This window comes from Edaphosphingomonas laterariae, assembly GCF_900188165.1.
GTDB classification, from domain to species: Bacteria; Pseudomonadota; Alphaproteobacteria; order Sphingomonadales; family Sphingomonadaceae; genus Sphingomonas_E; species Sphingomonas_E laterariae.
Map to the genome: position 1 here is coordinate 1 of NZ_FZOS01000020.1, position 57,671 is coordinate 57,671.

Below are 57,671 nucleotides of genomic sequence, written 5' to 3' on the forward strand. Positions count from 1 at the left end.
TTCGGGCTACGCCCTCACGCCACTCCCCCCGGCATGTAACACCGTGGCCTGGTTTTACGCCGCCGAATGGCCGACTTTTGCTCCGCCGTTGACAGGCGTTGATGATGTTGGTGGTGATCAAGGTCGGCACGAACACGCCGGCCTGAAAATCCTTGTAGATGCTGTGATAGACCGCAAGGTTCAGGCTGAGCCGGCCGTCGGCGAAGATGCCCTTGGTGCCGAGTTCGAACGAGGTGAGCTTTTCGGGATCGAACGCCGTGTCGAACGCGTCGTTGGTGGCGGCCGTGTCGTTGAAGCCGCCGCTCTTGAAGCCCGTCGCGAACCGGCCATAGACATTAAAATCCGGCTGGATCTGGAACGAGATGCTGGCTTCGGGCGTCAGCCGCGACCAGGATTTCTTGTTTTCCAGCGGCATCAGATCGTAGGGCCCCGGCCCGTTGCCGCTGGGCAGGGCGCCGCTGGCCGGTCCACCGCTGATCGTGATCGGATTGCCATTGGCGTCGCGCACGAACACGCCGGACAGCGGATCCGCCGGATTGACCGCGTAAGCGTTGTACGAAAAGAACAGGTTGCGGACGCGCTTCGTTTCCTTGGTCCAGCGCAGGCCGCCGGTCAGGCTCAGCCGGTTGTCCAGCGACGACGGGCTCCAGGTGAACTGGCCATAGCCGGCGATCGACTTGTTGTGTGCGCCACGGTCGCTCAGATCATAGCGGTTGTCGGCGCCGAAACGCAGCGACCAGCGTGGATTATACACGCTGTAATTATCACGCATGTAGAAGGCGCCGATCGTGTAGCGAAAATCCTCGCTGGTGCCGATGACCTGCAATTCCTGCGTGAACTGATCATAATCATTGTTCAGCGTGAAGCGCAGCAAATCATAGACGGTGCCGTCGAAATCGCTGTTGCTGCGCGTCTTCAGGTCGCGCCACGCGGTGATCGATTTCAGCGTGATATCGCCGATCCCGGTGGTTCCCGCATCATATTCGGCGGTGATCGCATGGCCGCTGACGCTGAAATCGCTGCGCCCGGTGGCGTCGGTGCCGATCTCGTCAGGCCGGTCGGTATGGATCGAATTGGCGATCAGCGGATAGAGCGCACGCAGCGCCGGCACCGGCGACGTCGGCGAGATCAGGCCCGGCGCGCTCAGCGCCAGCATCACGCCCGTGCCGTCATTGTCGGTGATGTCATAGGCGTAGGCGATCGACAGATTGTCGGTCGGTTCCCACACGATATCCGCGCGCGCGGCGAACTGATCCTGCTCGCCGAAATGCTTGCGCGACGGACCGGTATTATCGAAGAAACCCTCGGTCTGCCGCCCGGACACGCCGAACTTCATCTTGATCGCGCCGAAGCCACCCTCGATCGCCGGCAGATCGACCGACAATTTCTGCGTGTAGGAATTGTAATTGCCGACGCCGGCAGAGGCCTGCCCGCCAAATTCGCCGCTGGGCTTGCGGGTGACGAGGTTGACCGCGCCGCCGATGGTGTTCTTGCCATAGAGCGTGCCCTGCGGCCCGCGCAGCACCTCGACGCGCTGCAGATCGACCGTATCGAACGCGGCGCCGGTAGATTTCGACACCGGCACGCCATCGATATAGATGCCGACCGGCTGGTCGCGGCCAAGGCTGGTATCGCCCGCCGGCGAAAGGCCGCGGATCGAGATCAGCGGGCTCCAGCTGTTGCCCACGGTTTCGTTGATCTGAATATTCGGCACCACCGTGCCGATATTGGTGACGGTGGTGACACCGGCATTTTCAAGCCGTTGTTCGCCGATGGCGGATACCGAGATCGGCACGTCGACCAACCGCTCCTCGCGCCGCTGCGCGGTGACGACGATATCGTCGAACATGCCGTCGCTGCTGGCGCCGGCCGCGGCGCCCTGAGCAAAAGCCGGCGCGACCCCCACGGTCAGCGCCACACTGTTCATCAGCGTGATCAGTAAAGCAGAACGCTTCATCATCCCCTCCTGTGCCGGCAGATAGGGATCAAGCGTCCATCGGCGCGCTGCCGATATTCATCTCCCCTGCCCTGCTGCGGTTTTCGCAGTCATTCTCACGCGCTTCTCACAAGCCGGAATAGCCGGAAGCGGGCGCGCGGCGGCATCCTTGCGGACGAAGCGTGGCGCAACAAGATCGCAGATGCGATCAGACTGTTTCCGTGGGCAGACAATGGAGGCGATGACGGGCCGGCGGGCGTTTCCGCCGGCCCTGCCGTCAGCGGATGCGCAACATGATCTCCGACTGGCAGATGAAGGCGACGCAGCCCTTCACCTCCAGCGTGTTCGCATCCTTCAGCGTCAGCGAGCCGCTTTTGGTGCCCCAGCCGCTTTCCGGATCGTAGAGCGATCCCCCCTTCCACTGGCGCGGCCCGCCGGTGAAGCCGTCGAACACGCGCAGCCCCTTCACCGCGCGCGCGCGCAGGCTCCTGTTGCCATTGTGGACATCGCGCAGATCGGGGTTCGCGCGCAGGCTCGCGCCATCCAGAATACGGCCGCAGATCGCGCCGCCGCAGCGATGCAGCTCGATCGTGCCGCCACGATCCTTGGATCGCCACAGGCCGAGAACCGGGTCGGCCGCCGTTGCCCCCGCGCCCGCCGAAGCAACGAAGGTGGCAACGCCCGCCATCGCCACAAACAAGGAACGCGGCGAACGAACGAAAGCAGAGGCGCGCGACAGCACATGCACAGGAAAAGCGAACTTCATGGGCATTCTCTCTTTATCTCTCGGGGCGCCAGACGCCGTGCCCCGCCAAGGGCACGGATCGTCGCGATTGTTCTCGACAACGACCGGCGGATTCCCTAATACAATTTTCGAAATACATTCGTAAATAGGGATTTATGACCGAGGGTTTGAACGCGAAGTGGCTGGCCAAGTCACAGGGCAGCGTCGGCCGCCCGCGCAGCCTGACGCGCGATATGGTGATAGACGCGGCCGTGGAACTCGGGCTCGACAGGTTCAGCATGACGCGCGTCGCCGAACGCCTCGGTGTCGGCATCTCGACGCTCTATCAATATGTCGCCAATCGCGATGAATTGCTGCGGCTGGCGATCGACCGCCAGCTCTCCGCCGTCGCCCTGCCCCGCGATCAGGAACAGAGCTGGTCGGACTATATCATCGAATATGCCACCAGCCTGCGCGACGCGCTGGCCGGCGAACCCCATCTCATCCTTCAGGTGATGGATGGCGGCGGCGGCATCGAACGCGAACTGGCGGTAACGGAACGCTTCGTCGAAGTGCTGGTGGCGCGCGGCTTCAGCGTAGAGGAGGCAGTTTCAGCCTGGCGCTGCATCGGCGCAGCAACCCTGGGCGCCGCGATCACGGTGTGCCGCGACCGCGCGGCCGTGGCCCGCAACGGATCCAGCGATCGCATGCTGCGGCAGGCCTTTGCCCATTTCGAACCCGGCCAGCTGCCTTTGATGCGCCAGGGCGTGGACGCTTATGCGCGACAGATGGATCTCGTCGAAGAACTCCTCCGTCCGTTCATCGAAAGCATTGCGAGGCGGCGCGGCGAACCCTCCCCCTGGGAAGTCAAGCAGTCAGCGAAACGCCATAATCGGACCGGGGGCAAGAAATCGCGCACTCACTCCTGACGGCCAGCAATCGGAAGGTTCTCCGAAAGGTACGCGCAATTGCCGGCGGCGCGTTGCATCCAATATCGATCGAAAATCGAAAACGCCGTCCAAGCCGGCCCAAATATGAACTGGCAAATGATGTGATTAAGGTACATCCTACTGAAAAATGAGCTTTCCTCCCTTCATATTACAGAAAGAGGGAAGTTCAGCCGAGCATGAGCCCAGAGCCTAATATGCCGGATGAGAGGGGGAGGAACCGTGCTGCGGTTGAACCATGTTCAAAAGGCGTATGGCACGCCTGAACAACCGATCCCCGTATTGCACGATATTTCGATCGACGTGGCCGATGGCGAGTTCTGCGCCATTCTCGGCCCCTCCGGCTCCGGCAAAAGCACGCTCCTCAACATCATCGGGGTGCTCGATCATCCCGATGCGGGCGAGATCGAACTGGGCGGCGTTCCCATCGACTTTGGATCAGCCACCGAAGCGGCGCGGTTGCGCAACCAACTGCTCGGTTTCGTCTTTCAATCCTTCCAGTTGCTCCCACGATTAACCGCATGGGAAAATGTGGCGCTGCCGCTGCTCTATCGCGGCACGCCACGCCCCGAACGCAAGCCGCGGGCACTTGCCATGCTGGACCGGCTGGGGCTTGGCGAAAGGGTCCATCACCTCCCCGCCGAACTGTCCGGCGGCCAGCGGCAGAGGGTGGCGCTGGCCCGCGCGCTTATCGGAGACCCCAAGCTGGTTCTTGCCGATGAACCGACAGGCAGCCTCGACAGCGTGACGGCCGCCGAAGTGCTGCAACTGCTACGCCAGCTCAACCGCGATTTCGGCGTGACCCTGCTGATGGTGACGCACGACCGCGGCCTCGCCGAAGCCTGCGATCGCAGCATCGAGATACTCGACGGGCGCGTGGTTTCGGACGTGCGGCGCGACGGATGATGCCACGCAGGCCCGCCCACAACCTTGAGGTCGCAGAAACGCTACGGGAGGCGCTCGCCAATCTGCGCGCGCAAGGCCGACGGTCGGCGCTTGCGCTGCTCGGCATCCTGATCGGCACCGCATCGATCGTCGCGATGCTCAATATCGGCCATATCGCGCAGCTCGAAACCTCGAAACTGTTCAGCCATCTCGGCGCCGACATGGTGCAATTGCGGGCGATGCCCACCGGCGCAGCGCCCGCCGCGCTCGACCGCGAACTGATCGAACAATTGCCCGCGCGCGATCCCGATGTCGCATGGTCCCTGCCATTGGCAACGGGCCGGGCGCAGGTGGCGTTCGGATCGCAACGCCATGACATGCTGATCGTGGCGATAACGCCGGCACTCCCGCGGCTGGCGGGCCTACACCTCGAACGGGGCCGAAGCATTGCCGCGATTGACCAATGCGCGATGGTGGCGGTGGCGGGTGCCGAAGCAGCGACGCAATTGTCTTCGCCTGGAAACCAGCTGATGCCGACCGGCAAGGTCGCGATCGGCGACTATGTCTATAGCGTCATCGGCACCTTGCGGCCCTCCTTTGCCGAGGCACTGAGCCCCGGCGACTATAACAAGGCTCTCCTCATTCCGCTCGATTGCGCGCGTCGCGTGTTGGGCAGCTCAGCCCCGACCACGGCGATGGTGCGCCTGCGGCCCGGCGCGGACGCCGAAAAAGCGGGCGCGCGACTGAGCGGAATGCTGGCCAATGCGTCATCCTCCATAGAGGTCATCAGCGCACGGCAACTGATAAAGACAATGAACGAACAGAAAGCCGTTCACACCAGCATGCTCGCCGCGATCGGCGGCATTTCGCTGCTCGTCGGTGGCATTGGCGTGATGAACGTCATGCTGATGAGCGTGATGGAACGCCGCAGCGAAATCGGCTTGCGCGCCGCCATCGGCGCCACACCGCGCGACCTGCAATTGATGTTCACGGTCGAAGCCGGGGTGCTGGCATTGGCCGGCGGCGTGGCGGGAACCCTGATCGGCGTCCTCATCGCCTGGATCATGGCGCAATATTCCGGCTGGACCTTCGATCTCGCTTTCTATGTGCTGCCACTGGGTTCGGGCATGGCCGCGATCGTCGGGCTGGTGTTCGGCCTCTATCCCGCGATCACTGCGGCGCGCCTTCATCCGATCGAGGCGCTTCGTGCGGATTAGGCATTTGATAGCGCGGCACCTCGGGCACCGGCGTCGGATCGATGAAACTCGGCTCGTGCGGCGGCGCACGCAACTCGCCGGGCGTCGCGCATCCCGCCAGTATCAGCATCGCCGGAACGGCGCCGTGCCCGATCCTTTTCATGTCCTGACTGCCCTGTTCGTCCTGTTCTCGTCGGCGACGATACCAGCCACGTCGCATGCGAAGGCGCAAGATGCATATCCGCCAATCGTTCCCATCGCGACGGAACGATCGACCAGCCAACCGGCCGGAGCGCCGGTCCCGCTCAGCCTCACCGATGCCGTCGCCCTCGCACTTCGCGAAAATCGTGACATTCGGTCGGCCTATCTCTCCAGAATCGTCCAGAAGTTCGATCTTGTCGTCGCCCGCAGCGACTTTTGGCCCAAGGTCGGGATCAGCGCGAACGTCTCGGCGCGGCGCGCCGATGGAACAACCTATGCCGACAGCAGCGTGACGCCGCGCGTGGCGCTCAGGACCACCACGGGCGCAACCGTCGATTTCACCTGGCAACGGCGCGACCGCCTTGAGCCCGGCCCTCATCTGGCCGATGAAACCGCCACTTTCCTGATCAGCCAGCCGCTGCTTCGCGGCGCCGGATTCGATGTCAACCTGGCCCCACTGCGGATCGCGCGGCTGCAGGAACAGATCAACCAGCTCAACCTCAAGACCACTGTTTCCAACATCGTCTCGGCGATCATCGTCGCCTATCGCACGCTGGTTCAGTCGCAGGAACAGGTAAGGCTGGCGGAATTGTCGCTCGAACGGGCGCGCGATCTGCTGACCACGAACCGCGCGCTGATTGCCGCCGGCCGCATGCCCGCGGCCGATATCGTCCAGACGGAATCGCAAGTCGCCAACCAGGAAGTCGCGATGCTGCAGGCGCGGCAGCAGAAGATCTCCGCGCAACTCGCGCTGATCCAGCTGCTCGCGCTCGATTCACGCACCAATATCCTCGCCGCCGACGCAATCCAGGCGAGCCATGTCGACATCGACATGGACAGGCTGATCCAGCTCGGTCTTTCATCCCGCATGGACGTTCTGGCCCAGAGCAAGGCGCTGGAAATCAGCCGTCAGGCCGTCTCCCTCGCCCGCAACAACCGCCTGTGGGATCTGCGCGTCACGGGAAGCATCACGCAGGAGCGCGGGCTCGACACGCCTGCCGGCGCGATCGATTCACGGACCGACAAGGCCATCGGCATCCAACTCGGCATTCCAATCAGCGGCGATTTGTCAGGCCGGCAGGGGGAAATTCAGGCCACCATCGGCCTGCGCAACGCCGAGATCGCTTATGAAGGCCTCGTCCAATCGGCCGAACTGCAAATCCGCGATGGCGTGCAATCGGTGGAAGCGAGCTGGCTGCAACTCGAAGCCGCGCGCCGGGCACGCGCGCTGGCGGCTCGCGCGCTCGAACTGCAGCAGGAAAAATTGAAAGTGGGTCGCGCCTCGAACTTCGAGGTGCTGTCCTTCCAGGCCGATCTGCGCGCCGCCGATACCCAGGAGCTCGCGGCATCGATCGCCTATCTCAACGCGCTCACTGCCTTGGATCAACAGGTCGGGAACACGCTGAAAACATGGCGCATCTCCTTGAACGATTGAAGCGATCGCCGCGACATGCGGCGGCCGGCGTCTTTCTGGTCGCCGCCGTTGCGCTATGGCTGGCGGTTCCACGCAGCGAGGCATCGTTGCCGGACGCCGGGTTCGAGGAGCAAAGCCTTGTCCTGGCAAAGCGGCCTTTCAGTTCGTCCATCACCTTTGCTGGCGCGATTGTCGCGGGCGATGCGGTCGCCGTCTTTGCGCCCTTCGATGGCAAGGTGAAGACTATCGGCTTCACCTATGGCGACCGGGTTGTCCCCGGCCAGATGCTGGTCGAGCTCGACCTTTCCGACCTACAGAAAAGCCGCAACGAGGCGGAAGGCACCTTGCTCAAGGCGGCCGAAGCCGCATCGCAAGTGGAAAATTGGAACAGCGGCCCCGAAGTCGCCCGCGCGCGACGTTCCGCCGCATCGGCCGCTTACGACCTGAACGATACGGAGCGGAAGATTCAGGAAACCAAGGCCCTGCTCGACAAGGGGCTGGTATCGCGTAGCGAGTATGACGGATTGCTGCAGCAGCGACGATCGCAGCAAATGGCAGCCCAGTCGGCGCAGGACGATCTGAAATCGACGCTGGCGCGCGGCCAGGGATCCAATTTGCGCGTCGCACGGCTGGAACTGATCAACGCGCGGGCACGCTACGCGGAACTCCATGCGCAATGGGCCGGCGCCGTCGTCCGTGCCACCGCAGCGGGGATCATTGTCCGTCCACCGTCCGGCCCAAGCCAAACGGCCACCGATATTCGCGTCGGCTCATCGCTGAACCGAGGCGCGTTGATCGGATCGATCGCGCGCGCCGGCGGACTGGCGGCATCATTCCGCATCGATGAGGGCGATGTGAACCAGTTGAAGCCCGGAATGCCGGTTACCGTTACGGGGGCGGGCTTTGGCGGCGCGGCACTGACCGGCAGCATTTTCAGCGTCGCGGGCGAAGCGGATTCGAATGCCGCGGCAACTGGCGGCAAAGCCGGCTTCACCGCGATCGCGCGGCTGGATCCGCTGCCGGCCGAACAAGCCCAGCAGGTCCGCATCGGCATGAGCGCCAATATTGCGATCACGGTATACACGACGCCGTCTGCGCTGGTGGTGCCCGCTCAGGCCATTTCCGGCGTCGCGCCGGAGAGCAAGGTTGCGGTCCGCAACAAGGACGGAACAACAAGCCAGGTAATCGTGCAGATCGGTCGCGTTTCACCCGAAGGCGTCGAAGTGCTTTCCGGCGTGAAAGCAGGTGACACGGTGATCTGGAAGTCCGTCGCAGTTCCTGTCGCCGCGCCATGACTCGGCGGGCAAGCTTGTCTCGATTCGCTTGCCTGAGGTTCGAAATCCATCGCCGCATTGGCCGAATTACGCGATTTCCGAAACTCTATCGGAAATTACCTTGCTAAATAAATGCTATTGAGGAATGATCGACTTAAGCTCCAGCGCAATAGGAGCGGACAATGCCTTTCGGAGGAGCCGAAGACCCGCCCGCCCGCGACAGCCAATATGCAGGCTCAAGGCCGGTCCGTTACTGCCGTTCCGCAAATGCAGGGGCATTTGCCAGGCGCTCCACCGAATGTTGTGATGTGGAGGTGCGTACCTGATTGGTAAGCTGCAGCCTTCGCCGTAGGCGGGGAACGAGAAGGACGCGGCGCATCCGGTTTCGACAAAATCATAATAACCGGATGATGAGCCGGAGGAGAGGGAGGCGATGGCAGCGCTGGGCGACAGCCGGGCAGATGTGTCCGCCGTTCGTGAGGCATTGGCATCTCGATATCGCAAGCCGCTGATCCAGTGGTTTCGGAATCGAGGGCTAGACCCCGAAGCATCGGAAGATTGCGCGCATGAAAGCTTTGTCAGGCTGTGCGGATGCGAGACGGCCGTCTTGCACAATCCCGACGCTTATCTGTTCAGGGTTGCAAGTTCCGTCCTCGCCGATCGCAGGCGACGGGCCCGCGTCCGTTATGAGGATCACCATCTCCCGCTCGAGGATTTTGACGCGCCAAGTGAGGAACCGACGCCGGCGCGCGTCTTTGAAGATAGGGAAGCATTGGTTCAACTGGCAACGGCGCTGAATGAACTGCCCGAAAGGACGCGGGAGATATTTTTGCTGAATCGCCTCGACAAGGTGAGTTATGGTGAAATCGCGGTCCGGTTCGGCATATCGGCCAGCGCCGTCGAGAAGCATATGATGAAGGCTATCGCCCACCTGCACGCAAGGATTGCGCGGAATGGCTGAGATGCCGCCCCCCGGGCGCAACGCCACCACCAGCGCCCGCGCAGCGCATTGGGTAGCGCGCATGGGTTCCGAGCAAACAACCGATGCGGATCATTCCGCCCTGGCCAGCTGGCTGCTGCGCGATCAGACGCACAACCAGGCCTATTCCGAACAGACCGCCTTATGGAATGCGGTCGGCGCCCTTGCCGACGATCCTGTCGCGCGGGCCTTGTTGCAGCGTAGCGAGCCGGAGCATGCGCCAGCCCCCCGTTTCGCCCGCCGGTCCTGGCTTTATGGCCTGGCGGGTGCGGCCGCCGCAGCACTGGTCGCGGTCACCGCCGTGCCGCTGATGACATCCGATGGCGAACAATATGCCACCGCCATGGGCGAACAGCGCAGTATCACCCTGTCCGACGGCTCGGTCATCACGCTGGACACCGACAGCGCGATCGACGTTGAATTAAGCCGCAACGAACGCCGGCTCACCCTCCGTTCCGGCCAGGCATTTTTCGACGTCGCCAGGGATGCCAAGCGCCCGTTCCGCGTGTTCGCGGGCGACAGCGAAGTTCGCGCGCTCGGCACATCCTTCAGCGTCCGCCGGGACGGCGCGCGCACGCAGGTGTTTCTGGCCCGCGGCAGCGTGGCGGTTCGGGACGCGGGGCATGCCGCGGTAAAACTGGAAGCCGGCGAACAGGCTGAATTGGCCCCGGCCACCACGGCGAAAATCGGCAAGGTCGATCCCGAACGGGCGCAGGCCTGGCGCTTCGGACGATTGATGTTCGATGCGACACCGCTGGCCACCGCGGTGGCCGAAATCAACCGATATGGCGGCCGCCAGATCGTCCTGTCGGATCCGGCGCTCGCCCAGGTCAGAATCTCCGGCGTGTTCCATACACGTCAACCGGAAGCCTTTGCAGAAACGGTTGCAGCCGTATTCCCGGTGCGCCGCGCGCCGTCCAGTACCGACGTGATCGTGCTCGCCCCGACCTCCTGACGGGCATCAACGCAAACCCTTTCGCACAATATCGGATCACATTGCACCCAAATTAAAGTTCACAGCAACAAACATTGGCACGAATAATTTCCAATATTTGTGATGAGGAACTTTGAGCACCGTGCGTCTATAATTGTGTCGCAACGGGCACTCCCGCTGTCGGCACCTCCCGACTGCCCAGAACTCTTCACCTTGCTGAAGAGTTCTGGGCCTTTGGCGCATCCGTCGCCACGGCCACGCACCCGCAACGGCGCCTTCCCGCAGCGGTTCCGACGCCCCGCCTACGGGCCATCGGCACATTATCGAAAATATTTCGGAAAATTTTTAGTGAACCACTGAGGACTCCTCGCGGGGCTGCGTCCCTGTGATTGGCGGATCGCTTAAAGAATTGCGAACGCGCTTGGCGGGGGATGCGCCAGGGACAGACAAAAGAACAGAAGGTTCGAGGGGATGTTGATGTTTCAAAAACATAAAATAGCGATCCGCACGATTTTGCTGACCGGCGCCGCTCTCGCCGTCGCCAGCCCGCTGCAAGGTGCCATGGCGGCCGAAACGCGCGCTTATGCGATCGCGGCGCAGGATCTTGGGCCGGCGATCAGGAAGTTCGCGATCGAAACCGGCCGCGATGTCGCTTTCGATCCTGCGGTGGTCGCAGGCAAGAAGACGCGCGGCGTTCGTGGCGAGCGATCGGATGAGGAGGCCCTGCGCGCGCTGCTGGAAGGAACCGGCCTGCGCTACACGCGCACCGCGACCGGCTTTGCCATCGTGGCGGGCTCCGGCGAAACGACGTCCGCCGATCCCACGGCCGAAACCCAGGCCGACATCATCGTCACGGCGCAGAAGAAGGAAGAGTCGATCCAGGCTGTTCCGATCGCGATCACGGCGATGACCGAGCAGGTGCTGGATGAACGGAAGATCGAGAGCGGCCAGGATCTTGTCCGTGGCGTTCCCAATCTGAATTTCACCAAGACCTTTTCGAGCATGTACAACATCACGATCCGCGGGATCGGGACGAAGGCGTTGAATTCGTCGAGCGACCCCGGCGTCGCGATCGCCTATAACAACACGCCCCTTATCCGCAACCGACTGTTCGAACAGGAATTTTTCGACATGTCGCGGATCGAGGTGCTGCGCGGGCCGCAAGGCACCCTCTATGGCCGCAACGCCACCGCCGGCGTGATCAACGTCATCCCCGCGATGCCGAGCGACCGGTTCGAAGGCGAACTGAAAGGCGAAACCGGCAATTATTCGAGCCGTCGGCTATCGGGCATGATCAACGTGCCGCTGGCGGACAACTTCGCGATCCGCGCGGCCGGCGCCTTCACCGATCGCGATGGTTATGACTATAACACGTTCACCAACCAGCGGGTGAACGGCCGCCATCTCTGGTCGACCCGGCTGTCCGCCAAGTGGGAGCCGAGCGACGGCATCAACATCAGCGGCTTCTGGGAACATTTCGACGAAGACGATAATCGTGCGCGTTCGGGCAAGGCGCTGTGCACCACGGATCCGGGCCCGGAAATGGTGGGCGATACCGAAGTTCCCGATTTCGTTCGCGGCAGCCTGAGCCAGGGCTGCAAGAACGCGACGCTTTACGACGATGCGGCCTTCGGCGTGCCGAATGCGAGCAGCTTGCCGTTCGTCATCGTCGGGCAGGTTTTGGGCAACGCCACCGTGCCGGACCCGACAAGCATCTTCGGGGTCAGAATTCTCGGCCTGCTCAAAGCTGGCGATCCCTATGCCGGCATCGTCCAGTCGCGCAACGTGCGTGAGATCGCCACCGGCTTCGATCCGATCTTTCGCGCCAAGAACGACATCGCGCAGTTCAATTTCGATGTCGACCTGGGTGGCGGCCTGACATTTTATTCGCAGTCCGCCTATAGCCGCGACAAATGGTATTCGTCGCAGGATTATAACCGCTTCATATCCAATCCTGCCTTCACCGATCCAGTTGGGGAAGGCGGCCTCAATGCCTTTCTACAACCATTCACCGGCCTTGGCCCCGCGCCCGGTGGCGTGTTCACTGATCCGCAACTCGGCGCGTCCGATCGGATATTGGGGGTGGATCTCAATCAGACCGACACGCGGCAATGGACGCAGGAATTTCGGCTTCAGTCGGATTGGGATGGCCCGGTTAACTTCACGGCTGGCGTCAACTATATCGACTTCAAAACGGAAGACGATTATTACGCATTCAACAATGTCTTCAACCTGATAGCTCAGTACGCTTATAATATAGATGCAAGCAAACTAAACTCATTCACATCACCAACAATTGAGACAGTAAATTGCCCCAGAATTCCCGATAATGACCCATCCACAGCGTGCATGTATGTCGACACCAACCCTATCGGACAGCTCGACAATCAGGGCCACAATTATTTCCTGAGCAAGAACAAGGTCAGGACAAAATCCACCGGCATATTCGGAGAGCTTTACGTCACTCCGACGGACGATACCAAACTGACTTTCGGTCTGCGTTACACTGATGACAGAAAATATCAGTCCCAAATTCCCAGTCAGCTTCTCCTGAACTCAGCAATTTTGACCGGCGGCCTGGTCGATAGCGGATATCCGCCGGCTGCGGATATCAATCAAAAATGGGGCAAGTTCACCGGGCGTGTCGTCTTCGACTGGAAGCCGAACCTGTCCTTTACCGATGATACGCTGATCTATGCATCGGCGTCGCGCGGGTATAAGGCTGGCGGCGCTAACCCGCCCCGCGTCGATTTCAATCCCGTCGTCGTGCAATATCAGCCGCTCCCGGCCACCTATAAGCCGGAATATGTCAACGCGTTCGAAATCGGCGCCAAGAACACGCTGATGAACGGCAAGCTGACACTGAACGCCAGCGCCTTTTATTATGACTATAAGGATTATCAGACCTCGGCCGTCACCGATCGCATCACCGCCACCGAAAATGTTCCGGCGACGGTGTGGGGCGCCGAATTGGAAGCCGCCTGGCGCCCATCGCGGTCATTCCGGGTGGATGGCAGCCTCGGCTATTTGCGGACGCGGATCAAGAATGGCGCCCAGGCGATCGACGTGATGGATCGCACCCAGGGCAATCCCGATTGGGTAACGTTGCGCCCGTGGCTCCAGGTGCCATCGAACTGCATCGCGCCAAAGGCGCTCGTCGAAAAGACGCTGCAGACGATCAAGAATTTCGGTCTAAAGGAACAGCCCTTCCTTGCCACCACCATGCTGGCGTCGATGTGCCCGGGCGCCACCGGAATCGGCACCTATAATCCGAATGTTCCGATGAATATCGGCACACCTTATTACTTCTTCACTGGCTTCACCTACGATCCGTTCGCCCCTTACAATCCGGCAACAGTGGGCCTCAATATCGCCGATGGCGGCAGCGGCGCCCCCAATGGCGGCCGCGGCTTCTATGCCGATCTCGGCGGCAACGAGTTGCCGAATGCGCCGCGCATCACCTTCAATATCGGCGCCCAATATACGCTGTTCTTTGACAATGATGATTGGGAACTCACCCTTCGCGGCGACTATTACCGCCAGTCATCCAGCTATGCGCGTATATTCAACGGCCCTATCGACAAGTTGAAAAGCTGGGACAATGTGAATATCTCGCTCACGCTGGCGCGACCCGACGATAATCTGGCCTTCCAGCTTTACGTCAAGAACGTCTTCGACAACCAACCCATCACAGACACCTTCATCAGCGCCGACGATATCGGCCTTCCAGCTAACACATTCTATCTTGACCCAAGAATCATCGGGTTTAGCGCGTCATTCAAATTTTAACTAAAATAAAATAAGAATAATCTCCAAATTGAACTAGAATCACGTTGCGAATCACTTCAAAATAGCAAACAATATAATCGCCCTCCATATTATAACAACAGGGCAAATTCGAAACTTATATAGGAAGGATGCTTTTATGAAGAAGTTTATCTTTTCCGCGATGAGCGCCATTGCCCTGATGGGCGTCAGCGCAAACGCAAACGCGGCGACCTATTCGCCGACGGGCACCTGGACCATTTCGGGCAGTGTCACCGCCTCGCTCGGTTCGCTCGGAACCTACCCCTGCCCTATCAGCATCAACGCTACGACCACGTCGAGCTCGATGAAGATCAATTCGATCACGATGGGCGGCTTCTGCTCGGTCGCGACGCTGCACAACGCCCCTTATACCGCCAGCTATAGCGGCACCGCCACCTCTGGCACGCTGAACATCCCCAACGTCCGGGCCACCGGCCCCCTCGGCATTGATTGCTCGGGCCCGCTGAACGGGGCTTGGTTGGAAACCGGGACGACTTCGACGGTGACATTCACCGGCGCTACGCTTACCGGCGCAGCCGGCAGCCCCGGCAATTGCACCTTCTCCGGTACGCTGACCGCAACCGCGACCGGCGGGACGCCGAACATCAATCCGTAACACCCACTATCGCACTATCTGGCTGCCCGGATATTCTGCATCCGGGCAGCTTTTTGCGTTCAGGGTACAGCCCATGCGGATCGCATTGTCCGCATCTATCGCAGAACAGCCATGAAAATCGGTGTGGCCGCAAAGGGTGGATGACAGCCGCTTCGCGCCATGCCCCCATGCCGCAACGAACATGGCATGGAGAGGCAGATGCGGTTTCAGGACAAGGTGGTGATCGTCACGGGGGCCGCGGCCGGCATCGGCGCCGGCATCGCCCGGCGTTTCTTCGATGAAGGCGCGCGCGTGGTGCTGGCCGGGCGCACGCTATCGACGCTGGAGGAACGCGCCGCCGCGCTGGGCGATTCCGCCCGCACCCGCACCTGCGTTGCCGATGTGAGCCGTCCCGCCGATATCGAGGCGCTGATCGCTTATACGGTCGAACAATTTGGTCGCATCGACGTGCTGGTCAACAATGCCGGATCGGGCATGCTGGGCCGCGTCACCACCGTCGATCCCGCCATCTGGCATCAGGTGATCGCCACCGATCTCGATTCCATCTTCTACGGCTGCCGCTTCGCCATTCCCCACCTGGTCAGGACCGGCGGTTCGATCGTCAACATCTCGTCCATCTGCGGCGTCGGCGGCGATTATGGCTTCCACGCCTATAATGCGGCGAAGGCGGGCGTGATCAACCTCTCCCGTTCGATCGCGCTCGACCATGCGAAGGATGGCATTCGCGTCAATTGCGTCAGCCCCGGCCTGATCGTGACGCCGGCCACCAGCCAAAGCTCACCCGAAGCGCTGGCGAAATGGCATCAGGCGATCCCGATGCGCCGCCCCGGCCAGGTGGAGGAAGTAAGCGGCCTTGTCGCCTTCCTCGCCTCGCCCGATGCGTCCTACATCACCGGCCAGAACTTCATCGTCGATGGCGGCATGACCGCGCATACCGGGCAGGCCAATTTGCTGGAAATCTACGGAATCTGATGCGCCTTGCGTTCGCGTGGCCGCGCCCGCTTCAGGCCGCGACCACGCGAACCGGGATGGATTTGGCCGCCGGCGTGCCGCTGATCCGGTCATGATGGGCGAGCGGCAATAGCGGGTTGAGTTCAGGATAATAGCCCGCCACCGCGCCCTGCGGCATCGGATAATCGAGCACGGTCAGCCCGTCGACGCGGCGGACCACGCCATCGCCGCTGATCGTTTCCAGCGCCACCCGCGCGCGCGGCTCCAGCCCCCGCGCGGCCCGATCATCCGCATTCATGAAGACCACCATGCGATCGTTCTGCACGCCGCGATAGCGGTCGTTATAGCTGTAGATGGTGGTGTTGAACTGGTCGTGCGAACGCACCGTCGCCAACCGCAGCATCGCGCCATCGGCCACCGGATCGTTCACCTCCAGCCCCGGCAGCGGCAGGAAGTTCGCCTTGCCGCTGGCGGTAAGCCACACCCGGCGGCGCGGCGCGACATCGAGATGAAAGCCGTCGGGCGCCTGAATGCGCGTCGAAAAATCGGCATAAATCTGCGGATAAACGTCGGCGATGCGATCGCGAATGGCATCATAATCGTCGATATAATCGCGCCACGGCACGCGGCTTTCGGGCAGCGCGGCGATCGCCATCCGGCAGACGATCTCCACCTCGGGCAGCAGATCCGGCGCCGCCGGATCGAGCACGCCGCGCGATGCGGTGACGTTCGACATCGCATCCTCGATCGTGACGAACTGTTCGCCCCGCGCCGTCTCGATCCGTTCCGAACGCGCGACGACGGGCAGGATCAGCGCGTCGCGGCCATGGACGAGGTGCCCGCGATTGAGCTTGGTCGCGATCCCCACCGTCAGCGCCAGCTTGCGCATCGCGGCATAGGCCCGATCGGTATCCGGCACCGCGCGGACGAAATTGCCGCCCAGCCCGATGAAGACCTTGGCTGCGCCGCTTTCCATCGCCTCCATCGCGGCGACGGTGTGATGGCCGTGTTCGCGCGGCGGATCAAAGCCGAAAACTTCGCGCACGCGATCGAGATAGGCTTCACTCGGCCGCTCGTCGATGCCCACGGTGCGATCGCCCTGCACGTTGGAATGGCCGCGAATGGGGGCGATGCCCGCGCCGGGCTTGCCGAAATTGCCGCGCAGCAAAAGCAGGTGCGCCACCTGCTGCACCAGCCGCGATCCCTGCTGATGCTGGGTCAGCCCCATGCCGTAGCAGATGATCGTCGCGCGCGACCGGATATAGATTTCGGCGCAGCGGCGGATCTGCGCTTCGGCCAGCCCGGACACGCGAACGATATCCGCCCAGTCCTGCGCCATCACATCGTCGCGCAGCGCATCGAGGCCGAGCGTGTGGGTATCGAGGAAATCCCGATCGAGCACCGCTTCGCCCCGTGCCTCGCGCTCGAACATCACCTTCATGATGCCCTTCAGGAACGCCAGATCGCCACCGATGCGGATATGGACGAACTCGCTCGCGATCGGTGTCGACCCCAGGGTCGCCATCTGAACGGCATCCTGCGGCTCGGTGAAGCGGATCAGCGCGCGTTCGGGCATGGGGTTGACCGCGACAATCGGCACGCCCCTTTTGCGCGCCTCGACCAGATTGGTCATCATCCGGGGCGAATTGGTGCCGGGATTCTGGCCGATGATGAAGATCGCCTCGGCATGTTCGAAATCGTCGAGCACCACCGTGCCCTTGCCGGCGCCGATCACCGGCGGCAGGCCCCGGCTGGTCGGTTCGTGGCACATGTTCGAACAATCGGGGAAATTGTTGGTGCCGAACTCGCGGACGAAGATCGCGTAGAGGAACGCCGCCTCGTTGGGCGTTCGGCCGGATGTGTAGAATTCGGCCTCATGCGGGCTATCCAGCGCGCGCAGATGATCGCCGATCATCGCAAAGGCCGTGTCCCAGTCGCACGGCACATAATGGTCGGTCGCCGCGTCATAGCGCATCGGCTCGGTCAGCCGGCCCTGCATCTCCAGCCAATAGTCCGACTGCGCCATCAGGTCGGTCACGCTGTGCTGCGCAAAAAACTCCCGCGTGACGCGGAACTTGGTCGCCTCGTGCGCCAGCGCCTTGGCGCCATTCTCGCAAAATTCCAGCCGCTTCTTGCAGGTCGCGTCGGGAAAGGCGCAGCTCGGACATTTGAAACCGCCGGGCTGGTTCATCGCCAGCAGCGCGCGCGATCCCTTCGATACGACGCTCTGTTCCATCAACACCCGCGCGGTCGCCGCCGCCGCGCCCCAGCCGCCGGCGGGGCGTTCATAGGTGGTATAGCGTGGTTGCCTGTCGGTCATCGTCGCTGCGGCCCGCATGGATCTTGTCGGCCGCAGTTAAGCACGTCGCGGCGCCGGGCGCCACGATTACCCCCTCCGGCCGATCACCCCGGACAGCGGCCAAAGCCCGGCCCGCGGACGAAGCGGCCCGGCATCGCCCCGGTATGTTCGCCATCCTTCAGCACCTGCACGCCGTTGACGAACACATCGCGCATGCCGGTCGCATAGACCTGCGGCTTGGCGAAACTCGCCTTGTCCGCGATCGTCGCGGGATCGAAGATGACGACATCGGCGAAATTGCCGGCCTTGAGCATCCCGCGATCGGCGATCTTCAGATTGGCGGCGGGCAGCGAAGTCAGGCGGCGGACCGCCTCGGCCAGATCGAGCCGCTTTTCGTCGCGCACATATTTGCCGAGCAGCCGGGCGAAATTGCCATAAGTGCGCGGATGCGTGCTCGATTGCAGGAACACGCCCTCCGGCGCCTGCGACGAACCATCCGAACCAAAGCTCATCCACGGCAACGCGGTCGCCTTGACGACATTGGCCTCATCCATCAGGAAATAGACGGTGCCGACGCGGCTGCCATCCTCCACCACAAGGTCCATCGCGGTTTCTTCCGGGCTCTTGCCACGCATCGCCGCCACTTCGGCCAGCGTCTTGCCGGTCAGCGGCTTGAGCGCGGGATTCTTGAAGCCGACGAGCAGCATCCCCTTCGCCCCGGCACCGAGGTAGAAATTCTCCCACCCGTCGCCCGGCGCCGCCATTTCGGCCGCCACCTTGGCGCGCGCGGCGGGATCCTTCAGCCGGCCGATCCATTGTTCCAGCCCGCCGGCCTGCACCCAGGTCGGCATGGCGGCATCAAGCCCGGTCGCCCCCGCCGGATAGGTGTACATGTCGGCGGTGATGCGCAGCCCTTCGGCCCGCGCCGCCTCGATCCGCGCGATCGCCGCGTCATATTTCCCCCAATTGGCGCGGCCCGCCATCTTGAGGTGGTAGATTTCGGCCGGCGCGCCTGACTGGCGGGCAATCTCGATCAGTTCGTCGATCGCCTCGATCAGCCGATCACCCTCGGACCGCATGTGCGAGATATACATGCCGCCGCATTGCGCCGCCGCGCGGGTGATCGCGATCAACTCGGGCGTTTCGGCATAGGTGCCGGGCGCATAGATCAGCGAACTGCCGACCCCCATCGCCCCCTCGTTCATCGCGCGCGAGACGAGCGCCTTCATCCGATCGAGCTGCGCGGGCGTGGGATCGACATCGCCTTCGCCCAGTTCGTGCACGCGGACGGTTTCGGCGCCGACGAAGCTCGCCACGTTGGTCGAAACACCCTTCGTCTCCAGCATCTGGAGATATTCGCCAAGCGTCGTCCAGCTGATCGGATAGCGGATATCGCCCTGCCGCTGGAGCGCATCAGCCTTCATCGCGGGATTGAGCGGGCCCATCGAACTGCCCTCGCCCATCACCTCCAGCGTCACGCCCTGGCGGATGTCGCTCTGGCTGCGGCCATCGGCGATCAGAGATTCCGTGGCCCAGCTCAGCATGTTGATGAAGCCGGGTGCCACCGCCAGCCCGCGCGCGTCCAGCTCCGTCCAGCCCTTGCCGTCCACCTTGCCGACGGCGACCAGCCGATCGCCCTTGATCGCGAGATCGCCCACCCGGCCCGGCGCGCCGCTGCCGTCGTAAAGCGTGCCGTTGCGGATGACGACGTCATAGGCCTGCGCGTGCGCGGCGGCAGACCAGCCCGCCGTCGCCAGCGAGGCCGCGATGAACGCCGCAACATATCTGGTTCCGCCCATCGCCCTGCCCGCCTTTTGCCCTGCGCCTTCGATCAGGACGGAAGCATGGCAGCTAAACGCGCTGTCGCCAAGGCGATGGACCTGCTGGACTTTTCAGGCGTCGCACGGCGCCACGGATCGAACATCGACCGCCCGGACCGCCAGCAGATTGCCGATCCTGGCCGCGATGATCCGGGCGCGATCGGGGTCCAGCCACGCCGTTTCCAGCGTCACCCGCAAGCCATCCCCCACCATCCGCTGATGCAGCATGGAAATCAGCTGGTCCTGCTGCGCGAAATAGCCGAGCAGGCGGGCCAGCACCTGCGGGCAGGCATCGGTCGCGATCTCGAACCGGCAGATATTGGCTGCGTCCACGATGCTGCGATCCCCGGACATGCCGACCGTTCAGGCGGCGAGCGCGTCGGCGCGATCGCCCCGGATGCGCGATTGCGCAACCAGATCGGCGGCTTCGTCCGGCGTCAGCCCGCGCTGGTCGGCAAGATCGAGGATCTCGCCCAGCCGCGCGCCGATCTGATCGACGCGCTGGCGGACCTCGCCTTCATCCCAGCCCAGATATTCCGCCGCCACGTTGATGATGCCGCCGGCATTGACCAGATAATCGGGCGCATAAAGGATGCCGCGATCGGCCAGATGCCTGCCCTGCAATTCGCCGAACAACTGGTTGTTCGCCGCGCCGCAGACAACCGTCGCACGCAGATTGCGGACCACGCCGAAATCCAGCACGCCGCCCAGCGCACAGGGCGCGAACACGTCCATCCGCGCCTCGGCCAGCGCGCTGGACGTCATCACCTGCGCGCCGAATTGCGCCGCGGCACGCGCCGCGACATGGCTGCGCGGTTCCGCGACGACCAGCTTCGCACCGGCCTGATGCAGATGTTCGCACAAGGCAAAGCCGACGTGGCCAAGCCCCTGCACGCCAACGGTGAGGCCCGCGAGCGTGGTGCCCAGCCGCCGCGCGACCGCCACCTCCATCGCGCGGAACACGCCCAGCGCCGTCCATGGCGAAGGATCGCCACCCGGCCGCCCCGGCTGCGCGGCGATCCCGGCGACATGGCGGGTGTGGCGCGCGACCTCGGTCATGTCGGCAACGCTCGTGCCCGCGTCCTCGGCGGTCACATAACGGCCGCCCAGCCTTTCGACCGCGCGGCCGAACGCCGCAAACAGGGCCACCCGATCGAACGGGCCGGCGGGCTCGCGGATCACCGCCTTGCCGCCACCGAACGGCAGCCCCGCCAGCGCGTTCTTATAGGTCATGCCGCGCGCCAGCCGCAGCGCATCGGCGGTGGCATCCTCCTGCGATGGATAGCGCCACAGCCGGCACCCGCCCGCCGCCGCACCCAGCCGCGTCGAATCCAGCACGATCACGCCCCGAAGCCCCGTTTCCGGGTCATCCAGCGTGACGATCTCCTCGGGCGGCAGCGGTTGGTGGGCGGACGTCATGGTGCAGGTCTCCAAAATCGGTCGCGAGGTGATAGGCCCGCGGACCGAAATTTTCTGACCTGATTTCGGCATGAATCGGCTACATGTGGAATTATTATCCCGATATCCGTAATTATGGGGCCAATATGACCGACGCCCTCGATCCATGGGAACGCAAGATCCTGGCGCTCCTCCAGCAGGATGCCGATCTGTCGACCGCCGCCGTCGCCGAAGCGGTGGGTCTTTCAAGCTCGCCCTGCTGGCGCCGGATCGATCGGCTGGAGCGCGAAGGCTATATCAAGAGCCGCGTCGCGCTGGTGGATCGCAAGAAAGTCGGCCTCAACGCGCAGATCTTCGCGCAGGTGAAGCTCAACGCCCATGGCCGCGCCAATCTCGACGAATTCACCAGCGCCATTCGCGACTTTCCCGAAGTGCTCGAATGCTATGTGCTGATGGGCTCGGTGGATTTCATGCTGAAGGTCGTGGCGGCCGACATCGAGGCCTATGAACGCTTCTTTTTCGAGAAGTTGTCGCGGCTTTCGGGCGTTCAGGAAATCAACTCGACGGTAGCGCTGTCGGAGATCAAGCACACGACCGCGCTACCGTTATAAGCCGCTAGACCGCGATGGAGAAACTGTGCCGGCCGGCGCCGATTTCCACTTCGGTGCCATCCCCCGCCTGCCGGACGGATCGGGTGCTCGCTTTCGCCAGCGGCCGCCCGTCCATCGCGATCCGGCCGGGCTTTGCGGGCAGGCTGACGACACCCGCCACATTGGGCGGCAAGGCCACGTCCAGCACCAGCATGTTCGCCTGATAGCGCCAGTCGGTGCGGATCAGCCCCGCCGGCGATCGATAGTCCGCGCCGCCATATTGCAGGCGACGATCGAAGATCGGGGCGATCCGCACGCGGCGGAAACCCGGCTCCATCGCCGCGATGCCTGCGATCCGCCGGAACAGGAAATCGCCGATCGCGCCAAAGGCATAATGATTGCGGCTGTTCATCCCGGTATCGCCGGCATCGCTGTTCCACCGTTCCCACATGGTGGTCGCGCCCTTTTCCACCATATAGCCCCAGGATGGATAGTTGCGCTGCATCAACAGCGTGATCGCCATCTGCGCCTGCCCTGCCCCGGCCAGCGCGTCGAGGATATGGGGCGTGCCCAGAAAGCCGGTGGACAGGGTATTGCCCCGGCGTTCGATATCGGCGGCAAGCCGGCGCCCGGCTTCGGCGCGGGCGGCTTGCGGCAGCAGCCCGAAATGGAGCGCCAGCACATAGCCCGTCTGGCTGCCATTGCCGACCGTGCCATCGGCCGCGACAAAAGCCCGGTTGAACGCGGTGCGGATGGCATCGAACAGCGCGCGATACCGCGCCGCATCATCCGCCCGTCCGGCCGCTTCGGTCATCGCCGCCATCATCTGCGCGTCCCCCGCCCAATAGGCCGTGGCGATCAGATCCTTGGGCGTCGTCGCGTCCTGCGGGTTCTTGGCGTCCACCGACAGCCAGTCGCCATAATCCGCGCCGCGCGATTTCACCCACAGATGATCCGGGTTGGCGCGCTGGATCCAGCCGAGATAGCGGTCCATCGCCTCCCAATTCTCGTCGATGATCGCCGTGTCGCCATATTGGCGCCAGGCGGTGTAGGGCAGGATCACGCCCGCATCCGCCCATCCCGGCGACGACAGGTTGAAGGCGGAGGTGAAGGGCGGGATCACATCGGGGAAGGCCCCGTTCTTGCCCTGCGCCGCGCGCATGTCGCGCATCACCCGCGCGGTATAGGCTTCGACGTCCATATTATAGGCCGCCGCCGGCCAGAACACCTGCGCGTCCCCCATCCAGCCCAGCCGTTCGTCGCGCTGCGGGCAATCGGTGGGCAGACCGAAGAAGTTGGACCGCTGGCTCCACATCGCATTCTGCCAGAATTTCTGGATCACCGGATCGCCGACCCGCAACGTGCCGGACAAGGGCAGATCGGTATGCGCGACGATCGCCTGCACCATATCCGCCGTCGGCGCCTGCGCCAGCCCGCGCAGTTCGACATAGCGGAAGCCATGATAGGTGAAACGCGGTTCCCACAGCTCCTCGCCTTGCCCCTTGGCGATATAGATGTCGCGGGCGGACGCGGTGCGCAGATTGGCCTGATCGACACTGCCGTCGGCGTTCACGATCTCGGCAAAGCGCATCTCGATCCGCGTGCCGGCCGCCGCGCGCAACTTCAGGCGCAGCCAGCCGGCGAAATTCTGCCCGAAATCGACGACATGCACGCCCGGGCGCAGCGTGCGGATATCGCGCGGCGCCAGCGTCTGCGTCGCGCGCACGGGTGGGCACAATTCGGGTTCGGGCGCGAACGCCGGCGCATCGACAAGCTCCGCCGGTCGCCAGTTCGCGCCGCGATATCCGGCATTGGCCCAGCCCGGCTGTTCGAGCCGCGCGTCATATACCTCGCCATCATAGATTTCAGACGAAAGGATCGGCGAGGCGCCGATGCTCCACCCATCGCCCGTCGCGATGGTTTCGGTCGATCCATCCTCGAATGTCAGTTCCAGTTGCGCCTGCACCCGGCATGGCGCCGGGCCGAAGCTGAAACGCGGCCCGTTGCTATATTCGCTGCCATACCAGCCATCGCCTACCCACAGGCCGATCGCGTTTTCGCCCGGCCGCAGCAGCGCGGTCACGTCATGGGCCTGATACAAAGCGCGTTCGGCGGGGTTGGTGAATTGCGGCGCCATATGCCCGTCACCAACGCGACGGCCGTTGATCCACGCCTCGTAAACGCCGAGCGCCGTGGCATAGAGCCGCGCCGATCGGATCGGGCGCGTCGTGCTGAAATCCCGCCGCAGGAGCACGGCAGGATAATCCGGCCATGGTTCGCCCACGGGTTTCCGCGCCACCGGTGCCGCCGCCGCCCATGCGCCGTCATCGAAATCGCGTTGTTGCCAACCCGCCGGTGCGTCCATCGCGCATTTCCAACCCGCCGCGCTGGTGATGCGGCGCCCCTGCGCGCCACCCAGCCGGATGATCGAGGCGAACATGGCCGCCGGCATGCCCAGCCCGCTCTCCCGCTTCACGCTCAGCGCCAGCACATTGCGCCCGCGCGCCAGTGGCAGCGCATAGGTAGCCATCGTCGTCCAGGCGACCGGATCATCCTGCTCGGCCACCAGCGGCTTGCCGTTCAGCCAAAGACTTTCCGGCACCGCCGCGCTCAGCAGCAATTGGGATGCCGAACCGCCATCGCCGTCGATCCCGTCGCCGTCGATCACCGTACGGAAATGGCAGACCTGCCCCACCTTCTGCAGCGTCGGCGCGCCGATCCAGTGGAGCCCGGCCAGCCGATCAAGCCGCGCGACATCGGTTTCGCACGCCAGCCATTTGGCCGACCAGTCGGATGGCGCGGCAAGCCCCGTCTCCCAGAATTCCGCCGCGCTCGCGACCGGCGGCGCGCCGGCGGCGGCGCGCAGTTCGACACGCCACCAATAGCGGGTTCGCGGCGCGGGCTTCGGCCCGTCATAAGCAATGTCGAAGCTGCGATCGGAAACGACCTCGCCACTATCCCAGACCAGATTGCGCGCGGCGAGCAGATCGGCCTCGGACCGCGCGACGGTGACGCGATAGGCATGCTGCTTCAGCCCGGCATCGCCGCCGGCAAGCTTCCACGAAAAGCGCGGCGGCTGGTTGCCCGTCGCCATCGGCTGTGCGAGCGCGCACAGGCGAAGATCGACGACCGCGAACGGCATCGCAGCTTTTTCCTGCGCGGCCAGTGCGGGATGGCCGATGCTGCCCGCCGCTGCGAACCCCATGCCCAGCACCGATCGACGATCAATATCCATGCGATCACCTCTCCCCTCGGCCCGTCTCTCGCGAACCCGGCATCAATAGAACGACATCGTTCTATATCTTCGCGAAGGCGGGGGAAAGGGCCGATCGGCCGTCAGTGCAATTTTGGTGGGATGGCAGGGCGGCGCCGGAGAGGCGCTATGGCGTCAGGCGATGATGACGCGCACGCCTTCCGCTTCCAGCAGGGCGCGCGTCCCATCCGGCAGCCCGTCGTCGGTGATCAGGACGTCCAGTTCGTCGAGCCCGCACACGACATTGCCCGATGACGACCCGAACTTGCTGCTGTCGACCAGCAGGATCACCTGTTCCGCCCGTTCGATCAGCCGGCGTTCCGCCGCCACCAGCACCACATCCGCCTGCATCACCCCCTGCGGCCCCACGGATGCCGCCCCCATGAACAATTTGGGCGCGTGGAAGCGCGGCATCAGATCGTCACCGGCGGGGGCGAGGATGATATTCTGTTCGGGGAAAACCGAACCGCCCGGCACCGTCAATCGCGTGCCGGGCTGGCCGAGCAGCGCGCTCACGATGTGCAGCGAATTGGTCAGCACCTGCAATTCCAGCCCGGAAATATGCGGGCACATCTGCAAGGTCGTCGATCCGCCGTCGATCATCACGGCTTCGCCCGCCACGCACAGGGCCGCCGCCGCCCGGCCGATCGCCTCCTTCTGCGCGCGGTTCAGGTGGATATTCTCGTGAAAGGGCACGCCGGCCAGCGCCGCGGCCGGCGCGCTTTCCCCGGTCGGCAGCGAAACGCCGCCGTGCACGCGCGCGACGCGACCCTGGCCCGCCAGCCGTTCCAGATCGCGGCGCAACGTGGCCGGCGACGCATCCAGCTGCCGTTCCAGATCGCGAAAGGCGACGAAGCCCTTCTGTTCCAGCAGCGATATGATGGCCTTCTCGCGCTCGGCGGCGTGCATCCTGCGTTCCTCGTGCAAACTGTCCGCCGCTATTCCAAGAAGATCCGGGCGGCGCAAGGATCAGACGATGCCGGCGCCCAGCCCCACCTTCGTCCGCTCCTGCGCCTTGCGGTCGCGCCAGCCGCTCGCGCGGTAGGCCGCGATCGCGTCGATCGCCCCGCCCGCTTCGGCCCGCGCCTTGGCCAGGATCGGCGTCACATCGGTGCGATAGGCCTGCCGCAGCGTCTGGAACGCCATCATGGTGTCATTGCGTTCCTGCGCCAGATGCAGCGCAGCGCGATCGACCAGCAAGGCCTTGGCATAAGCGGCCACGATCGATTCCGCCGATGCGATCATGCTCTCGATCGGATCGGTCACATTGTGCGACTGATCGATCATGTAGGCCGGCGCGAAATCGCCGGGATTATTGCGCTCCGCCTCAATCAGTTCGTTGAACACCAGGAACAACTGGTGCGGATTGATCGATCCGCTGTCCAGATCGTCATCGCCATATTTGCTGTCGTTGAAGTGGAAGCCGCCCAGCTTGCCGAAGCGATGGAGCCGCGCCACGATCTGTTCGATATTGACGTTGGGCGCATGGTGGCCAAGATCGACAAGGCATTTCGCCTTGGGGCCAAGCTCCTGCGCCGCCAGGATCGACGATCCCCAGTCCGAAATCACCGTCGAATAAAAGGCCGGTTCGAACAGCTTATGTTCGATCAGCATCCGCCAGTCGTCCGGCAGCGCGCGGTAGATCTGGCTCGCGGAATCCAGATAGCGATCGAATGACCGGGTGAGATCCTGCTGGCCCGGAAAATTGGTGCCGTCACCGATCCAGACGGTCAGATCGCGCGCGCCGAGCTGGCGGCCGATCTCGATGCATTCGATATTATGGTCGATCGCCTGCTGGCGCACCGCCACATCATTGGCCGTCAGCGATCCGGCGGCATAGCTGTGCGGCTGCCCCGGCTGATCCTGGAAGGTGTTGGAATTGACCGCGTCGAAGCCGAGGCCAAGGCTTTCAGCCTCCTCACGCAGCGCCGCATAGTCGCTCACCTTATCCCATGGAAAATGCGGCGACACGCGCGGCGTCGCCCGGCTCAACTGGTTGACGACGGCGCAATCCGCCAGCTTCTCATGAATATTGGTCGGCTCACCCGCGATCGGGAATTTGGCGAACCGCGTGCCGCCGCGCCCCGCCCCCCAGCTCGGGATCGCCACCGAAAAGCCGGCCACCCCGTCCCTGATCGCTTTGATCGCGATGCCGCGCCGGGCGAGTTGCCGGCCAAGGCTGGCATAATCGTCGTCCAGCGCGTCGGCCTGGGCGGCGTTCAGTTCCTCGATCTGGTCCTGCGAAAGCGGCAGTTCCGTCATCCTGTCCTCTCCTGCGCGGTTCAGCGCGTGAACGCCTGGGCGTTGCCGGCATCCACATTGATGATGTTCGCGGTCGATTTGGCCGATGCGTCGGACGCGAAGAACAGCACCGCCTCGGCAATGTCCTCGGGCAGCACGTTCAGCTTCAGCATCGATCGGTTGCGGTAGAAATCCTCCAGTTCCTCGCCGGGATCGATGCCATAGGCGCCGGCCCGTTCCTTGCGCCAATCGCCATCCCAGATCCGCGAGCCACGGATCACCGCATCGGGATTGACGATGTTGACGCGAATGCCGTCCGACGCGCCTTCCAGCGCCAGGCAGCGCGCCAGATGCACCGCCGCCGCCTTGGCCGAGGCATAGGCTGCGGCATTGGGCGTCGCCGCCAGCGCATTTTTCGATCCGATGAAGATGATCGATCCGCCCTTCTGCGCCCGCATCAGCGGGAAGGCCGCCCGCGCGGCGAGGAAATAGCCTTCGACCAGCACGTCGTAATTCTTGCGCCACAAAGCGACGCTGGTCTCCTCGATCGGTGCGGACGAAGCCAGCCCGGCATTGCAGACAAGAATGTCGACGCCGCCAAATTCCACCGATGCGGCCTCGAACGCGGCGGCGACCTGGGTCTCGTCGGTCACGTCGCAGACGGCCGAGCGGATCAGATCACGCCCGAACGCAGCGACCATGCCGGCTGCGGCGCCGTCCAGCGCCTCGGCATCGCGATCGGTCAGCAGCACGCAGGCACCGTCGGCCGCCAGCCGCCGCGCGGTCGCAAGGCCGATGCCGCCCGCCGCCCCGGTGACGAGCGCGACCTTGCCGACCAGCGGTTTCGGCCTGGGCATGCGCTGGAGCTTCGCTTCCTCCAGCGCCCAATATTCGATGTTGAACGCTTCCTGCTCGGCCAGGCCGACATAGCCGCCAATCGCCTCCGCCCCGCGCATCACATTGATGGCGTTGGCGTAGAATTCGCCGGCCAGCCGCGCGGTCGTCTTGTCCGCCGCGAAGGTGATCCGGCCGATGCCGGGAATAAGCACGACGACGGGATTGGGATCGCGCATCGCGGGGTCGGCCGGCCCGGCGCAGCGTTCATAATAAGCGCGATATCCGTCGCGATAGGCGTCCAGCCGCTCCCCCAGATAGGCCCTGTCGTCGATCCGTTCGGGATCGAGCGTCAGGGGCGCGATCTTCGTGCGCAGGAAGTGATCGGGGCACGACGTGCCGATTGCCGCCAGCCGTTCGAAATCCGCTGATCCGGTGAATTCCAGCGTTTCGGCGTCGTCCGAAAAATGGCCGATCTTGCCGCGCGCGCCCGTCATCAGGCCGCGCAGGGCCGGCATCAGCCGCGCGGCCGCCGCCCGCCGGTCCGCCGGTGCAAGCGCCGCCGCCTTACGCCCGCCAAAGGCCGGCCGATCGCCCAGCCGATCGTTGAGATAGCGGGCCGCATCGCCGATCAGGTCGATCGTGTTGCGATAGCAGGCCTCCGCACTGTCGCCCCAGCAGATGATGCCATGGCCCGCCAGCATCACGCCGCGCAGGCCGGGGTTCGCCGCAACATGATCGCGCAGCCGCAACCCCAGGTCGAAGCCCGGCCGCTGCCACGGCAGCCAACCGATCGCCCCACCCCAGATCGCGCGCGTCGCCGCCTCGCCACCAGCCGATGCCGCCAGCGCGATGATCGCGTCGGGATGGACATGATCGACATGGGTGAAGGGCAGATAGCCGTGCAGCGGCGTATCGATCGAAGCCGCCCGTGCGTTCAAGTTGAAGGTGCAATGGGGGAGATAGGCGACCATCTCGTCCTCATGCGCGATGCCGCGATACAGCGCCTCCAGCCCCAGCAACTTGTCCAGATACAGGGTCGAAAAGCCGTCCAGCTTCATCGATCCGATGTCGCCGCCCGATCCCTTGACCCACAGCACATCGACATCGCCGCCCGTCAGCGGATCGCGCCCGGCAATCTTGGCCGAGGTATTGCCGCCGCCGAAATTGGTCACCGTCAGGTCCGAACCCAGCAGGTTCGATCGATAGAGCAGCAGTTCTTCCGGCGATCTGCCCGCCGCCTCGGCCGCCGACCAGCGATTTTCCGGCACGGCGAACTTCAAAGCCGGCACGGCCCTGCTCGCATCGGTAGCGGTAAGCATCATAACCTCGTCAACTGAACCCCATTCTCGCATCCAGAGCTAACAAAGCCCTTGGCAAGTTTCAATCATATTCGCTAAATATCGATCATCAACGCGCAGCAAGGATCGGACGTGACGGGCCTGACGATCGTTCTGGATATCGGCAAGACATTGGCCAAGCTGACGCTTTGGACGGCGGACGGCCAGCTTGTCGCGCGCCGCTCGCGCCCCAATACGCGGGCCGATGCGGGCGACTATGCGGCGCTCGATTGCGCGGGGATCGAAGGCTGGCTTGCCGAAACGCTGCGCGAATTCGCCAATATGGGGCGCATCGACGCGATCATCCCGGTCGGCCATGGCGCCGCCGCCGCCATCGTCCGCGATGGCGATCTGGCCTGCCCGGTCTTTGATTATGAAACGCCGATCGCGCCGATGCTGCAGCGCGCCTATGCCCGTGATCGCGACGATTTTGGCGTCACCGGCTCCCCGCTGCTGCCCGACGGCCTCAACCTCGGCGCACAGCTTCACGCACTCGAACAATTCCATCCCGGCCTGTTCGCTGGCGACGCGGCGATCCTGCTATGGCCGCAATATTGGGCCTGGCGTCTTTCTGGCGTCATGGCGTCGGAAGCCACCAGCCTCGGCTGCCATAGCGATCTGTGGGAGCCGGTGAACGGCCGCCCGTCCACCATGGCGCGGCGGCGCGGATGGGCCGATCGCCTGCCGCCCGTGCGCCATGCGGGCGACGCGCTCGGCACGCTCAACCGCGAATGGAGCGAGCGGACGGGGCTGCCGGAAAATGTGCGCGTCCATTGCGGGCTGCACGATTCCAACGCCGCGTTGCTCGCCGCGCGCGGCTTCCCCGAAATAGCCGATCATGATGCCACCATCCTTTCCACCGGCACCTGGTTCGTCGCGATGCGATCGCCCTCCCCCGCCATGGCGGCCGACCTCCCCCCTTTGCCCGAAGCGCGCGACTGCCTCGTCAATGTCGATGTCGCCGGGCGGCCCGTGCCTTCGGCGCGCTTCATGGGCGGGCGCGAGATCGAGACGCTGACTGGCATCGACACCCGCCGCATCGATATCGTTCCCGATCAGCCCCTGCTGGTCGCCGCCGTCCCCAAGGTGCTTGCCAACGGGGCGATGGTGCTGCCCACCTTCGCGGCCGGGTTCGGGCCCTTCGCCGAAGCGCGCGGCCGGTGGATCGCGATGCCGGCGGACGCGGCCGAACGGCGGGCGGCCGTCTGCCTCTATGCCGCGCTCGTCGCCAGCACCTCGCTCGATCTGATCGGATCGCGCGGCGCGATCCTGATCGAAGGGCGCTTTGCCGAGGCGGAGGTGTTCGTGCGCGCGCTGGCATCGCTGCGGCCACAGGATGCGATATACACCGCCAACGCGCATAATGACGTCTCTTTCGGCGCGTTGCGGCTGATCCATCCCACCTTGCAACCCGCGTCCACGCTGGCCCGCGTCGCCCCGCTCGATGATGATCTGCGCGCCTATCGCGACAGCTGGCAGCGCGAAATCGCGCGCGCCGGAGGCTCGTTGTGAAGGCCGCATCCTGCCTCGATTATCGCGAACTGGCCCGGCGCCGCCTGCCCCGCTTCCTGTTCGAATATATCGATGGCGGCAGCTATGCCGAGGTGACGTTGCGGCGCAATGTCGCCGATCTGGAAGCGATCGCGCTGCGCCAGCGTGTCTTGCGCGATGTCTCGTCGATCGATCTGTCTGCCGAATTGTTCGGCCAGCGGCACGCTTTGCCGATCGGGCTCGGGCCGATCGGGCTGGCCGGGATGAACGCCCGGCGGGGCGAAGTGCAGGCCGCGCGTGCCGCGCATTCCGCCGGCATCCCCTTCTGCCTGTCCACGGTTTCGGCCTGCCCGCTGGGCGAGGTCGCCGGCGCATCGCCATCGCCGATCTGGTTCCAGCTCTACATGATCCGCGACCGCGCGTTCATGCGTGATCTATTGGCTCAGGCGCGCTCGGCGGGCTGCACCGCGCTGGTCTTCACCGTCGACATGCCCGTGCCCGGCAGCCGCTATCGCGACTATCGCTCGGGCCTTGCCGGCGCACCCGGCCTTGGCGGCGCGCTCCGCCGCTTCGGGCAGGCGCTGGGCCGCCCGCGCTGGGCATGGGATGTCGGCATATGCGGCCGCCCCCACGCGCTCGGCAATGTCGCGCCGGTGCTCGGCAAGAATAGCGGGCTCGAGGATTTCTTCGCGTGGATGCGCAACAATTTCGATCCCAGCGTCACCTGGAAGGATCTCGATTTCATCCGCTCCGAATGGGCGGGGCCGCTGATCATCAAGGGCGTGCTCGACGCCGATGATGCCAGGGCCGCTGCCGATCTCGGCGCGGACGGCATCGTCGTTTCCAACCATGGCGGGCGCCAGCTCGATGGCGTGCCATCGACGGCGCGGGCGCTGCCGCCGATCGCCGACGCGGTTGGCGGGCGGATCAGCATCCTGGCCGATGGCGGCGTCCGTTCGGGTCTGGATGTCGCACGGATGCTGGCGCTCGGTGCCGATATGGCGCTGCTCGGCCGGGCCTGGGCTTATGCGCTCGCTGGCGGCGGCCAGGCGGGCGTCGCCCATGTCATCCAGTTGATGGAAGCCGAATTGCGCGTCGCGATGGCGCTTACCGGCGCACGCAATCTCGCGGAACTGGGACGCGACAGCCTGGTCGCGGAATAAGACGCGGCGACAACGCCGCCAAAGGGGGGAGAAGGAATGAACGGCAACCCACTGCTCGGCGTGGTCTTCCATTGGCTCGGCGGCCTTTCGTCCGCCAGTTTCTACGTGCCCTACAAGCGCATCCGGGGCTGGTCGTGGGAGATCTTCTGGATCACCGGCGGCGTCTTTTCCTGGCTGATCGCGCCCTGGGTGATGGCCTCGATCCAGACGCACGACCTGCTCGGCGTATTGGCCCGCGCGCCTGCCGACACCCTGTTCTGGTGCTGGTTCTGGGGCGCGATGTGGGGCTTTGGCGGGCTCACCTTCGGGCTCACCATGCGCTATCTGGGCCTGTCGCTCGGCATGGCGGTGGCGCTGGGGCTGACGACGATCATCGGCACGATGGGGCCGCCGATCTTCCGTGGCACGCTGGGCACGCTGGCGGCGACGACCAGCGGCCAGATGACGCTCGTCGGCATCGCCATCACGCTTGCCGGCATCATCGTCGTCGCCCGCGCCGGCCACGACAAGGAACGCGAACTGGGCGCCAGCACCGCCGATAGCGAATTCAACCTGAAGAAGGGCATCGCCATCGCGATCTTCTCCGGCGTGATGTCGGGCTGCTTCGCCTGGGGGCTCGATGCCGGCGCGCCGATCCGCGAAGCGACAATCGCGGCCGGCACCCATGTCCTGTGGCAGGGGCTGCCGGTGCTCTGCGTCGTGCTTGCCGGCGGGCTCACCACCAACCTCATCTGGTGCGCCATCCTGATCGCGCGCAACCGCAGCCTGGGCGAACTGGCCGGCCGCAGCGCATCGGAAACGCGCCCGCCGCTGGCCGCGAACTATGGCTTCGCCGCGCTGGGCGGCACGCTGTGGTATTTCCAGTTCTTCTTCTACACGATGGGCGAAAGCCAGATGGGCCGTTACGGCTTTTCATCCTGGACGCTGCACATGGCATCGATCATCCTGTTTTCGACATTGTGGGGGTTCAGCCTGAAGGAATGGGCCGGCACCTCGCGCCGGGTGCGGGGCAAGGTGTGGACCGGCATCGGCCTGCTCGTCGGATCGACACTGGTGATCGGCGCGGGCAATTATCTGGCCGGCTAGCTGACGGGCCGGTTGGCCGCCAGGCTGGCACTGGCGCGGATCAGTTCGCGCCAGCGCCAGCCGCATCCTTAGCCCGGGCGGCGTAGAGTCCGTAGAAGGCGACCCAGAGATAGCAGAGGACGGGAACGGCGAGCGCCACGGCAAGGCCCTGGGCATCGGCGACGACGCCTGTGACCAGCGGCACCAGCGCGCCGCCGACGATGCCGAGGCAGAGCAAGGCCGACCCGCCCGGCGTATCATCGCCCAGCCCGCGCAGGCCGAGCGTGAAGATCGTCGGGAACATGATCGAATTGGCGAGGCCGATGGCGAGCACGGCGGCGGCCGAGGCCAGCCCCCATGAGAAAGCGGAGGCGCCTGCGAGCAGCACGGCGGCGGCGGCATGGACGGCGAGCACGAGGCCCGGCCGCCAGCGCGCCAGGGTCCACGCGCCGACGAACCGGCCGATCATCGCCCCGCCCCAATAGAGGCTGACCAGTTGCCCGGCCTGCAGCGCGGTGGCGCCGAACACCGATGGCTCCATGAGATAATTGGCGAGCAGGCTGCCGATCGACACCTCCGCGCCGACATAAGCGAAGATGGCGACGACGCCGAGCATGAGCTGCGGACGGCGGAGCAAGGCGAGGCCCGGCCGATCGCCCCGCGCGACCGGCGCTACGCGGCCCAGCATGTCGCGGCGCAACCAGAAGACGAGCATCAGCAGGCCGAGGACGACGGCGATGCCGATGAAGGGCAAGGCGACGGCTTCCGCCTCGACGATGCGTTGCGCGGTGAGCGCCGCGGGCGACATGGCGGCGGCGTCCACCTCCACCAGATCGTCGCTGAGGATGAGCCGCGCGCCGATGATCGGGCCGATCGTGGTGCCGAGCGAATTGAACGCCTGCGCGAGTGTGAGCCGCGACGAGGAACTGGCCGCCGGCCCGGCAATGGCGATCACCGCATTGGCGGCGACCTGCAGCGTGGTGACGCCGCTGGCCATGACGAACAGCGCGAGCAGGAAGCCCGGAAACACGCCGAAGCGCGTGGCCGGGATGAACAGCAGGCAGCCCGCCGCCATGATGCCCAGCCCGGCGATGATGCCGCGCATATAGCCGAAGCGCCGGACGATCATGCCAGCCGGCAGCGAAAAGACGAGATAGCCGATGAAGAAGGCGAACTGCGTCAGCATCACTTCCGCATAGCCAAGCGTGAACAACGATTTCAGCTTGGGCACGAGGATATCGATGAGGACGGTGGCAAAGCCCCAGATGAAGAACAGGCTGAGGCACAGCCGGAACAGCGCCCGATCCGCCCCCGGCCCGGCCGCGCCACCCACCGGCGCTTCGATGCCCGCATTCATGCCCGTTCCACCGACCATCTGCTTCCCCCTTTGCGGCGGTTGGATCCGATTGCACCGGATCAACCGCTCCATGCTTTTGTTATGCCGCGATTTCCGAGTCAGCGGATGGCCCCATCTGCTTCGAAATCGCTCCATGCTTTTGTTTTACCGCGATTTCCGAGTCAGCAGATGGACCCATCTGCTTCGAAATCGCTCTAACGACCGCGCGTCAGACGCCGGACGGCACCAGCGTTTGCGCGAAATAGGGATTGACCCGTGCGGCATCGGCATAGCCGTCGGGTTCGACCTGACAGGTCGGACACCAATGGCCGCCGCGCAGCATGAGATTGGGCGTCATGGCGAAGCGATGGCCGTCGGCGCACTGCCAGTCGACCGGCCGGAACGGCCCTTCGATCGCATCCGACAGGCAGGCACCGCCCCGGAACTTCGCCGCCTGCTTCATGTCGGCGATCGTCCAGTCTTCGGCCGCGCGCGTTTCATCATAGCCATGATCCATCAGCGTCGGTTCGCGCGATGGCTGGGCCAGCGCGTAATTGCCCCAGCCTTCGGGGATTTGCGCCCAATGATCGCGCGTATCGAAATAGGCCGAAATGTGCGCGTGATCGTCATTGGCGAACCAGTGCAGCGATCCGCCCGGCGCTTCGGCGAGCTTGCGGATGCGCTTGCCAATCGCGCCGGGAAAGGTGCCGCCAAGCGCCTTGACGATCCACGGGATCGCGCGGCCCAGTTCGTCGATGAAGCCGTCGAGCGTCTGGCTGCGATAGGGGACCAGCGCCTCCAGATGATCGGAATCGCTATACCATTGGCCGTGGAAATTGCGGGTGGCGAACCAGTTGGGGTTGAGCACCTTGCGATGATCGCGAATGCCCATCGCCGTGAAGGTCTTGACCATGAATTCGTGGTTGATGACGCGCGAGGCCTGCCCGCCGCCCATATTGTAGAAGCCCCGCCAGAGCGTATCGGGCACGCCAGCTTCGCACAGATTGGCCATCAGCCGCCCCGAATCCCGCGCGGTGGACCATTCGAACACGCCGTTGATCGGATTGTGGAACATGATCGGATCGAAGATCCGCCACATCGCGGTGTGGGCCATGCCGGTCTGCCGCACCGACACCCAGTGCCGCAGCCCCGATTCAGCGACGATCGCCTCGGCCTTCGTCTTGCTGATCGCATAATGATCGAAGCGGCTGATCTTGATCGGATCGCCGGTGCGGCCCCAATGGATCGGCGGCATCCGGCAGCCGGTTTGCGCGACCGTGCCGATATAGACGAGGCGCACCTGATCGGGATCGGGCTGCGCCTTGATCGCGCGGACGATATTTTCCGCGCCGCCGACATTCACCCGCATGGTAAGTTCGGGCACGCGATCCGCCATCGGCGATACCATGCCGCCGACATGCAGCACCTGCGCGGCACCGCTGACGCCGGCCAGCACATCGTCATAATTGGTGAGATCGCCGAAGATCACGTCGACATCGGGATCGCGGAGCCATTGCTTCACGGCCGGGCGATCGCGCTCGGAGGGGAGGACGAGGATGCGCACGCGGAAGCGATCCCGCCGATCGAGCAGTTCGCGCATGGTTTCGCCACCCATGTTGCCGGTGGCCCCCGTCAGGAAGACGAGTGGTCGCGTGTCGTGATTCATGCCCGTCAATTTCCCCTCGATGCGCGGCCGCGCGCCATATTTTTACGGCTTCGTAAATTTGATTTGCGTCGCCCGCAAGCATGTTCCGCAAGGCGGCAAACCCTTACGCCAACGGGCCTACCCCCCGATTGGACGGTGACGTCGATGGCGACATGCGGGAACCCCATTGCACAATGCGAAACATTGTTAGTAATGACTCACTTGTGAATCCAGAGGAGAGTAGCGGATGCGGGCGATGGTGCTGGACCAGTTTGGCGGTCCCGAAGTCTTGCACATGGCCGAAATCGAGCGGCCGGCGGCCCAGCCGGGCGGCGTTGTCGTCCAGGTCGCTTATGCCAGCGTCAATCCGGCCGACTGGAAGGCCCGCGAAGGCTGGCTGGCGCAATATTTCAACTATCAGTTCCCCTTCGTCGTCGGTTTCGACGCCGCCGGCATCGTTGCCGAGGTGGGTGAAGGCGTGACCGGGGTGAAGGTGGGCGACCGCGTCGTCACCGCATCCAACCAGGGCCGGGGCGAGCGCGGTTCCTATGCCGAATATGTCGCGTCCGACGTGGAACGCGTCGTCAAGCTGCCCGACGGGGTGGCACTGCGCGAGGCCGCGACGCTGCCGACCGCCGGCATGACGGCATGGGAAGCCGTGACCAACGTGGCCAATGTGAAGGCGGGGCAGAAGGTGCTGGTGAATGGCGGCGCCGGCGGTACCGGCAGCTTCGCCATCCAGCTTGCCAAGATGGCGGGCGCGGAAGTGGCGGCCACCTGCGGCCCGCACAATGTGGATTATGTCCGCAGCCTGGGCGCGGATCTTGCCATCGATTACCGCAAGGGCGGCGTGGCCGATGCCGTGCGCGCCTGGGCGCCCGACGGCGTGGACGCGGTGATCGACACGGTCGGCCAGGGCAGCCTGCTCGATTCGATCGAAATGGTGAAGCGCGGCGGCGTGGTGACGCCGATCACCACGCTGATCGCCGACGAAACCATGCCCGATGCCGCGCGCGCGGCGGAACTGGGCGTGCGGATCGAGATCGCATCGTCCACCTTCCCCAACCAGCCGGCGCAGCTGCGCGGCTTGGTCGACGCGCTGGGCGCGGGCCGCATCCGCGTGCCGGAAATCACCGAACTGCCGCTCGATCAGGCGGGCGAGGCGCATATACGCGTCGCCGCCGGCCATGTCCGCGGCAAGATCGTGCTTCATGTCAGCGACGAGGTGGGCCAGTGAGCGCCGAAACGATCTGGACCGTCGATGACGTCCGCACCAAGCCGGGCCAGGGCCAGGCTTTCCTGAAGGCCTATCGCGAACATTATGTGCCGGGCGCCGAGGCACGCGGCATGCGGCTCGTCCACGCCAAGGTGGAACCCGCCATGTGGCTGGACGACGAACCCAACCGGCTGCTGCTGGTGTGGGCGCTGGATCATGTCGGCACGGTGTGGGGCGCCAAGCATGTCGCGCGCATGACGCCCGACGTGGACCATTTCTGGAATGACATCGCGCCGCCGCTGATCGAGGCGCGCACCCGATCGGTGATGGCCGAGGCGGACCAGCTGGAGGCGCTCGCCAATGTATAATCTGCTTTTCGTCATCGGCTTCGCTGAAGGCGCCGACACCGCCGCGCGCGATGCGTTCACCGCCAAGCTCAGTGCCTTTGGCGGCACCGCGCAGGTGCGCAACGCGACGATCCAGCCGACGCTGCCCGGCGTCTATAATGGCGGCGATCTGATCTGCCGTTTCGTGTTCGACGACGACGCCGCGCTAACCGCCGCCACGACCGGCGCAGACTGGGCCGCGATCGAAGCCGGACTGGCGGACAAGGCACTCGTCGCCAGCCTTGAACGCGTCGAATATGAAGGCGGGCTGGCCGGCGGATCATCCGACGGGACCAAGCTCTATCGCGTCGCCTTGTTCTGCGCGAACGTGAGCCCGACCGAGGAGCGGCTGGCCGCGTTCGGCCGGCAGACCGCGTCGATGCCGCGCTACATCAAGGCCATTCGCCGCTGGCAGGTTTCCAGCACCGTCAAGGCCAGCGGGCTCAACCCGTGGACCCATGTGTGGGAGCAGGAATATGACGGCATCGAGGGGCTGAACGGCCCCTACATGATGCACCCCGCGCACTGGGCGCATGTCGAACGCTGGTTCGACACCGAATATCCCGATTACCTCGTCGATCGCGTGCTGGTGCACACCTTCTGCGCCATCGACGCGCCCGTCATCATCGCCTGACATAACGAACATCCGGGAGAGATTATCATGAGCACGAGCGCAAGGCCGCTTGAGGGCAAGGTCGCCCTCGTCACCGGTGCCAGCCGCGGCATCGGCCAGGCCATCGCCCGACGGCTGGCTTCGGCCGGCGCGACGGTGGTCGTCACCGCCCGTTCGGCGACGCAGCCCGCCACCCAGAAACGCTTCGGCGGCGAACAGGTGATCCCCGGCACGCTCGCCGAAACCGTGGCGCTGATCGAAGCCGATGGCGGCAAGGCGTTCGCCGTGCCGGCCGATCTGGAAAATGCCGAACAGCGCGGCAGCCTGGTGCAGCGTGCCGTGGAAGCGGCCGGGCGGCTCGACATCCTGGTCAACAATGCCGGTTATGCCGATTATGGCCGCATTGAGAGCATGTCCGACGACACGTTCGACCGGACGATCACCCATTATCTGCGTGCGCCCTTCCAGCTCATCCGCGATGCGATTCCGGTGATGAAGGCGCAAGGCGCGGGCTGGATCGTCAATATCGGTTCGGTGACGACGCTGCCGCCGACCCGGCCCTACATCGATTATGCGCGCGCCGGCGGCGACACGCTTTATGCCAGCGCCAAGGCGGCGCTCCACCGCTTCACGCAGGGGCTGGCGGCCGAGATGGTCGACCATAATATCGCGGTGAACGTGGTCGGCCCGTCGACGGCGATCCGCACGCCCGGCGCCGACGCGCTGATCCCGGCCGATTATCCTTGCGAGGATGTCGCCTATCTCGCCGAAACCGTGCTCGCCATGTGCGAACTGCCGGCGGCCGAACGCACCGGCCATATCGGTTTTTCGATGCACTGGCCGCACGCCCACAAGCGCCGGGTGATGAGCCTCGACGGCAAGACCGAACTGCCGGCCGCCGAGCCGCCCGCCTGGTCGCACCCCGACGTCGTGGCCGCCGGCTACTGACGCGGACACGCGGGAGAGGAGACAAGATATGCCGATGGATCCGCAGATCGAAGCAATGTTGGCCTCAGCGCCGGCATGGCCGCCGGTCAGTTCGATGCCGGTGGAGGAATTGCGGGCGGCGGTGCGGGCAAGCTCGCTCGCCATCCCGCCGCTCGACGTGCCGCTGGCGAGCATAAGCGACGACGCGATCGAGGGGCCGGGCGGCCCCATCCCGATCCGCATCTACACGCCGGCGGGTGAAGGCCCCTTCCCCGGCATCGTCTATTTCCACGGCGGCGGCTGGGTGGTCGGCGATCTCGACACGCAGGACATGATCGCGCGCGGGCTGGCGCACGGAGCGGACGCGGTGGTGGTGTCCGTCGATTACCGGCTGTCGCCCGAACACCCCTTCCCGGCGGCGCCCGACGATGCCTGGGCGGCGACCCTGTGGACCGCGCGCCATGCCGCCGGCCTGAACATCGATCCCGCCCGCCTGGCCGTGGCAGGCGACAGCGCCGGTGCCAATCTGGCGGCGGGCGTGGCACTCCGCGCGCGCGATGCCGGCGCACCGAAGCTCGTCGCGCAGGCGATGTTCTACGGATCGGGCAATTACCCGTCGGAAGAAACGCCCTCGTCGGAAGAGTTCGCCAAGGGCCCGCTGCTTTCGCGCGACGACGTGCATTTCTTCTGGCGGCAATATCTGGCGGACCCGGACAAGGACCAGCATCACCCATTGGCATCGCCGATCCGCGCGGCGAGCCATGCCGGCCTGCCACCCGCTTATATGGGCACCGCCGAGATCGATCCGTCGCGCGACGATGGCGAGCGTTATGCTGCAAAGCTGGAAGCGGCGGGCGTGCCGGTGGAAACCAGGCGTTATGCCGGCATGGTCCACGGCTTCGTATCGTGGCTGGCCTTCCTGCCCGGCGCGCGGACGGCGATGGACGATGCCTGCGCCTTCCTGAAGCGCCAATTCGCGGCGCAGAACTGAACCACAGCAGATTATTCGGGAGAGTTTATGACGACGGACAGGCAGGCCTTTGAAGGCGGCGTGGCGGTGATCACCGGCGCCGGCGCAGGCATCGGATCGGGCCTTGCGCGCCGCGCGGGCGAACTGGGCATGACGGTGGTCGTGACCGACATTTCGGCCGAGCGGGCCGAGGCGGTGGCCGGCGAAATCAAGGCCAAGGGCGGCAAGGCCGAGGCGCTGGTGGTTGACGTTTCCAAGCCGACCGAGCTGGATCGCCTGGCCAAACAGGTTCACGATCAGTTCGGCGATGTCCGCCTTCTGGTCAACAATGCCGGCATCGAGACCATCGGCTTCACCTGGGAAATCCCGATCGAGCGGTGGGAAGCGACGCTGAACATCAACATCCACGGCATCGTCCACGGCGTGCGCGCCTTCGCGCCCTATATGCTGGATGCGGGCAAGCCGGCGTGGATCGCCAATCTGGCTTCGGTGGGCGCGTTCTCGGTGATGCCGACGCAGACCGCCTACATCATGACCAAGCATGCCGTGCAGTCGTTCAGCGAATGCCTGTATCTGGAAATGCAGCTGAAAGAGGCGCCGATCCACGTCAGCTCGATCATGCCCGGCATGCTCAAGACCAGCATCTTCGAAGCCAGCGCCGGCCAGGGCGAACCGGCGGACGCATCGACGCACCGCAAGGTGATGCACGACCTGATGGCCAATTACGGCATGGATCTGGCCGAAGGCTGCAAGGTCATTCTGGAACAGGTGGCGGAAGGCAAATTCTGGGTATCGACCCAGCCGGAAATGACGCAGGCGGCGGTGGACGGCCGCATCCAGTTTTTCCGCGATCAGGCCCCGCCCTTCCTGTCCGAACAGGCGAAACAACTGCTGGCCCATTGATAAGCGGGGCGGCCGGCGCATTGCCCATCGCCCGGCCGCCCCACACCCAGCCAAGGCTGGCGGTAAGTAAATTGTTGCTTTCAAGCGTGCCGACCTGAGGTTACGGAAAGCCATGACCAGAAAACGCCTGTCGAGCAGCGATCGCCGAGACTCCATTATCGAGGCGGCGACCGGCGTTTTCGCGCGCAGCGGCTTCAGTGGCGCCAAGACGCTGGATATCGCGCGGGCCGCCAATGTCTCCGAAGCGCTGGTGTTCCGCCACTTCCCCAACAAGGTGGCGATCTATCGCGCGGTGCTGCGCACGATCATCCGTTCGCAGGACGAAACGCTGAAGGTGCTGAGCGGCACGACCCCCGATGCCGGCGGCATCATAGATCTGTTGCGCCGCACCTTCCTGCATAGCCTGCTCGGCAAGGACGCGCATAATGCACAAGGCACGCGCATCTATTTTTCCAGCCTTGGCGGCGACGGCACCTATGCGTCGCTCGCCTATCGCCGGTCGATGCGGCTGTGGCTCGATCCGCTGGCCGTGGCGATGGAGGAAGCGCGCAAGGCGGGCGACATCACCGGACAGCCGATGCCGCCGCACAATGCCTTCATCTTCATCGAACATGTCAGTTCGATCATGCTGGTGTCGCGCACCCACGAACCCGGCATCATCCCCTATGAAGGCGATGACGAACAATTGCTGGAAAATGCCGTGCGCTTCTGCGCGCGCGGGCTGGGCATGACCGACGCCGCGATCGAACGCCATCGCGATCTGATGCGGACGGCAGCGCCCGACAAGGCCATCGACGCCCCCGCCACCCCCAAGGCACCGGCCCGCAAGACGCGATCGAAAGCGGCCTAGGGACGCTCTACTGGTAGTTCCGCTTTCGCTGGATCCGGCTGGAACGGCGCACAACGCCAAACTTCCGAGCGCGCCATACCGCGAACATTTTCGACCGTCGGCCTTTGGGGACGCTCGATGTCCTCCGAGGACGGCATCTCGGTGGAGGCCGATCCCCGGCGGGAAGATCGGAAGTCAAAGTCGCGGTGACGGGGGTTTCGCCCAAGCTTCTCCGCCAACAGCACATTCGTCGACTAACCGCCTCCGTGCTTGACCAAAAAGTGGATGCGCGCAAAAAGCATGCGAGGAGTCATCACGATGAACGGACTGGTCGATTGGCTCGGAACGCTCCAACATGGAGGCGGAAAAGCCCTTCATCTCTGCTCATTTGAAGGACATCCGAATATCGACCCGGACGGCGCGCGCGGCGCACAGCGATCGGACAGCCTGGCTTTTGGTGCCGAGCAAACCGGCACCGATATTGCACCCAAATTTTTTGTCACGCCCAACGGTCGTCGCACGGGCGATCCGAAGGGTGGAATATTAGTGCAAGACTTGCCGAATGAGATGAAAGCTCGAATCGAAGCGATCGAGCGAGACTGGGTAGCGACAGTTCGCCCGGCGCCGCCAACATGACCGAACGGCCAGCGCCTTCCCGAGATTCATCGGGACACACAAAACCAAATAACCCAATCGATACGAAGTGATCGCGGACGCCACGGCATATTATGCAATATGAAAAGCGATACATCCAATCTCACTGCGGACTTCGTGGAATTGCAGCAGCATTAGTGGTTTCATACCATTTGCAGTTTGGCGCAAATTATCTTTTTCACTTTGAAAGCGCTACGCCTTTCTTCAAGCGTGGATATTTATGGGTAGATTTGTTTTTTATTCTTAGTGGATTTATTATCAGCTTTACAACAGTCACCGTTGATGAAAAATTCACCAAAAATGAAATCGCGAGATTTTTCAGGCAGCGCTTTGCAAGAATATATCCACTACATTTGTTCTGCCTACTTTATTTAGTATCCGCATTAGGTATCATTGCCTTACTTCAGAACGCAATAGGCAGCAAAGTGAACGATCCACATTGGACGTCAGACGGCGCTGTATCACTTTTAACGGAAGTTATTCTTATCCATGCATGGGGATTTGGCCACAACGTGGCGTGGAATATCCCTTCATGGTCGATAAGTGCGGAAGTATTCGCCTATCTGCTCTTTCCGGCATTGTACGCCGCGGGCAAACACCCCTGGGCCCGTGCAGTGATGGTGGCTGGCTCCGTCCTATTGTTCTCCTGGATCGCCATCACTTCCGGCGATTTGGATATCATAAGCGGTGCAGCACCACTCCGCTGTTTGGCGGGCTTCATCATTGGCATGGAAATTTATAGAGCGCGCAATGTTTTCGGCGCAATGTCGGATAGCGTATCTAGCGCTGTTCAGATCGGGGCTGCGCTTGCCATCTTCGCCTTACTCTTGGTTCCCGCCAACGATGTTTTGCTCATTATACCATTTGCACTCCTTGTGGGATGCACGTGGCATGACAAAGGCGCCATCGCCAAAATTTTAGCAAGCCGCCCGCTTCAGTGGCTCGGGGATTTATCATACTCCATCTATCTGAATCACGTCTGCGTAATTCAGATTCTCTGGTTCTTTTGGGGACGCCTGACTGCAAAATTTAACTTCCCAGAACCAGAAAGCCGACTTGCCTGGATTGTGATAGTGTATTGCACAACGCTCCTTATATCCCATTTTACGTATCGCTATATTGAAAAGCCAGCTCGCCGCGCGCTAAGCCGTAGAGTCATAAGCGCGGAGCCAAAGCCGCATTGAGGCACCCCAACGGAGCTTGATCGCCTATTTCGTCGATGATCGCGTTCGTCGACGATCATCGTGAAACATCACGTCGAGCCGATCCGCCATCCTGCCCATCCACGTCACGAGCACATCACGCAACGTCCGATGCCGCTATCGGAGCGCGTGCAAAGAGATCGGACACTCAAGCTCGAGATCGCGCGCGTGTTCGCCAAGGAATCCGCGGCTTATGGCGTGCACAATGTGTGGCTGCCGATGACGCGGAAATGCCCTCCGGTTGCACGCTGCGCCATAGCTCGACTGATGCACGAGATAAGGTTGGCGTGACAAGCTGGTGTGCACGACGATCAGCGAAAAGGCGACGTCATTTCCCGCCAGTCGCCTTCCGGTGGCGATGTAGCCACCGCATTTGCCAGAATGCCCGCTGCCCGAAATCCGCGAACCGGCATGTCGCTGGGCATTATCAGCCGGCAAAAGGTTCGGACTTGGGTCGGCGCTCAGCGGCGGATGGGTCAGCGCATCGGGCAATGGCGTTCGCTTGCTTGTGCTGCGCCCTATCCAGACTCCAATCGTTCCGGGTTGTCAGCTTGAACGACAGCGCCCCTGGCCGGGTATGCAGCCAGATCCGCGACAGCCTCTTGTGCGGGTCGGTAGGCTGATATTTGTAAACCGGTGCATTATCCTTGCAGTAAGCGAGATCATAACGATCAAAATCCCACTCCGCATTAAAGGGCTGCACACGCGTTGGCTGTCCAACCTTGCGAACTATATGCTTATATGTTTCCAGCCATCGTTTATCGATGGCTACGGAAGGGCGAATGCTTAGACAGGTGTCTTTGTCGGTGTACGGCGATGTTTGGATACAAGTTCGCCCGCCGTACATGATGTCTATATCCGTCGCATTGCCCAGATAATCGGTCGCCACTGCTCCGGCATCCCATTCGGGGAGCACGACACCTTGCGAATTAGCCATTGAACTAATGGTCTTGAATGCTTGAGGGACCGGCTGGCCTAAGCGGATGCCGAACCATTCCAGGTATTTATCGATGCGGGCGCGCAGCTCCGTTTGCTCCGCGACAGCCTCCTTCTGCCGAAGATAGCGGACTGCTACCGTCGCCAATGTCGCTGTGATTATGACACAGATAACGAAAATAACTATCAATCGCCTCGACATCGCACCCCTCTTACATCTCGATCACATATCCCGACATATCAATCAATGATAAATAAATTTCCTATAACTCCTTGAAGGAATTTTCTGATAGCACCCATGCCGCAGCCGCCGACTTTTCGGACGTGAGACTAGTCAGTATAAATTCGGGCATGCAGCCACTGATTCAACTTTTCCGGGACGATATTTCTCGTCGATCTGCCAGCCGTTGACGATGGCTCATTGCTTCCGTGATTAGTTCTTCACTTCGCCCTTCAGTGATATTGAACCGCTGCGCGCTTCGTGCTGCCGGGATTAGCAGATGCCGGATCAGCACCTCATGCCTGCGGCGGAACGAACGGCACGCCAGCCGTTCCATAGGGAAAGGCAACTGGTCTATCCGGTTGCGGACGAGCCCCTCCGCGAGGAGTTTACCCATCAATTGCTCCAGTTCGAACACGCCGGGGAACTCCTTGTCCCGCATCGCCACCCGATCGATCCAACGCGGATCTCAGCGGCGATAGCCCAGCCGAACGGTGACGCCCGGCAGCAGACGTTCTTTCGTTCAGCAGCACTTTGTCACATCGCGGCACGATGAGGCCGCCTAATTGGATGTCGGAGCTGGGCCGGACCCCGATCATCGGTGGCAACGCCCGATGCAATCGCGGTTGCCTGGCCTATGTGGCGGAGCAGATGGAGTTGAGATGACAGGCAAGGGATTTCAATATTGTGGTGCTCTCGCCATGGGGCTGGCCGTTTCGGTGATGCTGGCCACGCCGGCGGATGCGCGACGCGGCGGCAGCATTGGAAGTCGGGGCTCGCGAACGCATGATGCGCCCGCTGCGACCGCAACGGCACCCAATCGGGTCGCGCCTGTCCAGCGCAGCATGACGGAAAACCGGAACCCGGCCCAAGGATCGGCGGCGGGGTCGCCAATGGCAAAGCCCGCGTCCGCCAAATCGGGTGGTCTGGCCAAGGGGCTGATCGGAGGTCTTATCGCGGGCGGTCTGATCGGCGCACTGCTGGGCAACGGCTTTGGCTCGTTGGCCGGCGCCGGATTCCTGATGGCGCTGTTGCAGATCGCCTTGATCGGCGGCCTCGCCTGGTTCCTGTTGCGGATGTTTCGGCGCAAGCCGGTGCTGGCCGCCGCGCATGGCGGTGGCGTCGTTTCGCCATTCAGTGGCGGGCTGGCCCCGACCACCCCGGCATCGGCACCGTCGTTCGGCGCGGCTTATGCGCCAGTGGCGCGCGCAGACCGCGACATTCCCATCGAACAGTCCGACAAGGTGGCGTTCGAACGGCTTCTCACCGACGTGCAGGATGCATTTGGGCGGGAGGACTATGCCCGCCTCCGCGAACTGACGACGCCCGAGGTGATGTCCTATTTCGCGGAAGAACTGAGCCAGAACGCCACCAACGGGCGGCGCAACCAGGTAACCGGCACGGAACTGATCGCGGCGGATGTCGCCGAGGCCTGGTGCGAAGGCGATACGGACTATGCGACGATCGCGATGCGCTATGCGAGCATCGATATCATGGTCGATCGCGCCACCGGCACGGTGATCGAGGGCGATCCGGCCAATGCCACCGAGACGACGGAGTTGTGGACGTTTGTACGCAAGTCGCGGGACGCGTGGCGCCTGTCGGCGGTCCAGGCCGCCTGAGGCGACACCCGGTATCAGGCGGGGAGCGCGAGCGCCCCGCCACCGGAGATCCATGCGCGCGCCATTGCCTGGCGTCGATGCGAATATAGGCACGGGGTGATGCCTACTTCAAAAATATCTTTTATTTCTGCGGTTTGCAAAGACGCCGATGGATGGCTGCGGTCTGCAAATTGGACGTAGCGGGAATCGAATATACAAGCTTATCCGTTTGTGTAGACGTCGGTGTTCGTCGAGGAAGAAGCGCATAGCCCAGATGCCCCTCGGCTTCAGATGGCGCTTGGGCCGACAATCAGCCCCGCGTTTCAAGCGCGCCGCTCTCACGTGATCGGATCCGGATCTGAATGTCGCATGGTTTGTCTCCTTCGGCCGGTATCGGCCACAGGGAATCCGGTTCCGCTTCCGAACATGGGTTCGCCCAACGTATCGGGCGGGATGTCGATGAACCTAGGAACTATTATGCGGACGAGGCGGGCGTGGACGTTACCATCCGCTTCATCGATGCGCTTGAGCGAGCATATCGACGGATTTCTGCAAGACCCGCGACGGGTTCGCCGAGATACGCACACGAGCTCTATTTGCCCGGATTGCGCAGCCACCAACTGGCCGGCGTTCCGTTCGGTCGACTTTCGCCCGCTCTGACAGAAGGCCCGCCGGCCAATGGACGAAATGGATCAGCCGATAATTTCCGCGACGATCCGATGGAGTTCGGCCCGGCTGAGATGAGCCGAATTGCGGCGCTTCATTCGGGGGCGCTCCGCATGGAGCGTTAAGGCCGAAGACGGTGCACCGGCCCGCTTGGGTGGATGATAATCGATATTCTGTTGCATGTGATTCCTGATGCTTATCTTCGCACCGATTTGTTGATTGTGGAGTGCGCTAGCGACGATTGCCTCCACCGCGAACAGCCGGGCCTGCGCCCGGCGTCCGCTCGCGAAAGATGATGCGCCCCTTGTCCAGATCATAGGGAGTCATTTCGACGATCACGCGGTCGCCCACGACGGACCGAATGCGATAACGTCGCATCTTGCCCGCCGTGTAAGCGATGATCCGGTGGTCATTTTCCAGGCGGCCGGCAAAGCGTCCGTCGGGAAGTATCTCTTCGATCTGGCCGTCGAGGGTCAGCAATTCCTCTTTGGCCACCGGCGATCAGGCCTGCTGGAGGTTGACGGCGGACTGCTTGCCGCGCCGGTCGGTTTCCAACTCGTAACTCACGCGCTGATCTTTGTTGAGCGTCGCCATGCCGGCGCGCTCGACCGCGGTAATGTGTACGAAGCTGTCGCCCGAACCGTCCTCGGCCGCGATGAAGCCATAGCCCTTGTCGATGTTGAAGAATTTGACGGTGCCAATCGGCATGATGTTCCCTTTCGCGAAACACAAATAATCCGCGCGACGACATGTCGGCGGAGCCAGGTGGCGAGAAATGAAAGGATCAGCCCGACAGGCGTAAAGTTCCGTCGCAGGCGACGTTAGCTAGGAACGATATAGGTCAAACGGGCACGATTATCAACCGCGCTCCGAATCGAACTTCCTCCACATCCATAAGATCCGTCGCTACACGATCATAGAAACAGCAAATCCAAGCGAGATCTTCAGCGGTGATTTCCAATTTCTCGCCCAGGTGCAGCACCGTCGTCGGCGTGTCGGCTCCGCCTGGCCAGCCCACTGTCATTGCAGCACCATGCCGTTCGTCGCTGCGGCTGACGATACCATCGCAATAAAACAGGCAATCGCGCGATCGCGCCAGTGCGCGCAGGCGATCATGATCCGACCTCGGCCGGCCCATGGCGGTATACAGAGCACGTAGCTTGTTGGCGGTGTTGCGCTGCCGCGCCAGAAGCGTGGTGTCGATGTTTCCGGGCGTCAACCTGGCGATTTCGTCGATCATGACGCTCAGAAAGCGATCAAGTTCGCGCAATCCGTTGGCGATCACCTTGTGCCGACCAGGTCCGGCGATTGGCAGCCGGCTGGCGCTGCCCGCCATTCGCAACCCGCCGCCTAGAAAGGCGGCTCCTCGACGCAGGGCTTCAAAGGCAGATTGCAGGCACAAGCTTTGGTGATGGGCGGACACGCGACCTCCGAGGCCGCGAAAAGGCAGCCCGGCAACTCTAGCACAAGCAGCGGCAGTTGGGCGCTCCCTTCTCTCTGGTCCTGCCTTCGGCTTCGCGGCCGCCAGCCGGACAGGGTATCAAAACCGATCGCCGGCCAATTGGCAGCAGGCACCCGGTGGCCGAAAAACAGGCCGGTGTGTCCGCTTGCCGGTGGAGCCTCGCCATGATCACACGATACCAGTCGCACCAACTTTCGCCGGAGAACTTTCGCCGGAGCGCCCACCTCATCCCATCCGTCTCGGCTGCACTGGGGCTGGATCGTGAGCAGAATGAGCTATCGAATCTGCGCGGCACGAGCGGCGCAGGAAACGCTCGCTACCGCCAATGGCAATCACCTCGCCGGGTCCATCCGCGCTTAATTTTCTTGGCGCGACCCAGGCCGCATCCGCGACTTACCAAACTGTTCGGGCGGCCTTGCGCCGGCCTGACGGCGGATATCCATTGATGCGACCGCTGGGGGCACCCTCGGTCAAACTCCGTCAGCTCGCTGGGAATATCAGCGGTGCATCACCTGGCCGCCACGGTTCGAGGCGAACCATGATCTCGCTGAACAGCATCGATTGAAGATGGTCGCTGAGCCATGCCTGCAGGCGGGGTAGCGGCTGCGCATCGAACCAGGTGCGATCAGTTTCGGCGAATTGCCGCACGAAGGGAAAAATCGCAATATCGGTGAGGCCGCGCGCGTCTCCACAGAGATTGGCCCGCGCGGCAAGGCGCGCTTCGAGCACGCCGAGCAGCGCCATTCCCGCAGCACGATGCTCGGCCGGGTCCGAGGCATGGCGTTCGGGATATTTGTAGCGATCGAGGTGATGCTTGAACGGGCCGTCATTGGTTTCGATCAGCACCCGGTCCTCGCGCTCCAGCCATCCTTCCGGATCGTTTCGCGCCAGCGCCCAGCGCATGATCGCAAGACTTTCCTCAATCACGCCGCCATCGGCGCGCACGATCACCGGGACCGTCGCCTTGGGGGACGCGGCGATCAGTTCCTCGGGCTTATGTGAGAGCTTCACCTCGCGAATGAAACAAGCCGTGCCGCTGATCAGCAGCGCCATGCGGGCGCGCATGGCATAAGGGCAGCGCCGGAAGCTGTAGAGGATCGGCTTATCCGTCACGCCGATCCGATGGGCCGGCGCCGACATGCGTAGTGCCGCGTGCCCTGGCGAGATGTTCCTGCCGGTCGCGTTCGGCATAGCCCGCACGCTGACCATCCGTGCGCGTCGCATGACAGGCGGGACAGCTGACCCCGGATACGTAGAGCGGGGAGGCCTGATCCGCTTCGCTGACCGGCCAGCGGCAACCGCGGCACAGCACATGGGTGCCGGCTTCGAGCCCATGGCCGACCGCGACGCGCTGGTCGAACACGAAGCATTCCCCTTGCCACAGGCTTTGTTCGGCAGGGACAGTTTCCAGATATTTCAGGATGCCGCCTTGGAGATGATAGACCTCGTCCAGCCCTTCGGCCTTCAGGAAGGCGGTCGATTTCTCGCAACGAATGCCGCCGGTGCAGAACATCGCTATTTTCGGTCGATCGGCACTTCCCAGCAGCCGCTCTCGCTGGGCGCGGAACCAGGCGGGGAAATCGCGGAAGCTGGCGGTCTTTGGATCGACCGCGCCGGCAAAGCTGCCGATCGCGACCTCATAGTCGTTGCGGGTGTCGATCACGATCGTGCCCGGATCGCTGATCAGGGCGTTCCAGTCTTCCGGCGAAACATAGTGCCCGACATCGGTGAGCGGATCGATATCGGGCTGCCCCATCGTCACGATCTCGCGCTTCACCCGCACTTTCATGCGATGGAAGGGCATCGTCTCAGCGGCCGAATATTTGACCTCCAGATCCGCGAAACCCGGCAGGCCCCGGATGAATGTCAGGGCCGTTGCAATCGCCCGGTCCGACCCGGCGATCGTGCCGTTGATCCCTTCGCCGGCAAGCAGCAGCGTGCCCTTCAAGCCCTCACGGCAGCACAGGCTCGCCAGTTCGCGGCGGACGGCGTCGCAGTCGTCCAGCCGGGCGAACTTGTAAAGCGCTGCCACGCGGATGCTGGAGGGTGAATTTATCAAGGGAGCCGAGCCTTCAGCGTTGCTTCTTGGCAATGGTTGCCGTGAAGTCCGGATCCTTGTTCGCGACCCAATCGACGAATTTGCGCACGTTCGGATTATCCAGCAGGCCCGCCACCTCCATGCCGTGGCGCTGAAGTTCGGAATTGGTGAAATTGGCGATCAGCGTCTGCTGGCAGATCGAGTGCATCGGGACGACATCGCGGCCGCCGCGGCTCTTGGGCACGGGGTGATGCCAGACAATGGTCTTGCCGGTCGGCCGACCACAGAGCCAGCAGAGCACCGGCGCTGCCGGCGCTTCGTCTTCTTGCGGAAGATGGTCATAGGGATCGTATTTCGAACGCTTGCGGGCCATGTGTCGATCTAGCTGCCTTGATGTCGCACAGCCTATAGCGACACGAACAGCCGTATCACATGAGCAAATTCGTAGCGCCGGCCCTTGGCGTGAACCAACCGGGAAAGAGCGATGACAGATCCGACGAAACCGTGGGATGGAGAGCTGGTTCGCAAATGGCTTGCGCGTCGTTTCGAGGCGTCGCGGCTTGATCAGGCTGCGGCGGACCGGCGCGGCTATGAGGTGCGGGACGACTATGACAAGGCCGCGGCCGAGGAATGGGCCTGCCGTGCGCTAAAGGACAGCGCTTGCACCAACGAGCAGGCCGCCTTTGCCACGCGCCTCAAGGAACTCGTCGGCCAGGACGGCTACCAGGCGGCGAGCACCTATGACGACACGCGGTTCGAACGGCATGTCCGCACATATCTCAGGAAGCTGGCCAAGATGACCAAGGCGAATGAAGGGTTCGAGAAAACCTTGCGGCACCAGTGATGGGTGAAGTGGCCCGGCCGGCATGCTAAGGGCATGCCATGCTTCATACCCACGGCCGCGGCGGCACCGTCGAAATCGACGGTTCCAAATATGACTGGGAACTCCTGACCGAGCCCCAATTGTCCTCCTTCGATGGCTGGAAGGGCATGACGGTCTCCTTGCGGCAGCGAGACATGCCACGCGAGGCCGTGCTGGAATTTCCGACACCGAAGCGCCTCATGAGAGGCTTGCCGAAGGGGCGCTCCCACATCAACGACACGATTGCATCCCGAGGCGTGCGGGCGGCATTGTCGGCAGGATGGGATCCGGCGTCGCGCGGCAAGCCCGTGATCTTCATGGTCGATGCCAACGGCGACTAATCACCAGAAAACGCTACCTGACCTACCCCCCGTGCAAAGGGCCAGTCCCAAAGCCAGCCGTCCATTCCGTTCGGGGAACAACTGCGGTGGACGCGTTCCCATTTGGGCCATTCGCGGTGAAGCCGCCTGACGCCGCGAACCTATTGCGAATAGCTGGTGAACACGAGATCGGCTTTCGCATCGAGCGCACGCAGCTTTGCATGGCAAGTGAAGCAGGCCTGGATGAGCGCGGCATTCGGGTTGGCCATGCCATTTTCGAACTGGCCGTAGCCCCAGCCGCCGCTCGCGGCATAACGCCTCGAATCCTTCACGCTCACCTGCACATTGGTCGGCGGGCCGGCCACGAAGGATTGGGGGGCCGGAAACACCTTGTCGTTGCGCGGTGAGGATTGGAACTGCCAGGCAAGCCGCACGATGATGGTGCCGTCGGGGAACGGGCGGCGCCCGTCGCGAAAGGCTTTCACCGCGATCTCGTTGCCCAGGATGGCGCGGATGTCATTGTTCATGCCTGCCTCGTGCGCGACGCTGATCAACGTCCAGTCGCGATATCCATCGGGCAGCGTCACGCCGTAGATCGGCGACGCTTCCGGGGCAGGCCCTTCGGCCGAAACCACGGCCGACATACCGAACACCAGCGCCGCGCAGGCCAGGACAGTGGTGGAAAGCTTCATGATCGCCTCCTCAACCCGCCAGCCTGCCGGCATCGACCACGGCCTTGGCAAAAGCCGAAGGGGCTTCCTGTGGCAGATTGTGGCCAATCCCGCCGGCGATCAGCCGATGCTCATAAGGGCCGGTGAATTTGGCACGATATTGGGCGGGATCGGGATGCGGTGCGCCATTGGCGTCCCCTTCCATGGTGATCGCCGGGATCGTCACATGAGGGGCGGCAGCCAGCCTCGCCTCAACGGCATCATATTGCGGGTCACCTTCGGCCAAGCCCAGCCGCCAGCGATAATTGTGGATCACGATGGCAACATGATCGGGGTTCACAAACGAACCGGCAGAGCGATCATAGGTTTCGGCGTCGAACTTCCATTGGGGCGAGGCAAGTTCCCAGATCAGCCGGTTGAACGCCTTGGTGTTCGCGGCATAACCCGCCTTTCCACGCTCGGTCGCGAAATAATATTGATACCACCACTGCAACTCGGCTTGCGGGGGAAGCGGCCTGGCATTGGCGGCCTGGCTGCCGATCAGATAGCCGCTGACCGAGACCAGCGCCTTGCAGCGTTCGGGCCAGAGCACGGCCATGATGTCCGCCGTTCGGGCGCCCCAGTCGAACCCCGCGACGATCGCCTGCCGGATGCCGAGCGCATCCATCAGCGCCAGCCCGTCCGCCGCCAGCGCCGCCTGCTGCGCATTGCGCGCGGTCTGCGCCGAGCGGAAAACGGTGCTGCCGAAACCGCGCAGATGGGGCACGATCACGCGATAGCCGGCAGCCACAAGCAGCGGCGCGACCTCGGCGAAGGCGTGGATGTCATAGGGCCAGCCATGGAACAGCAGCACCGCCGGCGCCGATTTCGGCCCTAATTCGACATAGCCGATGTTGAGCGCGCCGGCATCGACCTGCCTGATCGGTCCGAAACTCGATCCGGGGGACGACGCTGCGCTGGCGCGCACCGGCAGCCCGCCGGCCATCAGCGCCGCTGCCATCGCGGCCGCTCCATGCACAAAGCTGCGTCGATCGGGCGTGATGGCTTCTGGCAGGCGCTGCGACATGGCTTGTTCCTTCCGGGGTTGGGTTCGACACGATCAGGCGACCATGCCGCGTGGAGGTGATCGCCGATGCGCCGGCCGCGTGATTGGGCGAAGAAAAGTTCACCCGGTCGGTTGATCACATCTTGAACGATCATTCCAGTATATTATTTATGGTCCATGGCACGCTCCAAGGAATTCGATGTCGATACCGCTGTGGACGCCGCGATCGCGGTGTTTCGCGAACATGGCTTCGAGGGCACGTCCGCCCAGATGCTCGTCGACGCGATGGGGATCGGCCGGCAGAGCCTGTACGACACGTTCGGCGACAAATGGGGCATCTACCGCGCCGCCGTGACGCGGTATTCGCAGGCCGAGGTTCGCGCCCATGCTGCCATGCTGGCCAGCGGCAACCGCGCGATCGACGGACTTCGCGCCATGTTCGACCGCGTGGTCGCCGAGGCGGATCGGCCTTGCCTTGGCCTGAGTTCGACCGTGGAGTTCGGCTGCGCGAAGCCCGACCTGACGAAGGCGCGCACGGCTTCGAGCGATTTCCTCGCCGGGGCGGTAACAGACGCCGTCGTCAGGGCACGGGAACAAGGTGATGTAGCGGCCGATCTCGATCCCGAACCGCTCACCACCTTCCTGATCGCGACGATCTCCAGCATCCGCCTTGCCGCGCGGGCGGGCGCCAGTCCGCAACATCTTGCCGCGCTCGCGGATCTTGCGCTGCGCGCCCTGCGCTGATTTTTTTGCCTTATTCTGGAACGATCATTCAATATGGAGTGCCGATAAATGAAGACCGTGATGATGACCGCGACGGGTGGAGCCGACGTCCTGGCAGTGATGGATCTGCCCGAACCTTCCCCCGGGCCCGGCGAGGTGCTGGTCGATATCGCCGCGAGCGGTGTGAACTTCATGGACATTGGCGTGCGCCAGGGCATGTCGTGGCTCGACATGCCACTGCCGCGCGCACTCGGCGTCGAAGGAGCCGGTCGCGTTGCGGCATTGGGTGAGGGCGTAACGGACTTTGCGGTCGGACAGCGCGTGGCATGGGTCTATGCCCCTGGCAGCTATGCCGAACGGGCGGTGATACCTGCGGCATCGCTCGTGCCGCTCCCCGACAATATCGACGACCGCACGGCCGCCTCGCTGATGATGCAGGGCCTGACGGCCAGCCACTTCACGACCGATTTCTACCCGGTCCAACCGGGGGACGTCGCACTGGTCCATGCGGCGGCAGGCGGGCTTGGGCAATTGCTGACCCAGATCATCAAGCTGCGTGGCGGCACGGTGATCGGCCGCGTTTCAAGCGCGGCCAAGGTGGATGTCGCCAAGGCGGCAGGCGCCGATCATGTGATCGTCGATACCAAGGGCAATTTTGTGGAGGAGGTGCTGCGCCTTACCCATGGAGAGGGTGTGCACGTCGTCTATGATGGATCAGGCCCTGCGACCTTCCACGGCTCGCTTGCCTCGCTCCGCCGCTCCGGCACGTTCTGCTGGTTCGGCCCCGTGCTGGGCGGCCCCGGACAGATCGACATCATGAGCCTGCCGCGCAGCATCAAGCTCGGCTATGCGGTCTTCTCCGATCACATCCATACGCCCGACCTGCTGCGCGCCCGCGCGTCCCGCCTGTTCGATTGGATCCGCGAAGGGGCATTGAAGGTCGCTCCGGCCACCACCTTCCCCCTCGCCGACGCCGCCAAGGCGCATCTGGCGATGGAAAGCCGGACGACCGTCGGCAAGCTGCTTCTCATCCCCTGAATGGGAGAGAACGCACGTCATAATTGAGGCGCGGTTGCACCCATGACAAAACCGCCACCGCGCCGGACCGCAGGTTCCGATATCTGCAATCGCCGACATTGCCGCCGCTCTGTCGGCTTTGAACTTCCAGTCCGGCGGCCTTTGCCGGACTGGAAGGATAGGGATTGTCACGTGCGCCGAGCGCACCGGGGCATTGTTAAAAACCCACGCGCAACCCGACATTGACGTTGTGGCCGGCGCCCGCATCGCCGAATTCGCCCTGATAGGCACTGAACAGGCTGACGCCGTTGCCGATATCCGCCGCCACGCCGGCGCCAGCCGTGGCCAGCGTCTTCCCGCGCGTGACGCCGTAGGACACAAAATCCTCGGTAACGTCCGTGAACGATGCCACCGCCGACGAATGCCTGCCGGACGTCTGGTGGCGCAGGCCCAGCGACGCCCACGGCCGGACCGGGCCGCTGGTGCCTTGCAGGTCCAACGCCCCGTCGAGGAAGGTCGCGTCGAGCGTCGTTGCGGCCACGGCGAGGCCGAAGACGCCGCCGTCGCGTTCGGTGGCACGGCCACGACGCGTGGAGACGTAGGTGAAGCCCATCCGCGGCGACAATGCCCAGTGCGACGCCACCGGGAAGCTATAGCTGATAGCCGCGTCGGCGATCCAGCTGCTGAGGCCGTAATCGGCGCGCGCTGTGCGCTGGCCGGGCAACGCGCGGCTTGTTTTGGCCGTGCCGTCCTCATAGCTGATCAGCAGATTGGCCGAGAAGGCGCCCTCCGCATAGCGGCCGACGACGCCGGCGAACACGCCCCCGGCATCGGTGGAGGCGCCCAGGCGGGCAATTTTCTGATCGCCGTCGAGATAGCCGACGAAGCCACCGATCGAAACCGGTCCGGAGCTGTGGCCGATGCCGCCGAGAAGGCCGTAGCTGTCGACGTCGGCCTGCGCGATGTCGGCCTGGGCGTTGCCGTCCAGGTTGCGCTGGTTGCCCAGCACCTGGCCGAAACCGAACCAGCCTTCAGCTTGGCGCGGCTGGGCGAAGCTGATCCGCCCGGCCTTGGCGACGGTCAACCCATGTTCCACCCCGATCTGGGTGGCGGACGCATAGGCTTCGGCGTTGAGCAGCGCAAAGGCCGCGCCATTGGTTTCACCCGATGGCGTGAGCAGCAAAGGCAAGGCCGCCAGCAATGCCGGCGACGCCTGTCCGGCCACCAGCACCGCGTTCACATAATCGACGCTGGCGGCCGTCTGCCGCGGCAATCCGGCGTTGAGGAATTGCCCCAGCAACTGAATGCGATCGGCGGTCTGCCGGACGAAGCCGAATGTCGAGCTCTGCGAAATGCTGGTGAACGATCCGGTGATCCCGCCATCGGCGATAATGAGGTCCAGCGCGGTCCCCGGCGTCAACGGACGATCGCCGGTCAGCGCCAGCGTCGCGCCGTCGCTGATCGCAAGCGTACCCGAAATCAGCAACTGATCGCTGATGCTCGTGGTCAGCTCGAACAGGCTGGTCGAGCCGGCGGCGAGCGAGACATTGCCCGAAACCGTCATCGTTCCCGGCGACGCGCCCGGCGACAGCGTACCCGCCACCGCGATGTCACCGACGACCGTCCCGGCACTGCCGAAGGTGCCGTCCGGCGCCACGACGATGCGGGGCGCGGAAATGGTGGATCCGACACGACCGATCACCCGTCCGCCGCTGACGAGGAGCGACTGGAATGCCAGTGGCCCATCGATCGCGGCGACACCGGCCATCGTCTCGAAAGTCTCGAAGCCGCTATATGCGGAAGGGTTGAACAGGATGGGGGCTTGCGCGGTGCCGGCAAATCGCAGGCTCAGCGTATCGTTGCCGTCGCCGCCGGCAACGCGCCCGCCCATTTCGGCATAGCTGGCGATGTAGCGATCATTGCCCCCGCCGAGATCGATGGCTCCGCCGACGGTGCCATTGTTGGTGAAGCTGTCATTGCCGGCACCTGTCTCGACCGCGCCGGCAATCGCGCCGTCATTGACGATCGTCTGATCGCCTTCGCGGCCGCGGAGCGTGACCGCGCCGCTCGT

At 63.7% G+C, this 57,671-nt stretch carries 53 protein-coding genes (1 of these 53 running past the window's edge); 30 read left to right on the forward strand and 23 right to left on the reverse strand.

Annotated elements, in window-relative coordinates; genetic code table 11:
• Both CHB74_RS15305 and CHB74_RS15310 read right to left on the reverse strand, forming a co-directional pair.
• Window positions 1-1,957, reverse strand: a 1,957-nt coding sequence (locus CHB74_RS15305) for a TonB-dependent receptor (RefSeq protein WP_245842954.1), incomplete at its 3' end; no start/stop codon positions are given.
• Between the two features lie 256 nt (window positions 1,958-2,213).
• Window positions 2,214-2,624, reverse strand: a complete 411-nt coding sequence (locus CHB74_RS15310; protein WP_245842955.1) for a DUF2147 domain-containing protein — start codon at window positions 2,622-2,624, stop codon at window positions 2,214-2,216.
• 212 nt (window positions 2,625-2,836) lie between these two features.
• On the opposite strand from CHB74_RS15310, the gene CHB74_RS15315 reads away from it, so the two are divergent.
• The 10 genes from CHB74_RS15315 (at window position 2,837) to budC (ending at window position 15,885) form a co-directional block, all read left to right on the forward strand.
• Window positions 2,837-3,589 (forward strand): TetR/AcrR family transcriptional regulator C-terminal domain-containing protein, encoded by a 753-nt coding sequence (locus CHB74_RS15315; RefSeq protein WP_245842956.1) that lies wholly within the window; start codon window positions 2,837-2,839, stop codon window positions 3,587-3,589.
• A 300-nt stretch (window positions 3,590-3,889) separates the two neighbouring features.
• Complete coding sequence (locus CHB74_RS15320; protein WP_245842957.1) at window positions 3,890-4,513, forward strand: ABC transporter ATP-binding protein; 624 nt, start codon at window positions 3,890-3,892, stop codon at window positions 4,511-4,513.
• Window positions 4,510-5,709 (forward strand): ABC transporter permease, encoded by a 1,200-nt coding sequence (locus CHB74_RS15325; protein ID WP_089220515.1) that lies wholly within the window; start codon window positions 4,510-4,512, stop codon window positions 5,707-5,709. The genes CHB74_RS15320 and CHB74_RS15325 overlap by 4 nt, the downstream gene beginning before the upstream one ends.
• A 124-nt stretch (window positions 5,710-5,833) precedes the next feature.
• Window positions 5,834-7,324, forward strand: coding sequence for a TolC family protein (locus CHB74_RS15330; protein ID WP_245842958.1), 1,491 nt, complete (start codon window positions 5,834-5,836; stop codon window positions 7,322-7,324).
• Window positions 7,300-8,598: an efflux RND transporter periplasmic adaptor subunit gene (locus CHB74_RS15335; protein ID WP_089220517.1), complete on the forward strand. Its 1,299-nt coding sequence runs from the start codon at window positions 7,300-7,302 to the stop codon at window positions 8,596-8,598. The genes CHB74_RS15330 and CHB74_RS15335 overlap by 25 nt, the downstream gene beginning before the upstream one ends.
• 412 nt (window positions 8,599-9,010) lie before the next feature.
• Window positions 9,011-9,538 carry an RNA polymerase sigma factor gene (locus CHB74_RS15340; RefSeq protein WP_089220518.1) on the forward strand — a complete coding sequence of 176 codons (528 nt, stop codon included), beginning with the start codon at window positions 9,011-9,013 and terminating at the stop codon, window positions 9,536-9,538.
• Window positions 9,531-10,511, forward strand: coding sequence for a FecR family protein (locus CHB74_RS15345; protein ID WP_089220519.1), 981 nt, complete (start codon window positions 9,531-9,533; stop codon window positions 10,509-10,511). The genes CHB74_RS15340 and CHB74_RS15345 overlap by 8 nt, the downstream gene beginning before the upstream one ends.
• Window positions 10,512-10,967: 456 nt before the next feature.
• On the forward strand, window positions 10,968-14,279 hold the full coding sequence (locus tag CHB74_RS15350; protein ID WP_089220554.1) for a TonB-dependent receptor: 3,312 nt from the start codon (window positions 10,968-10,970) through the stop codon (window positions 14,277-14,279).
• Between the two features lie 136 nt (window positions 14,280-14,415).
• On the forward strand, window positions 14,416-14,913 hold the full coding sequence (locus CHB74_RS15355) for a hypothetical protein (RefSeq protein WP_089220520.1): 498 nt from the start codon (window positions 14,416-14,418) through the stop codon (window positions 14,911-14,913).
• 198 nt (window positions 14,914-15,111) lie between these two features.
• A complete protein-coding gene (gene budC / locus CHB74_RS15360; RefSeq protein ID WP_089220521.1) occupies window positions 15,112-15,885 on the forward strand; it encodes a meso-2,3-butanediol dehydrogenase in 774 nt (257 codons plus the stop codon).
• A 31-nt stretch (window positions 15,886-15,916) separates the two neighbouring features.
• On the opposite strand, the gene CHB74_RS15365 is transcribed toward budC, so the two are convergent.
• From CHB74_RS15365 to CHB74_RS15380, 4 genes are all read right to left on the reverse strand, one after another.
• Window positions 15,917-18,184, reverse strand: a complete 2,268-nt coding sequence (locus tag CHB74_RS15365; RefSeq protein WP_089220555.1) for an FdhF/YdeP family oxidoreductase — start codon at window positions 18,182-18,184, stop codon at window positions 15,917-15,919.
• An 83-nt stretch (window positions 18,185-18,267) separates the two neighbouring features.
• Window positions 18,268-19,962: an N-acyl-D-amino-acid deacylase family protein gene (locus CHB74_RS15370; RefSeq protein WP_089220522.1), complete on the reverse strand. Its 1,695-nt coding sequence runs from the start codon at window positions 19,960-19,962 to the stop codon at window positions 18,268-18,270.
• A gap of 93 nt (window positions 19,963-20,055) precedes the next feature.
• A complete protein-coding gene (locus CHB74_RS15375; protein WP_089220523.1) occupies window positions 20,056-20,337 on the reverse strand; it encodes a hypothetical protein in 282 nt (93 codons plus the stop codon).
• 9 nt (window positions 20,338-20,346) lie between these two features.
• On the reverse strand, window positions 20,347-21,402 hold the full coding sequence (locus CHB74_RS15380) for a Leu/Phe/Val dehydrogenase (protein ID WP_089220524.1): 1,056 nt from the start codon (window positions 21,400-21,402) through the stop codon (window positions 20,347-20,349).
• Window positions 21,403-21,527: 125 nt separating this feature from the next.
• Between CHB74_RS15380 and CHB74_RS15385 the strand changes: the two genes are divergently transcribed.
• A complete protein-coding gene (locus tag CHB74_RS15385; protein ID WP_089220556.1) occupies window positions 21,528-21,992 on the forward strand; it encodes an Lrp/AsnC family transcriptional regulator in 465 nt (154 codons plus the stop codon).
• A 4-nt stretch (window positions 21,993-21,996) separates the two neighbouring features.
• Here the strand turns inward: CHB74_RS15385 and CHB74_RS15390 are convergent, their stop codons facing one another.
• From CHB74_RS15390 to CHB74_RS15405, 4 genes are all read right to left on the reverse strand, one after another.
• Window positions 21,997-25,206 (reverse strand): alpha-L-rhamnosidase, encoded by a 3,210-nt coding sequence (locus CHB74_RS15390; RefSeq protein ID WP_089220525.1) that lies wholly within the window; start codon window positions 25,204-25,206, stop codon window positions 21,997-21,999.
• A 153-nt stretch (window positions 25,207-25,359) separates the two neighbouring features.
• A complete protein-coding gene (locus CHB74_RS15395) occupies window positions 25,360-26,133 on the reverse strand; it encodes a DeoR/GlpR family DNA-binding transcription regulator (protein WP_089220526.1) in 774 nt (257 codons plus the stop codon).
• Between the two features lie 60 nt (window positions 26,134-26,193).
• Window positions 26,194-27,486, reverse strand: a complete 1,293-nt coding sequence (rhaI, locus tag CHB74_RS15400) for an L-rhamnose catabolism isomerase (RefSeq protein WP_089220527.1) — start codon at window positions 27,484-27,486, stop codon at window positions 26,194-26,196.
• Window positions 27,487-27,506: 20 nt separating this feature from the next.
• A complete protein-coding gene (locus CHB74_RS15405; RefSeq protein WP_089220528.1) occupies window positions 27,507-29,624 on the reverse strand; it encodes a bifunctional rhamnulose-1-phosphate aldolase/short-chain dehydrogenase in 2,118 nt (705 codons plus the stop codon).
• Between the two features lie 108 nt (window positions 29,625-29,732).
• On the opposite strand from CHB74_RS15405, the gene CHB74_RS15410 reads away from it, so the two are divergent.
• Genes CHB74_RS15410 through rhaT form a run of 3 tightly spaced genes read left to right on the forward strand, consistent with a single transcriptional unit; the run spans window position 29,733 to window position 33,379 of the window.
• Window positions 29,733-31,151: an FGGY-family carbohydrate kinase gene (locus tag CHB74_RS15410; RefSeq protein ID WP_089220529.1), complete on the forward strand. Its 1,419-nt coding sequence runs from the start codon at window positions 29,733-29,735 to the stop codon at window positions 31,149-31,151.
• A complete protein-coding gene (lldD, locus tag CHB74_RS15415; protein WP_089220530.1) occupies window positions 31,148-32,293 on the forward strand; it encodes an FMN-dependent L-lactate dehydrogenase LldD in 1,146 nt (381 codons plus the stop codon). Before CHB74_RS15410 ends, lldD begins: the two co-directional genes overlap by 4 nt.
• 36 nt (window positions 32,294-32,329) lie before the next feature.
• Window positions 32,330-33,379, forward strand: a complete 1,050-nt coding sequence (gene rhaT, locus CHB74_RS15420; RefSeq protein ID WP_089220531.1) for an L-rhamnose/proton symporter RhaT — start codon at window positions 32,330-32,332, stop codon at window positions 33,377-33,379.
• Window positions 33,380-33,419: 40 nt separating this feature from the next.
• On the opposite strand, the gene CHB74_RS15425 is transcribed toward rhaT, so the two are convergent.
• Window positions 33,420-34,733, reverse strand: a complete 1,314-nt coding sequence (locus tag CHB74_RS15425) for a sugar MFS transporter (RefSeq protein ID WP_245842959.1) — start codon at window positions 34,731-34,733, stop codon at window positions 33,420-33,422.
• A 190-nt stretch (window positions 34,734-34,923) separates the two neighbouring features.
• Entirely contained in the window at window positions 34,924-36,360 is a 1,437-nt protein-coding gene (locus CHB74_RS15430) for an NAD-dependent epimerase/dehydratase family protein (RefSeq protein WP_089220532.1), read from the reverse strand.
• 226 nt (window positions 36,361-36,586) lie between these two features.
• On the opposite strand from CHB74_RS15430, the gene CHB74_RS15435 reads away from it, so the two are divergent.
• The 10 genes from CHB74_RS15435 (at window position 36,587) to CHB74_RS22805 (ending at window position 44,330) form a co-directional block, all read left to right on the forward strand.
• Entirely contained in the window at window positions 36,587-37,576 is a 990-nt protein-coding gene (locus CHB74_RS15435; protein ID WP_245842960.1) for an NADP-dependent oxidoreductase, read from the forward strand.
• Complete coding sequence (locus CHB74_RS15440; RefSeq protein ID WP_245842961.1) at window positions 37,573-37,923, forward strand: hypothetical protein; 351 nt, start codon at window positions 37,573-37,575, stop codon at window positions 37,921-37,923. The genes CHB74_RS15435 and CHB74_RS15440 overlap by 4 nt, the downstream gene beginning before the upstream one ends.
• The gene (locus CHB74_RS15445) at window positions 37,916-38,575 is read left to right on the forward strand and encodes a Dabb family protein (RefSeq protein WP_089220533.1); all 660 of its coding nucleotides are present in this window, start codon (window positions 37,916-37,918) and stop codon (window positions 38,573-38,575) included. The genes CHB74_RS15440 and CHB74_RS15445 overlap by 8 nt, the downstream gene beginning before the upstream one ends.
• A 27-nt stretch (window positions 38,576-38,602) precedes the next feature.
• Window positions 38,603-39,502 carry an SDR family NAD(P)-dependent oxidoreductase gene (locus tag CHB74_RS15450; protein WP_089220534.1) on the forward strand — a complete coding sequence of 300 codons (900 nt, stop codon included), beginning with the start codon at window positions 38,603-38,605 and terminating at the stop codon, window positions 39,500-39,502.
• A 28-nt stretch (window positions 39,503-39,530) separates the two neighbouring features.
• Window positions 39,531-40,472 carry an alpha/beta hydrolase gene (locus CHB74_RS15455; protein WP_089220535.1) on the forward strand — a complete coding sequence of 314 codons (942 nt, stop codon included), beginning with the start codon at window positions 39,531-39,533 and terminating at the stop codon, window positions 40,470-40,472.
• 27 nt (window positions 40,473-40,499) lie between these two features.
• Entirely contained in the window at window positions 40,500-41,354 is an 855-nt protein-coding gene (locus tag CHB74_RS15460) for an SDR family NAD(P)-dependent oxidoreductase (RefSeq protein WP_089220536.1), read from the forward strand.
• Between the two features lie 112 nt (window positions 41,355-41,466).
• Window positions 41,467-42,204 carry a TetR/AcrR family transcriptional regulator gene (locus CHB74_RS15465; RefSeq protein WP_089220537.1) on the forward strand — a complete coding sequence of 246 codons (738 nt, stop codon included), beginning with the start codon at window positions 41,467-41,469 and terminating at the stop codon, window positions 42,202-42,204.
• A gap of 297 nt (window positions 42,205-42,501) precedes the next feature.
• A complete protein-coding gene (locus CHB74_RS21650; RefSeq protein ID WP_144033808.1) occupies window positions 42,502-42,819 on the forward strand; it encodes a hypothetical protein in 318 nt (105 codons plus the stop codon).
• Window positions 42,820-42,911: 92 nt separating this feature from the next.
• Complete coding sequence (locus CHB74_RS15470) at window positions 42,912-44,021, forward strand: acyltransferase family protein (protein ID WP_089220538.1); 1,110 nt, start codon at window positions 42,912-42,914, stop codon at window positions 44,019-44,021.
• A gap of 129 nt (window positions 44,022-44,150) precedes the next feature.
• Entirely contained in the window at window positions 44,151-44,330 is a 180-nt protein-coding gene (locus CHB74_RS22805) for an IS3 family transposase (protein WP_425442298.1), read from the forward strand.
• A 136-nt stretch (window positions 44,331-44,466) separates the two neighbouring features.
• Here CHB74_RS22805 and CHB74_RS15475 read toward each other — a convergent pair whose 3' ends face one another.
• Entirely contained in the window at window positions 44,467-45,123 is a 657-nt protein-coding gene (locus tag CHB74_RS15475) for a hypothetical protein (protein WP_144033809.1), read from the reverse strand.
• A 217-nt stretch (window positions 45,124-45,340) separates the two neighbouring features.
• Window positions 45,341-45,637: a hypothetical protein gene (locus tag CHB74_RS15480; RefSeq protein ID WP_218821445.1), complete on the reverse strand. Its 297-nt coding sequence runs from the start codon at window positions 45,635-45,637 to the stop codon at window positions 45,341-45,343.
• Window positions 45,638-46,088: 451 nt separating this feature from the next.
• On the opposite strand from CHB74_RS15480, the gene CHB74_RS15485 reads away from it, so the two are divergent.
• Together CHB74_RS15485 and CHB74_RS21660 are read left to right on the forward strand one after the other, a co-directional pair.
• The gene (locus CHB74_RS15485; RefSeq protein WP_245842962.1) at window positions 46,089-46,817 is read left to right on the forward strand and encodes a TIM44-like domain-containing protein; all 729 of its coding nucleotides are present in this window, start codon (window positions 46,089-46,091) and stop codon (window positions 46,815-46,817) included.
• Window positions 46,818-47,158: 341 nt separating this feature from the next.
• Window positions 47,159-47,587, forward strand: a complete 429-nt coding sequence (locus tag CHB74_RS21660; protein ID WP_144033810.1) for a type II toxin-antitoxin system RelE/ParE family toxin — start codon at window positions 47,159-47,161, stop codon at window positions 47,585-47,587.
• A gap of 106 nt (window positions 47,588-47,693) precedes the next feature.
• Here CHB74_RS21660 and infA read toward each other — a convergent pair whose 3' ends face one another.
• The 6 genes from infA to CHB74_RS15515 form a co-directional block, all read right to left on the reverse strand.
• Window positions 47,694-47,957, reverse strand: a complete 264-nt coding sequence (infA, locus tag CHB74_RS15490; protein ID WP_089220541.1) for a translation initiation factor IF-1 — start codon at window positions 47,955-47,957, stop codon at window positions 47,694-47,696.
• 6 nt (window positions 47,958-47,963) lie between these two features.
• Window positions 47,964-48,170: a cold-shock protein gene (locus CHB74_RS15495; RefSeq protein ID WP_089220542.1), complete on the reverse strand. Its 207-nt coding sequence runs from the start codon at window positions 48,168-48,170 to the stop codon at window positions 47,964-47,966.
• Between the two features lie 133 nt (window positions 48,171-48,303).
• Entirely contained in the window at window positions 48,304-48,885 is a 582-nt protein-coding gene (locus CHB74_RS15500) for a hypothetical protein (protein WP_144033811.1), read from the reverse strand.
• 519 nt (window positions 48,886-49,404) lie between these two features.
• On the reverse strand, window positions 49,405-50,064 hold the full coding sequence (locus CHB74_RS15505; protein ID WP_089220544.1) for a glutathione S-transferase: 660 nt from the start codon (window positions 50,062-50,064) through the stop codon (window positions 49,405-49,407).
• Window positions 50,027-50,980 (reverse strand): oxygen-dependent tRNA uridine(34) hydroxylase TrhO, encoded by a 954-nt coding sequence (trhO, locus tag CHB74_RS15510; protein ID WP_425442299.1) that lies wholly within the window; start codon window positions 50,978-50,980, stop codon window positions 50,027-50,029. Before trhO ends, CHB74_RS15505 begins: the two co-directional genes overlap by 38 nt.
• Before the next feature lie 16 nt (window positions 50,981-50,996).
• Complete coding sequence (locus tag CHB74_RS15515) at window positions 50,997-51,335, reverse strand: hypothetical protein (RefSeq protein ID WP_089220546.1); 339 nt, start codon at window positions 51,333-51,335, stop codon at window positions 50,997-50,999.
• Window positions 51,336-51,446: 111 nt separating this feature from the next.
• On the opposite strand from CHB74_RS15515, the gene CHB74_RS15520 reads away from it, so the two are divergent.
• Entirely contained in the window at window positions 51,447-51,806 is a 360-nt protein-coding gene (locus tag CHB74_RS15520) for a hypothetical protein (RefSeq protein WP_179220862.1), read from the forward strand.
• Between the two features lie 38 nt (window positions 51,807-51,844).
• Window positions 51,845-52,165, forward strand: coding sequence for a hypothetical protein (locus tag CHB74_RS15525; protein WP_089220547.1), 321 nt, complete (start codon window positions 51,845-51,847; stop codon window positions 52,163-52,165).
• Between the two features lie 140 nt (window positions 52,166-52,305).
• Here the strand turns inward: CHB74_RS15525 and CHB74_RS15530 are convergent, their stop codons facing one another.
• Both CHB74_RS15530 and CHB74_RS15535 read right to left on the reverse strand, forming a co-directional pair.
• Window positions 52,306-52,836, reverse strand: coding sequence for a cytochrome P460 family protein (locus CHB74_RS15530; protein WP_089220561.1), 531 nt, complete (start codon window positions 52,834-52,836; stop codon window positions 52,306-52,308).
• Window positions 52,837-52,846: 10 nt separating this feature from the next.
• The gene (locus CHB74_RS15535) at window positions 52,847-53,881 is read right to left on the reverse strand and encodes an alpha/beta fold hydrolase (RefSeq protein ID WP_089220548.1); all 1,035 of its coding nucleotides are present in this window, start codon (window positions 53,879-53,881) and stop codon (window positions 52,847-52,849) included.
• 156 nt (window positions 53,882-54,037) lie between these two features.
• Here CHB74_RS15535 and CHB74_RS15540 point away from each other — a divergent pair, with 156 nt between their 5' ends.
• Window positions 54,038-54,604 carry a TetR/AcrR family transcriptional regulator gene (locus CHB74_RS15540; RefSeq protein WP_089220549.1) on the forward strand — a complete coding sequence of 189 codons (567 nt, stop codon included), beginning with the start codon at window positions 54,038-54,040 and terminating at the stop codon, window positions 54,602-54,604.
• Window positions 54,605-54,652: 48 nt separating this feature from the next.
• The gene (locus CHB74_RS15545; protein WP_089220550.1) at window positions 54,653-55,621 is read left to right on the forward strand and encodes a quinone oxidoreductase family protein; all 969 of its coding nucleotides are present in this window, start codon (window positions 54,653-54,655) and stop codon (window positions 55,619-55,621) included.
• A 196-nt stretch (window positions 55,622-55,817) separates the two neighbouring features.
• Here CHB74_RS15545 and CHB74_RS15550 read toward each other — a convergent pair whose 3' ends face one another.
• Window positions 55,818-57,671, reverse strand: partial view of an autotransporter domain-containing protein gene (locus tag CHB74_RS15550; protein WP_218821446.1) — the 3' portion only. Its footprint extends 3,912 nt past the window's final position; only the last 1,854 of its 5,766 coding nucleotides appear in the window; the start codon falls outside the window, past its right edge; the stop codon is at window positions 55,818-55,820.

What these genes read in the sequence shown, in the direction of transcription:
- CHB74_RS15310 (WP_245842955.1), bottom strand. Translation starts at nt 2,624, where the DNA reads ATGGCGGGCGTTGCCACCTTCGTTGCTTCGGCGGGCGCGGGGGCAACG.
- CHB74_RS15315 (WP_245842956.1), top strand. Translation starts at nt 2,837, where the DNA reads ATGACCGAGGGTTTGAACGCGAAGTGGCTGGCCAAGTCACAGGGCAGC.
- CHB74_RS15325 (WP_089220515.1), top strand. Translation starts at nt 4,510, where the DNA reads ATGATGCCACGCAGGCCCGCCCACAACCTTGAGGTCGCAGAAACGCTA.
- CHB74_RS15335 (WP_089220517.1), top strand. Translation starts at nt 7,300, where the DNA reads ATGGCGCATCTCCTTGAACGATTGAAGCGATCGCCGCGACATGCGGCG.
- CHB74_RS15340 (WP_089220518.1), top strand. Translation starts at nt 9,011, where the DNA reads ATGGCAGCGCTGGGCGACAGCCGGGCAGATGTGTCCGCCGTTCGTGAG.
- CHB74_RS15345 (WP_089220519.1), top strand. Translation starts at nt 9,531, where the DNA reads ATGGCTGAGATGCCGCCCCCCGGGCGCAACGCCACCACCAGCGCCCGC.
- CHB74_RS15350 (WP_089220554.1), top strand. Translation starts at nt 10,968, where the DNA reads ATGTTTCAAAAACATAAAATAGCGATCCGCACGATTTTGCTGACCGGC.
- CHB74_RS15355 (WP_089220520.1), top strand. Translation starts at nt 14,416, where the DNA reads ATGAAGAAGTTTATCTTTTCCGCGATGAGCGCCATTGCCCTGATGGGC.
- budC (WP_089220521.1), top strand. Translation starts at nt 15,112, where the DNA reads ATGCGGTTTCAGGACAAGGTGGTGATCGTCACGGGGGCCGCGGCCGGC.
- CHB74_RS15365 (WP_089220555.1), bottom strand. Translation starts at nt 18,184, where the DNA reads ATGACCGACAGGCAACCACGCTATACCACCTATGAACGCCCCGCCGGC.
- CHB74_RS15370 (WP_089220522.1), bottom strand. Translation starts at nt 19,962, where the DNA reads ATGGGCGGAACCAGATATGTTGCGGCGTTCATCGCGGCCTCGCTGGCG.
- CHB74_RS15375 (WP_089220523.1), bottom strand. Translation starts at nt 20,337, where the DNA reads ATGTCCGGGGATCGCAGCATCGTGGACGCAGCCAATATCTGCCGGTTC.
- CHB74_RS15380 (WP_089220524.1), bottom strand. Translation starts at nt 21,402, where the DNA reads ATGACGTCCGCCCACCAACCGCTGCCGCCCGAGGAGATCGTCACGCTG.
- CHB74_RS15385 (WP_089220556.1), top strand. Translation starts at nt 21,528, where the DNA reads ATGACCGACGCCCTCGATCCATGGGAACGCAAGATCCTGGCGCTCCTC.
- CHB74_RS15390 (WP_089220525.1), bottom strand. Translation starts at nt 25,206, where the DNA reads ATGGATATTGATCGTCGATCGGTGCTGGGCATGGGGTTCGCAGCGGCG.
- CHB74_RS15395 (WP_089220526.1), bottom strand. Translation starts at nt 26,133, where the DNA reads ATGCACGCCGCCGAGCGCGAGAAGGCCATCATATCGCTGCTGGAACAG.
- rhaI (WP_089220527.1), bottom strand. Translation starts at nt 27,486, where the DNA reads ATGACGGAACTGCCGCTTTCGCAGGACCAGATCGAGGAACTGAACGCC.
- CHB74_RS15405 (WP_089220528.1), bottom strand. Translation starts at nt 29,624, where the DNA reads ATGATGCTTACCGCTACCGATGCGAGCAGGGCCGTGCCGGCTTTGAAG.
- rhaT (WP_089220531.1), top strand. Translation starts at nt 32,330, where the DNA reads ATGAACGGCAACCCACTGCTCGGCGTGGTCTTCCATTGGCTCGGCGGC.
- CHB74_RS15425 (WP_245842959.1), bottom strand. Translation starts at nt 34,733, where the DNA reads ATGGTCGGTGGAACGGGCATGAATGCGGGCATCGAAGCGCCGGTGGGT.
- CHB74_RS15430 (WP_089220532.1), bottom strand. Translation starts at nt 36,360, where the DNA reads ATGAATCACGACACGCGACCACTCGTCTTCCTGACGGGGGCCACCGGC.
- CHB74_RS15435 (WP_245842960.1), top strand. Translation starts at nt 36,587, where the DNA reads ATGCGGGCGATGGTGCTGGACCAGTTTGGCGGTCCCGAAGTCTTGCAC.
- CHB74_RS15445 (WP_089220533.1), top strand. Translation starts at nt 37,916, where the DNA reads ATGTATAATCTGCTTTTCGTCATCGGCTTCGCTGAAGGCGCCGACACC.
- CHB74_RS15450 (WP_089220534.1), top strand. Translation starts at nt 38,603, where the DNA reads ATGAGCACGAGCGCAAGGCCGCTTGAGGGCAAGGTCGCCCTCGTCACC.
- CHB74_RS15455 (WP_089220535.1), top strand. Translation starts at nt 39,531, where the DNA reads ATGCCGATGGATCCGCAGATCGAAGCAATGTTGGCCTCAGCGCCGGCA.
- CHB74_RS15460 (WP_089220536.1), top strand. Translation starts at nt 40,500, where the DNA reads ATGACGACGGACAGGCAGGCCTTTGAAGGCGGCGTGGCGGTGATCACC.
- CHB74_RS15465 (WP_089220537.1), top strand. Translation starts at nt 41,467, where the DNA reads ATGACCAGAAAACGCCTGTCGAGCAGCGATCGCCGAGACTCCATTATC.
- CHB74_RS21650 (WP_144033808.1), top strand. Translation starts at nt 42,502, where the DNA reads ATGAACGGACTGGTCGATTGGCTCGGAACGCTCCAACATGGAGGCGGA.
- CHB74_RS15470 (WP_089220538.1), top strand. Translation starts at nt 42,912, where the DNA reads ATGCAATATGAAAAGCGATACATCCAATCTCACTGCGGACTTCGTGGA.
- CHB74_RS22805 (WP_425442298.1), top strand. Translation starts at nt 44,151, where the DNA reads ATGCCGCTATCGGAGCGCGTGCAAAGAGATCGGACACTCAAGCTCGAG.
- CHB74_RS15480 (WP_218821445.1), bottom strand. Translation starts at nt 45,637, where the DNA reads ATGCGGGACAAGGAGTTCCCCGGCGTGTTCGAACTGGAGCAATTGATG.
- CHB74_RS15485 (WP_245842962.1), top strand. Translation starts at nt 46,089, where the DNA reads ATGGCAAAGCCCGCGTCCGCCAAATCGGGTGGTCTGGCCAAGGGGCTG.
- CHB74_RS21660 (WP_144033810.1), top strand. Translation starts at nt 47,159, where the DNA reads ATGTCGCATGGTTTGTCTCCTTCGGCCGGTATCGGCCACAGGGAATCC.
- CHB74_RS15495 (WP_089220542.1), bottom strand. Translation starts at nt 48,170, where the DNA reads ATGCCGATTGGCACCGTCAAATTCTTCAACATCGACAAGGGCTATGGC.
- CHB74_RS15505 (WP_089220544.1), bottom strand. Translation starts at nt 50,064, where the DNA reads ATGTCGGCGCCGGCCCATCGGATCGGCGTGACGGATAAGCCGATCCTC.
- CHB74_RS15515 (WP_089220546.1), bottom strand. Translation starts at nt 51,335, where the DNA reads ATGGCCCGCAAGCGTTCGAAATACGATCCCTATGACCATCTTCCGCAA.
- CHB74_RS15520 (WP_179220862.1), top strand. Translation starts at nt 51,447, where the DNA reads ATGACAGATCCGACGAAACCGTGGGATGGAGAGCTGGTTCGCAAATGG.
- CHB74_RS15525 (WP_089220547.1), top strand. Translation starts at nt 51,845, where the DNA reads ATGCTTCATACCCACGGCCGCGGCGGCACCGTCGAAATCGACGGTTCC.
- CHB74_RS15530 (WP_089220561.1), bottom strand. Translation starts at nt 52,836, where the DNA reads ATGAAGCTTTCCACCACTGTCCTGGCCTGCGCGGCGCTGGTGTTCGGT.
- CHB74_RS15535 (WP_089220548.1), bottom strand. Translation starts at nt 53,881, where the DNA reads ATGTCGCAGCGCCTGCCAGAAGCCATCACGCCCGATCGACGCAGCTTT.
- CHB74_RS15540 (WP_089220549.1), top strand. Translation starts at nt 54,038, where the DNA reads ATGGCACGCTCCAAGGAATTCGATGTCGATACCGCTGTGGACGCCGCG.
- CHB74_RS15545 (WP_089220550.1), top strand. Translation starts at nt 54,653, where the DNA reads ATGAAGACCGTGATGATGACCGCGACGGGTGGAGCCGACGTCCTGGCA.